Origin of the sequence: Neptunomonas marina, from assembly GCF_004005935.1 — a bacterium.
Lineage (GTDB): Bacteria > Pseudomonadota > Gammaproteobacteria > Pseudomonadales > Balneatricaceae > Neptunomonas > Neptunomonas marina.
The window spans coordinates 115,344-170,839 of record NZ_SACQ01000007.1; the positions used below are offsets into that span (position 1 = coordinate 115,344).

At 49.7% G+C, this 55,496-nt stretch carries 60 protein-coding genes, 5 tRNA genes and 1 other RNA gene (2 of these 66 cut by a window edge); 52 read left to right on the plus strand and 14 right to left on the minus strand.

Annotated features, from left to right (window positions below; translation table 11 throughout):
* The 3 genes in view from EOE65_RS14510 to hemC are tightly spaced (each overlapping or abutting the next) and all read right to left on the minus strand, a layout consistent with a single transcriptional unit that may run on beyond the window.
* Nucleotides 1–521, minus strand: partial view of a uroporphyrinogen-III C-methyltransferase gene (locus tag EOE65_RS14510; RefSeq protein WP_127695043.1) — the beginning only. 766 nt of this gene lie to the left of the window's left edge; only the first 521 of its 1,287 coding nucleotides appear in the window; it begins with the start codon at nucleotides 519–521; the stop codon falls past the left edge of the window.
* Entirely contained in the window at nucleotides 518–1,333 is an 816-nt protein-coding gene (locus tag EOE65_RS14515; protein ID WP_127695044.1) for a uroporphyrinogen-III synthase, read from the minus strand. The genes EOE65_RS14510 and EOE65_RS14515 overlap by 4 nt, the downstream gene beginning before the upstream one ends.
* Nucleotides 1,323–2,267, minus strand: coding sequence for a hydroxymethylbilane synthase (hemC, locus tag EOE65_RS14520; protein WP_127695045.1), 945 nt, complete (start codon nucleotides 2,265–2,267; stop codon nucleotides 1,323–1,325). The genes EOE65_RS14515 and hemC overlap by 11 nt, the downstream gene beginning before the upstream one ends.
* A 184-nt stretch (nucleotides 2,268–2,451) precedes the next feature.
* On the opposite strand from hemC, the gene argH reads away from it, so the two are divergent.
* Nucleotides 2,452–3,846, plus strand: coding sequence for an argininosuccinate lyase (argH, locus tag EOE65_RS14525; protein ID WP_127695046.1), 1,395 nt, complete (start codon nucleotides 2,452–2,454; stop codon nucleotides 3,844–3,846).
* A 125-nt stretch (nucleotides 3,847–3,971) separates the two neighbouring features.
* On the plus strand, nucleotides 3,972–5,015 hold the full coding sequence (locus EOE65_RS14530) for a GGDEF domain-containing protein (protein ID WP_127695047.1): 1,044 nt from the start codon (nucleotides 3,972–3,974) through the stop codon (nucleotides 5,013–5,015).
* Nucleotides 5,016–5,031: 16 nt separating this feature from the next.
* Here the strand turns inward: EOE65_RS14530 and EOE65_RS14535 are convergent, their stop codons facing one another.
* The gene (locus EOE65_RS14535) at nucleotides 5,032–5,301 is read right to left on the minus strand and encodes a GlsB/YeaQ/YmgE family stress response membrane protein (protein ID WP_127695048.1); all 270 of its coding nucleotides are present in this window, start codon (nucleotides 5,299–5,301) and stop codon (nucleotides 5,032–5,034) included.
* Between the two features lie 184 nt (nucleotides 5,302–5,485).
* Here EOE65_RS14535 and EOE65_RS14540 point away from each other — a divergent pair, with 184 nt between their 5' ends.
* The gene (locus EOE65_RS14540) at nucleotides 5,486–6,679 is read left to right on the plus strand and encodes a YbfB/YjiJ family MFS transporter (protein ID WP_127695049.1); all 1,194 of its coding nucleotides are present in this window, start codon (nucleotides 5,486–5,488) and stop codon (nucleotides 6,677–6,679) included.
* A gap of 34 nt (nucleotides 6,680–6,713) precedes the next feature.
* On the opposite strand, the gene EOE65_RS14545 is transcribed toward EOE65_RS14540, so the two are convergent.
* Nucleotides 6,714–7,229 carry a glycine cleavage system transcriptional repressor gene (locus EOE65_RS14545; protein WP_338067681.1) on the minus strand — a complete coding sequence of 172 codons (516 nt, stop codon included), beginning with the start codon at nucleotides 7,227–7,229 and terminating at the stop codon, nucleotides 6,714–6,716.
* Between the two features lie 341 nt (nucleotides 7,230–7,570).
* On the opposite strand from EOE65_RS14545, the gene EOE65_RS18370 reads away from it, so the two are divergent.
* A complete protein-coding gene (locus EOE65_RS18370; RefSeq protein ID WP_276317528.1) occupies nucleotides 7,571–7,705 on the plus strand; it encodes a hypothetical protein in 135 nt (44 codons plus the stop codon).
* A gap of 24 nt (nucleotides 7,706–7,729) precedes the next feature.
* Here EOE65_RS18370 and EOE65_RS14550 read toward each other — a convergent pair whose 3' ends face one another.
* From EOE65_RS14550 to EOE65_RS14565, 4 genes are all read right to left on the minus strand, one after another.
* Nucleotides 7,730–8,320 carry a 5-formyltetrahydrofolate cyclo-ligase gene (locus EOE65_RS14550; protein WP_127695051.1) on the minus strand — a complete coding sequence of 197 codons (591 nt, stop codon included), beginning with the start codon at nucleotides 8,318–8,320 and terminating at the stop codon, nucleotides 7,730–7,732.
* Between the two features lie 3 nt (nucleotides 8,321–8,323).
* Nucleotides 8,324–8,501: non-coding RNA, 6S RNA (gene ssrS / locus EOE65_RS14555), on the minus strand.
* Nucleotides 8,502–8,595: 94 nt separating this feature from the next.
* Entirely contained in the window at nucleotides 8,596–8,925 is a 330-nt protein-coding gene (locus EOE65_RS14560) for a cell division protein ZapA (protein ID WP_127695052.1), read from the minus strand.
* Complete coding sequence (locus EOE65_RS14565; protein WP_127695053.1) at nucleotides 8,922–9,131, minus strand: TIGR02449 family protein; 210 nt, start codon at nucleotides 9,129–9,131, stop codon at nucleotides 8,922–8,924. Before EOE65_RS14565 ends, EOE65_RS14560 begins: the two co-directional genes overlap by 4 nt.
* Nucleotides 9,132–9,280: 149 nt before the next feature.
* On the opposite strand from EOE65_RS14565, the gene EOE65_RS14570 reads away from it, so the two are divergent.
* The 9 genes from EOE65_RS14570 to EOE65_RS14610 all read left to right on the plus strand — a co-directional run bounded on the left by EOE65_RS14570 (nucleotide 9,281) and on the right by EOE65_RS14610 (nucleotide 18,324).
* Entirely contained in the window at nucleotides 9,281–9,865 is a 585-nt protein-coding gene (locus EOE65_RS14570) for a UPF0149 family protein (protein WP_127695054.1), read from the plus strand.
* Between the two features lie 26 nt (nucleotides 9,866–9,891).
* Nucleotides 9,892–11,217 (plus strand): Xaa-Pro aminopeptidase, encoded by a 1,326-nt coding sequence (gene pepP, locus EOE65_RS14575; RefSeq protein ID WP_127695055.1) that lies wholly within the window; start codon nucleotides 9,892–9,894, stop codon nucleotides 11,215–11,217.
* Nucleotides 11,218–11,222: 5 nt separating this feature from the next.
* The gene (gene ubiH, locus EOE65_RS14580) at nucleotides 11,223–12,482 is read left to right on the plus strand and encodes a 2-octaprenyl-6-methoxyphenyl hydroxylase (protein ID WP_127695056.1); all 1,260 of its coding nucleotides are present in this window, start codon (nucleotides 11,223–11,225) and stop codon (nucleotides 12,480–12,482) included.
* A gap of 11 nt (nucleotides 12,483–12,493) precedes the next feature.
* Nucleotides 12,494–13,744, plus strand: coding sequence for an FAD-dependent monooxygenase (locus tag EOE65_RS14585; protein WP_240657010.1), 1,251 nt, complete (start codon nucleotides 12,494–12,496; stop codon nucleotides 13,742–13,744).
* Nucleotides 13,745–13,879: 135 nt separating this feature from the next.
* On the plus strand, nucleotides 13,880–14,983 hold the full coding sequence (gene gcvT, locus EOE65_RS14590; RefSeq protein WP_127695057.1) for a glycine cleavage system aminomethyltransferase GcvT: 1,104 nt from the start codon (nucleotides 13,880–13,882) through the stop codon (nucleotides 14,981–14,983).
* A 23-nt stretch (nucleotides 14,984–15,006) separates the two neighbouring features.
* The gene (gene gcvH, locus EOE65_RS14595; RefSeq protein ID WP_127695058.1) at nucleotides 15,007–15,399 is read left to right on the plus strand and encodes a glycine cleavage system protein GcvH; all 393 of its coding nucleotides are present in this window, start codon (nucleotides 15,007–15,009) and stop codon (nucleotides 15,397–15,399) included.
* A gap of 94 nt (nucleotides 15,400–15,493) precedes the next feature.
* On the plus strand, nucleotides 15,494–16,690 hold the full coding sequence (locus EOE65_RS14600) for a class I SAM-dependent rRNA methyltransferase (protein WP_127695059.1): 1,197 nt from the start codon (nucleotides 15,494–15,496) through the stop codon (nucleotides 16,688–16,690).
* A gap of 66 nt (nucleotides 16,691–16,756) precedes the next feature.
* Nucleotides 16,757–17,794 carry an NADP(H)-dependent aldo-keto reductase gene (locus tag EOE65_RS14605; RefSeq protein ID WP_127695060.1) on the plus strand — a complete coding sequence of 346 codons (1,038 nt, stop codon included), beginning with the start codon at nucleotides 16,757–16,759 and terminating at the stop codon, nucleotides 17,792–17,794.
* Between the two features lie 125 nt (nucleotides 17,795–17,919).
* Nucleotides 17,920–18,324, plus strand: a complete 405-nt coding sequence (locus tag EOE65_RS14610; RefSeq protein WP_127695061.1) for a CBS domain-containing protein — start codon at nucleotides 17,920–17,922, stop codon at nucleotides 18,322–18,324.
* A gap of 23 nt (nucleotides 18,325–18,347) precedes the next feature.
* On the opposite strand, the gene EOE65_RS14615 is transcribed toward EOE65_RS14610, so the two are convergent.
* A complete protein-coding gene (locus EOE65_RS14615; protein WP_127695062.1) occupies nucleotides 18,348–19,001 on the minus strand; it encodes a histidinol-phosphatase in 654 nt (217 codons plus the stop codon).
* Nucleotides 19,002–19,148: 147 nt separating this feature from the next.
* On the opposite strand from EOE65_RS14615, the gene EOE65_RS14620 reads away from it, so the two are divergent.
* Together EOE65_RS14620 and ptsP are read left to right on the plus strand one after the other, a co-directional pair.
* Nucleotides 19,149–19,631, plus strand: a complete 483-nt coding sequence (locus tag EOE65_RS14620; protein WP_127695063.1) for an RNA pyrophosphohydrolase — start codon at nucleotides 19,149–19,151, stop codon at nucleotides 19,629–19,631.
* 48 nt (nucleotides 19,632–19,679) lie between these two features.
* Entirely contained in the window at nucleotides 19,680–21,956 is a 2,277-nt protein-coding gene (gene ptsP, locus EOE65_RS14625; protein ID WP_127695064.1) for a phosphoenolpyruvate--protein phosphotransferase, read from the plus strand.
* A 2-nt stretch (nucleotides 21,957–21,958) separates the two neighbouring features.
* Here the strand turns inward: ptsP and EOE65_RS14630 are convergent, their stop codons facing one another.
* Nucleotides 21,959–22,720 (minus strand): NRDE family protein, encoded by a 762-nt coding sequence (locus tag EOE65_RS14630; RefSeq protein WP_127695065.1) that lies wholly within the window; start codon nucleotides 22,718–22,720, stop codon nucleotides 21,959–21,961.
* Nucleotides 22,721–22,785: 65 nt separating this feature from the next.
* Between EOE65_RS14630 and EOE65_RS14635 the strand changes: the two genes are divergently transcribed.
* From EOE65_RS14635 to EOE65_RS14645, 3 genes are read left to right on the plus strand one after another with little or no spacing between them, the layout of a single operon-like run.
* Nucleotides 22,786–23,586, plus strand: coding sequence for a sulfite exporter TauE/SafE family protein (locus tag EOE65_RS14635; protein WP_127695066.1), 801 nt, complete (start codon nucleotides 22,786–22,788; stop codon nucleotides 23,584–23,586).
* 12 nt (nucleotides 23,587–23,598) lie between these two features.
* Nucleotides 23,599–24,399: a prolipoprotein diacylglyceryl transferase gene (gene lgt / locus EOE65_RS14640; RefSeq protein WP_127695067.1), complete on the plus strand. Its 801-nt coding sequence runs from the start codon at nucleotides 23,599–23,601 to the stop codon at nucleotides 24,397–24,399.
* Nucleotides 24,396–25,247 carry a thymidylate synthase gene (locus EOE65_RS14645; RefSeq protein ID WP_127695068.1) on the plus strand — a complete coding sequence of 284 codons (852 nt, stop codon included), beginning with the start codon at nucleotides 24,396–24,398 and terminating at the stop codon, nucleotides 25,245–25,247. The genes lgt and EOE65_RS14645 overlap by 4 nt, the downstream gene beginning before the upstream one ends.
* A 98-nt stretch (nucleotides 25,248–25,345) precedes the next feature.
* Here the strand turns inward: EOE65_RS14645 and EOE65_RS14650 are convergent, their stop codons facing one another.
* Genes EOE65_RS14650 through EOE65_RS14660 form a run of 3 tightly spaced genes read right to left on the minus strand, consistent with a single transcriptional unit; the run spans nucleotide 25,346 to nucleotide 28,508 of the window.
* Nucleotides 25,346–26,632: a hypothetical protein gene (locus EOE65_RS14650; protein WP_127695069.1), complete on the minus strand. Its 1,287-nt coding sequence runs from the start codon at nucleotides 26,630–26,632 to the stop codon at nucleotides 25,346–25,348.
* A 20-nt stretch (nucleotides 26,633–26,652) separates the two neighbouring features.
* Entirely contained in the window at nucleotides 26,653–27,021 is a 369-nt protein-coding gene (locus EOE65_RS18405; protein WP_127695070.1) for an EamA family transporter, read from the minus strand.
* Nucleotides 27,018–28,508 (minus strand): UbiA family prenyltransferase, encoded by a 1,491-nt coding sequence (locus EOE65_RS14660; RefSeq protein ID WP_127695071.1) that lies wholly within the window; start codon nucleotides 28,506–28,508, stop codon nucleotides 27,018–27,020. Before EOE65_RS14660 ends, EOE65_RS18405 begins: the two co-directional genes overlap by 4 nt.
* A gap of 357 nt (nucleotides 28,509–28,865) precedes the next feature.
* Between EOE65_RS14660 and EOE65_RS14665 the strand changes: the two genes are divergently transcribed.
* The 34 genes from EOE65_RS14665 to rplN all read left to right on the plus strand — a co-directional run.
* Entirely contained in the window at nucleotides 28,866–29,378 is a 513-nt protein-coding gene (locus EOE65_RS14665; protein WP_127695072.1) for a dihydrofolate reductase, read from the plus strand.
* Complete coding sequence (gene birA, locus EOE65_RS14670) at nucleotides 29,375–30,346, plus strand: bifunctional biotin--[acetyl-CoA-carboxylase] ligase/biotin operon repressor BirA (protein ID WP_127695073.1); 972 nt, start codon at nucleotides 29,375–29,377, stop codon at nucleotides 30,344–30,346. Before EOE65_RS14665 ends, birA begins: the two co-directional genes overlap by 4 nt.
* A complete protein-coding gene (locus EOE65_RS14675) occupies nucleotides 30,330–31,052 on the plus strand; it encodes a type III pantothenate kinase (protein ID WP_127695074.1) in 723 nt (240 codons plus the stop codon). The genes birA and EOE65_RS14675 overlap by 17 nt, the downstream gene beginning before the upstream one ends.
* Nucleotides 31,049–31,723 carry a hypothetical protein gene (locus EOE65_RS14680; protein ID WP_127695075.1) on the plus strand — a complete coding sequence of 225 codons (675 nt, stop codon included), beginning with the start codon at nucleotides 31,049–31,051 and terminating at the stop codon, nucleotides 31,721–31,723. Before EOE65_RS14675 ends, EOE65_RS14680 begins: the two co-directional genes overlap by 4 nt.
* Before the next feature lie 36 nt (nucleotides 31,724–31,759).
* Nucleotides 31,760–31,835 (plus strand) — tRNA-Thr (locus tag EOE65_RS14685).
* A gap of 15 nt (nucleotides 31,836–31,850) precedes the next feature.
* Nucleotides 31,851–31,934 (plus strand) — tRNA-Tyr (locus tag EOE65_RS14690).
* Nucleotides 31,935–31,948: 14 nt separating this feature from the next.
* Nucleotides 31,949–32,023 (plus strand) — tRNA-Gly (locus EOE65_RS14695).
* A 14-nt stretch (nucleotides 32,024–32,037) separates the two neighbouring features.
* A tRNA-Thr gene (locus EOE65_RS14700) sits at nucleotides 32,038–32,112 on the plus strand.
* 93 nt (nucleotides 32,113–32,205) lie between these two features.
* Nucleotides 32,206–33,429 carry an elongation factor Tu gene (gene tuf, locus EOE65_RS14705; protein WP_127695076.1) on the plus strand — a complete coding sequence of 408 codons (1,224 nt, stop codon included), beginning with the start codon at nucleotides 32,206–32,208 and terminating at the stop codon, nucleotides 33,427–33,429.
* Between the two features lie 64 nt (nucleotides 33,430–33,493).
* Nucleotides 33,494–33,569: transfer RNA gene (locus EOE65_RS14710), tRNA-Trp, on the plus strand.
* Nucleotides 33,570–33,628: 59 nt separating this feature from the next.
* Nucleotides 33,629–33,997: a preprotein translocase subunit SecE gene (secE, locus tag EOE65_RS14715; RefSeq protein WP_127695077.1), complete on the plus strand. Its 369-nt coding sequence runs from the start codon at nucleotides 33,629–33,631 to the stop codon at nucleotides 33,995–33,997.
* A gap of 11 nt (nucleotides 33,998–34,008) precedes the next feature.
* Nucleotides 34,009–34,542, plus strand: coding sequence for a transcription termination/antitermination protein NusG (gene nusG / locus EOE65_RS14720; protein ID WP_127695078.1), 534 nt, complete (start codon nucleotides 34,009–34,011; stop codon nucleotides 34,540–34,542).
* 95 nt (nucleotides 34,543–34,637) lie between these two features.
* Entirely contained in the window at nucleotides 34,638–35,072 is a 435-nt protein-coding gene (rplK, locus tag EOE65_RS14725; protein ID WP_127695079.1) for a 50S ribosomal protein L11, read from the plus strand.
* On the plus strand, nucleotides 35,072–35,767 hold the full coding sequence (rplA, locus tag EOE65_RS14730) for a 50S ribosomal protein L1 (protein WP_127695080.1): 696 nt from the start codon (nucleotides 35,072–35,074) through the stop codon (nucleotides 35,765–35,767). The genes rplK and rplA overlap by 1 nt, the downstream gene beginning before the upstream one ends.
* A 191-nt stretch (nucleotides 35,768–35,958) precedes the next feature.
* Entirely contained in the window at nucleotides 35,959–36,453 is a 495-nt protein-coding gene (rplJ, locus tag EOE65_RS14735) for a 50S ribosomal protein L10 (protein ID WP_127695081.1), read from the plus strand.
* Nucleotides 36,454–36,516: 63 nt separating this feature from the next.
* Entirely contained in the window at nucleotides 36,517–36,888 is a 372-nt protein-coding gene (gene rplL, locus EOE65_RS14740) for a 50S ribosomal protein L7/L12 (RefSeq protein ID WP_127695082.1), read from the plus strand.
* Between the two features lie 174 nt (nucleotides 36,889–37,062).
* Entirely contained in the window at nucleotides 37,063–41,163 is a 4,101-nt protein-coding gene (gene rpoB, locus EOE65_RS14745; RefSeq protein WP_127695083.1) for a DNA-directed RNA polymerase subunit beta, read from the plus strand.
* Between the two features lie 66 nt (nucleotides 41,164–41,229).
* A complete protein-coding gene (gene rpoC, locus EOE65_RS14750; RefSeq protein ID WP_127695084.1) occupies nucleotides 41,230–45,450 on the plus strand; it encodes a DNA-directed RNA polymerase subunit beta' in 4,221 nt (1,406 codons plus the stop codon).
* Nucleotides 45,451–45,570: 120 nt separating this feature from the next.
* Entirely contained in the window at nucleotides 45,571–45,945 is a 375-nt protein-coding gene (gene rpsL / locus EOE65_RS14755) for a 30S ribosomal protein S12 (protein ID WP_127695085.1), read from the plus strand.
* 153 nt (nucleotides 45,946–46,098) lie between these two features.
* On the plus strand, nucleotides 46,099–46,569 hold the full coding sequence (gene rpsG / locus EOE65_RS14760; RefSeq protein ID WP_127695086.1) for a 30S ribosomal protein S7: 471 nt from the start codon (nucleotides 46,099–46,101) through the stop codon (nucleotides 46,567–46,569).
* An 18-nt stretch (nucleotides 46,570–46,587) separates the two neighbouring features.
* Complete coding sequence (gene fusA / locus EOE65_RS14765; protein ID WP_127695087.1) at nucleotides 46,588–48,681, plus strand: elongation factor G; 2,094 nt, start codon at nucleotides 46,588–46,590, stop codon at nucleotides 48,679–48,681.
* 29 nt (nucleotides 48,682–48,710) lie between these two features.
* The gene (gene tuf / locus EOE65_RS14770; RefSeq protein WP_127695076.1) at nucleotides 48,711–49,934 is read left to right on the plus strand and encodes an elongation factor Tu; all 1,224 of its coding nucleotides are present in this window, start codon (nucleotides 48,711–48,713) and stop codon (nucleotides 49,932–49,934) included.
* Nucleotides 49,935–50,109: 175 nt separating this feature from the next.
* Nucleotides 50,110–50,421, plus strand: coding sequence for a 30S ribosomal protein S10 (gene rpsJ, locus EOE65_RS14775; RefSeq protein WP_127695088.1), 312 nt, complete (start codon nucleotides 50,110–50,112; stop codon nucleotides 50,419–50,421).
* Nucleotides 50,422–50,534: 113 nt separating this feature from the next.
* Nucleotides 50,535–51,173 (plus strand): 50S ribosomal protein L3, encoded by a 639-nt coding sequence (rplC, locus tag EOE65_RS14780; RefSeq protein WP_127695089.1) that lies wholly within the window; start codon nucleotides 50,535–50,537, stop codon nucleotides 51,171–51,173.
* Nucleotides 51,174–51,184: 11 nt separating this feature from the next.
* Nucleotides 51,185–51,790, plus strand: coding sequence for a 50S ribosomal protein L4 (rplD, locus tag EOE65_RS14785; RefSeq protein ID WP_127695090.1), 606 nt, complete (start codon nucleotides 51,185–51,187; stop codon nucleotides 51,788–51,790).
* Nucleotides 51,787–52,083, plus strand: coding sequence for a 50S ribosomal protein L23 (gene rplW, locus EOE65_RS14790; protein WP_127695091.1), 297 nt, complete (start codon nucleotides 51,787–51,789; stop codon nucleotides 52,081–52,083). Before rplD ends, rplW begins: the two co-directional genes overlap by 4 nt.
* A 14-nt stretch (nucleotides 52,084–52,097) precedes the next feature.
* Nucleotides 52,098–52,925, plus strand: a complete 828-nt coding sequence (gene rplB / locus EOE65_RS14795) for a 50S ribosomal protein L2 (protein ID WP_127695092.1) — start codon at nucleotides 52,098–52,100, stop codon at nucleotides 52,923–52,925.
* Between the two features lie 19 nt (nucleotides 52,926–52,944).
* Entirely contained in the window at nucleotides 52,945–53,223 is a 279-nt protein-coding gene (rpsS, locus tag EOE65_RS14800) for a 30S ribosomal protein S19 (protein WP_127695093.1), read from the plus strand.
* A 14-nt stretch (nucleotides 53,224–53,237) separates the two neighbouring features.
* On the plus strand, nucleotides 53,238–53,567 hold the full coding sequence (gene rplV / locus EOE65_RS14805; protein ID WP_127695095.1) for a 50S ribosomal protein L22: 330 nt from the start codon (nucleotides 53,238–53,240) through the stop codon (nucleotides 53,565–53,567).
* A gap of 24 nt (nucleotides 53,568–53,591) precedes the next feature.
* Complete coding sequence (gene rpsC, locus EOE65_RS14810; protein ID WP_127695097.1) at nucleotides 53,592–54,278, plus strand: 30S ribosomal protein S3; 687 nt, start codon at nucleotides 53,592–53,594, stop codon at nucleotides 54,276–54,278.
* 11 nt (nucleotides 54,279–54,289) lie between these two features.
* Entirely contained in the window at nucleotides 54,290–54,703 is a 414-nt protein-coding gene (gene rplP / locus EOE65_RS14815; RefSeq protein ID WP_127695099.1) for a 50S ribosomal protein L16, read from the plus strand.
* Nucleotides 54,703–54,897, plus strand: a complete 195-nt coding sequence (gene rpmC, locus EOE65_RS14820) for a 50S ribosomal protein L29 (RefSeq protein WP_127695101.1) — start codon at nucleotides 54,703–54,705, stop codon at nucleotides 54,895–54,897. Before rplP ends, rpmC begins: the two co-directional genes overlap by 1 nt.
* Nucleotides 54,894–55,157: a 30S ribosomal protein S17 gene (rpsQ, locus tag EOE65_RS14825; protein WP_127695103.1), complete on the plus strand. Its 264-nt coding sequence runs from the start codon at nucleotides 54,894–54,896 to the stop codon at nucleotides 55,155–55,157. The genes rpmC and rpsQ overlap by 4 nt, the downstream gene beginning before the upstream one ends.
* A 71-nt stretch (nucleotides 55,158–55,228) precedes the next feature.
* Nucleotides 55,229–55,496, plus strand: partial view of a 50S ribosomal protein L14 gene (rplN, locus tag EOE65_RS14830; RefSeq protein WP_127695105.1) — the 5' portion only. The gene runs 101 nt beyond the window's last position; only the first 268 of its 369 coding nucleotides appear in the window; the start codon lies at nucleotides 55,229–55,231; its stop codon lies beyond the right edge, outside the window.

Here is a 55,496-nt window from a genome sequence, read left to right on the forward strand (position 1 = left end):
ATACTAGCGGTGAGGCGCTGCTGCAGCTCTTCGATACTCTTCTGCTCTTTGGCAGACTGGTTTTGCAACATCGTCAGGTTTTGGTTAACCGAGTTAACCTGTGCATTTACAACAGACTTGGTATCGGCAATTTGAGTCTTTGCTGATTCCAGCGTGCTCTTCACATCGCTCTGTAGTGCACCAATTGCGGCTGCATCAGATTGTTGTTTCTGCATGCCTTGCCAGTACAGGTATCCGCTGCCGCCTAGTGCGATCAGGGAGATAACCAGCGCTAACTTACCCGGCCAAGTTGCACCTTGGTTTTGCGCAGCTGGGGCTGCAGCAACAGGAGCAGCTGGTTGGGGTGCAGGTGCGGATTTTTCTTCGGGCTGCTCTGTTACTTCAGGTGACGCTTTCGCAGCTTGTGATTTTTCCGATTGCTCGCCAGTAGGGGCTTTTGTTGCTTCAGTTGAGGTTTCTTTTTCAACTGAATTATCTACAACGTCTTTATTGTCTTCAGTTTTTTTCTCGGTTTTTTTCATTGGGTACAGTCCGAGTTGTTGGCTGTTTGGAGCGCGTTTACCATCGCTTGGTCGTCAGGTCCTTGCGCTACGTGGATGTTAGTAAAACCTAGCTCTCGAGCGGTTTCAGCGACACGCTCACTGGGTACCACAAGGTAGGTAGCTAGGAGTGAATTAAGGCTGAATTCGCGCTGCTGATTCTGCGCCACTTTAACAAAGTTGCTGAGTGCTTCGCCACTGGTGATCAGAATAGCGGATGGCGTAGGGTTATAAATAGTACTTTTGATATGGTCTGCATCGTAGTGTGGGCAGGTTCTATCATAGAGGTTAGCGTACTCAACTTGAGCTCCGCGTGCGGATAAGGTTTCTGCCAGTGTGGCGCGACCACCTTGGCCACGCAAGATGAGAACGCGTTTGTTTTCGAGCGATTGCAGCTCTGGAAGCACCAGCATCGCCTCAGAATCAAAGCCTTTGGCAGGCACCGCTGCGTCGATGCCACCCGTTTCTAGCACCGCTGCGGTACGTTTGCCAATAGCAAACCATTGAATACCCACCGGTAGTTGTGGCCAGTAGGTGTCGATCCAATCCAGTGTGATCGTTGCTGCATTTGGGCTCACACAGATGACTACATCGTAAAGATCCAGATTCATCATCTGCGTTTTAATATGCGGGTAGCGTGCGTCAGCTGGGGCGACCGGTGTGATCTGCAATGCAGGCAGATGCACAGGGTCTGCGCCGGCGGCTTTCAACAGCGCGATTTGATTGGCGCTTTGATGGGTGGGGCGTGTGACTAGCACACGCTGACCATCAAGCACTTGCCCATTATTTAACATCGCGGCCGTAGACTTCGCTGAGGATCTGATCAGCGCCTGCCGCGAGCAGGTTCTCGGCAACACGAATACCCATCTCTTCTGCACTATCAGGATGGCCGCGCAGTTCGTCGCGCAATACGGTCGTACCATCTGGACGACCCACTAAACCACGCAGGTAGAGCTCGTCTTGTGCGTCGTTTAGTGTGGCATGGCAGGCGATCGGTACTTGGCAGCCACCCTCTAAGCGGCGGTTCATCGCACGCTCTGCTGTAACACACCACGCGGTTGGTTGGTGGTGCAAGGGTGCGAGCAGCTCATGCAGCTCTTTGTCATCCACTCGGCACTCAATACCGACGGCGCCTTGGCCACCGGCGGGTAGGCTGATATCTACGGGTAATTCGTAACGGATACGGTCTTGTAATTCGAGGCGAATCAAGCCAGCCGTTGCGAGAATGATGGCATCATATTGACCTTCGTCGAGCTTGCTGAGGCGTGTCTGCACGTTACCGCGTAGGCTCTGAATCTCTAGGTCAGGGCGCAGCTCTTGGATCAATGATTGGCGACGCAGCGAAGAGGTACCTACAATGGCGCCCTGCGGTAGGTCTGCCAGCGAAGAAAACTTATTGGATACAAACGCATCGGTTGGTTTCTCGCGCTCGCAGATGACGGCTAGGCCCAAACCTTCGGGAAACTCCATCGGCACATCTTTCATGGAGTGCACGGCGATATCGGCTTCTTTATTTAGCATCGCGACTTCAAGCTCTTTCACAAATAGGCCTTTGCCGCCGATCTTAGCCAGTGGCGTGTCGAGTATTTTGTCGCCCTTTGTGGTGATGCCTAGTAGCTCAACCTGAATACCTGGGTGGTGCTTTTCCAGTTCTGCTTTAACAAACTCTGCTTGCCATAGCGCTAACAGGCTGCGGCGGGTAGCGATACGCACGACTCGTTTCTGCATAGAGGTTTCCTGAATCTTATTCCTTTTTGCCTTCTGGCGTGATGACGCGATTGTAACAGATTTAGGGGTGTAAGCGGCTGTGCTTTCTAGCTTGATAAGAGTGTAATGGCAGGAAAGCTGATATAATCACGCGATTGTTATGACCAAAAGGGTCATTAAAGATTCAACAGTGAGGTCCTGGATAATGAGCAATAAAACCAACCAGCAGTGGGGTGGTCGTTTTAGTGAGCCAACCGATGAATTCGTGGCGCGTTTTACCGCGTCAGTTGAGTTTGATCAACGCATGTATCGACAAGATATTCAAGGCTCGGTTGCTCACGCCAAAATGCTGACTGAAGCGGGTGTGCTAACAGAGCAAGAGCGCGATGCCATTATCCAAGGCCTGTCTGAGATTGAGCAAGAGATTGAAGCGGGTCAATTTGAGTGGTCGGTTGCGCTAGAAGATGTGCATATGAATATCGAAGCTGCGTTGACGCAGAAGATCGGTATCACGGGTAAGAAGCTGCACACAGGCCGCTCACGTAACGACCAAGTTGCAACGGATATTCGTCTTTATGTTCGTGACGAGATCGATTTTATTCTTGGCGAGCTAAGTCGTTTGCAAACGGGTTTGTTAGATCTTGCAGAGCAAGAAGCCGATACCATCATGCCAGGCTTTACCCACCTGCAAACAGCCCAACCGGTAACATTTGGTCACCACCTTTTGGCGTGGTTTGAAATGCTGAACCGCGATTACGAGCGCTTCGTTGATACGCGTAAGCGCGTCAATATTATGCCACTGGGTGCTGCAGCATTGGCGGGTACAACGTATCCGATTCAACGTCAGCTGACATGCGAACTGTTAGGTTTTGATGCGCCTGCCGAGAACTCACTAGACGCGGTGTCTGACCGTGACTTTGCCATCGAGTTTTGCTCCGCGGCAAGTCTGTTGTTGATGCACATGACGCGAATGTCTGAAGAGCTGGTGTTATGGACGTCCGCGCAGTTTAACTTTATCAACCTGCCAGACCGCTTCTGCACAGGTTCCTCTATTATGCCGCAGAAGAAGAACCCTGATGTGCCAGAGTTGGTGCGTGGTAAGTCTGGCCGTGTCTATGGCCATTTGATGAGCTTGCTTACACTGATGAAGTCTCAACCGCTGGCCTACAACAAGGACAACCAAGAGGATAAAGAGCCGCTATTTGACGCGATTGATACGGTTAAAGGTTGCCTGCGTGCGTTTGCTGATATGGTTCCGGCGTTGGAGTCACGCAAGGCTGAGATGCGCGAGGCTGCGCTGCGTGGTTTCTCCACCGCAACTGACTTAGCAGACTACCTTGTGCGTAAAGGTATGCCGTTCCGCGACGCGCATGAAGTGGTTGGTAAATCTGTGGCATATGGTATCGAGACGAGTAAAGATCTAGGTGAAATGACGCTAGCGGAGCTGCAGCAGTTTTCTGACACGATTGCTGAAGATGTCTTCGATGTCTTGACGCTGGAAGGCTCCGTTGCAGCACGTGACCATATCGGCGGTACAGCGCCTGCGCAAGTGCGAGCAGCAGTGCAGCGAGGCCGAGGCCGTTTGGCTGAGCGCAGCTAAATACAGCAGCGATACAAATGAGATCTAAAACGGGCTGCGGCCCGTTTTTTGTTTAAGTGGTAAAAGCAGGGAGCGCTGTATAAACTGTAATCGATTACGGACAAATAAACTGCGAGACGTACTGGGTGATAAAAAAAGCGCTGTCGGCTATCGGTATTGTGCCGGCTAAAAAACTAAACCCCGAACAGGAATTGTTGCTTATCCAAGCAGTTCTGGCTGTGATGGCAATTCTCCCTTTCGCTGCGTGGCGCTTTATGCAAGGGCAGTGGCTGGTCGGTATGGTCGATCTCGCTATTGTGGTGGGGATGATTCTGCTGGGCGCCTATGGATACCTTAAGGGAAGTCCGCGCTTGGTGACTATTCTACTCACGCTGATCTATACCGCGGGTATGCTGACGGTGGTTGCTATGCGCGGCAGTGAGGCGCTCTTCTGGGCTTATCCAACGGCTGTTGCCTGTTACTTTATGGTACGGACATTTGAAGCGGCGTCAGTCAGCTGCTTTGCGTTGGTGGTGGTTGCAACACTGGTGGCTGATAGTGTTTCGCCAGTTGTGCTCTCGAGCTTTATCGTTACCTATATCTTGGTGTGTTTGTTTGCTTACCTGTTCTCCACGAAAATGCGTGAAGATCGTTACCGCCTTGAACAAAAGGCCACAATCGATCCGCTAACTGGGGCGAACAATCGCCGCGCTCTGGATGATGAGATTGAGCGCATTGTTAGCTCGGTATCGCGAAACCATCACTCTGCCGCTTTACTGCTGTTTGATATTGACCACTTTAAGCAGATCAATGACCAGTTTGGTCATGCGGTGGGAGATACCTTTTTGAAGGAGTTTGTACGTTTTCTGCGCCCTACGATTCGTAAGAATGAACGTCTGTTCCGTTATGGCGGTGAAGAGTTTGTGGTTCTGGTGGAAGGTGGCTTAGAGGAGGCTGGCTATCTTGCTGAGCAGGTAAGAAGTCTGTTGGAGGATTCGCAACTGATCCCTGGTCATACTGTGACGGTATCAATTGGTGTGGCTGAGTTGGGGATGCTAGAGTCATCGCGCGAGTGGATGAAGCGTGCAGATGATGCGCTATACCGAGCGAAGCGTTCTGGACGTAACCGCGTCTGCCTTGCTGAAGCGTCGAAGTCTTGGGAAAGTCAGGTGCTGGATGCGGTTGAGTAACCAGCACCGACCGTCGTTATTCGTCTGAGCTGTCTTTCTTATCAGCAACCAAACGATAGATAACTAACAGCAGAACAGCGCCCGCTATTGCTAAACCGAAGCTGCCTAAACTGAAGCTATCCACCTTACCGAATCCGAGCTCGGCACCAACGTAACCACCCACAATACCGCCTGCGATACCGAGCAACATTGTCATAAAACAGCCACCTGGATCTTTACCTGGCATCAGCCATTTTGCGACAGCGCCTGCTAAAAGACCCATTATGATCCACGATAAAATACCCATGTTCTTTCCTCTTAAATTTGATGTCGATATGAAACATCAGAGGGGCTGAATATCGAATTAAGCGGCGCCCCCTCGTCACCTTTATTCCTTTTTTGAGAAATCTTTGTTCCAAATTATCTATTTGTTGTTGGGGTTTCCACCTAATAGTCTTAAAGGCCTAATAACGATAAAGATGGTGGGAGCGATGCCAACAACCTATGAGCGTATGAAAGTGTTACTGGCGGGGATCTTCTCGATGCTCGTTACGATTGGTGTGGCGCGCTTTGCTTACACGCCGTTGCTGCCCATTATGCAGGAGGCAACTTGGCTCAACGATCAGGTTGGTGGGTGGCTCGCTGCCGGTAACTATCTTGGCTATATGGTGGGTGCAATTATTGCGGCATCTGTCAGCAGCCTGACTTTGAAAGATCGTCTATATCGTATCTATTTGATTTTGGCCGTTGTCACGACGGCCTTGATGTCTTTTACCGAGAATGTCTGGCTTTGGTTAGTCCTTCGGTTTGTCTCTGGGATGACGAGCTCTGGTGGTATGTTGTTAGCCTCTGGCTTGATTTTGAACTGGTTGCTGCGCCACCATCAGCGCGCGGAGCTCGGTATCCACTTTGCTGGCGCTGGCTTGGGTATCGTGCTGGTCTCTGTTGTCATCGAGGTGATGGTCAATGTAGCAATAAGTTGGGATCTACAGTGGTTCTATCTTGGCGGCTTAGCACTGCTGCTGGCAGTTCCGGCTTGGCGTTGGATGCCCACACCTGACACGCGCCCTATGACCATTTCAGGCGAGGCGCTTGTCGATGCACCGCCCAGCCGTTTGTTTATGACGCTCCTGTTGGTCGCCTATTTCTGTGCTGGATATGGTTATGTGATCAGTGCGACTTTCATCGTTGATATCGTCGAGAGTCAGCCAACGCTGACTGGGATGGGGCAGTATGTCTTTTTGCTCGTAGGTCTAGCGGCGATTCCAGCAGCGATCGTATGGGATCATATCGCCCGTGCTATTGGCTACTTGCGCGCATTAGCTTTGGCTTATGGTGTGCAAGTCATCGGTATCGTTTTGCCTGCGCTAACCGATAGCCTTGCAGGTGTGTTTCTTAGTGCCGTTCTATACGGCGGCACGTTTATCGGCTGCGTTAGCCTAGTTTTAACAATGGCAGGGCGGTTCTTCCCAACCAAACCAGCTAAGTTGATGGGGAAAATGACGCTCTCTTATGGCGTTGCACAAATTGTGGCGCCAGCGCTCACCGGTGCGCTCGCCCAGCAGGCGGGCAACTACAACCTAGGGCTCTATTTGGCCGGTGGTTTTGTGACGTTTGGTACCGGGGTGATTGTGTTGCTGATTATGCTTGAAAAGCGGGAAGCACGTGTTCAAGCGGTTGCCTGACTCTAACCACTGAGTGGCTAGAGTCGGCGAGGGTTTATTTGTTAAGGCTGATATCAACCATCAAGTCGCTCGCGATGTTTTCAAGATCTGCTTGAAGGTCATCTAGGTCGAGTGTTTCGGGTGCTAATAGCTGCGCTTCGGCCTTGAACAACAGCTCGGCAGACATAGACCCTGACACGAGGGCTGTGGTGAGCTGTTCCACATTCACATGGCGCTTCGCCAATGCTTGGGATATCTCGCGCACAATACCCGGCTTGTCGTGGCCGATCAGTTCGATGGTAAGGGGCTGTGTGGGTGGCACATTATCAGCTTGCGTGATCACTTCGCTCGTTACGATTAAACCATCACTCGCCAAGTTGTTAAGTGCTTGCTGCAGCTGTGCTGATGCCGCTTCGTCAATGTCGACGATGACGATACCCGCAAATTTACCTCCCAAGTGAGATAACCCCGACTCCAACCAATTGCCACCATGACTTGCTACCGTTTGGGCAAGGCTCTCTACTAATCCGGGCTTATCGGGCCCGATAACGGATAATACTAGTGACGTCATAATATAGGTTCCTAACTCAGTTTACGGCTAAGCTTATAAAGCTAGCTGCGTGATTCTTCAGTTCCGTTTTAGCAAGAATGGCGTTAAATGTCATACTTTGCTGATTGAAAAAGTCACTTCGCTGGCTAGGTGGATCAGTAAAAGTTCTGTTTTTTTCGCTAGTTATGAAACATTTGTTTTATAAAATCTGAACTTTTAACCATAATTATCCGTCATACATAGAGTATTCAGGTTGTGATCTGCAGCAAACAATACGTTGATCGCTATTTAAGTTATTAATTAGCTGTGGAAAACTGCCGATATAGTGTATCGACTTTTGGTGTATGGGATTTTTAGGTGTTATGAAGAAAGGACCTGACTTAGTAACAGTGGTGGTTATGGCGTTTATTGTTGGTACATTAGCCACAGGGATTTTTTCCCAAACCGACTTTCAATTCTACAATATCGTAGCGCAAGTATTTGATAGAGCAGGCTAGCGATTAGAGAGTTAGTTTGACGTATTAATTTAGATAGATTGCCTCGTCGGTTGCGACACCGACGACAGGCACATCCCAAGCGGCAATAGGCAGGGTGTCTACCCGCTGCAACTCATGCGCTAAGCCGATGAGCTTAGGGCGATTCACATTATGCTGCTTGATAAAAGCGAAGGTGCGATCATAGTACCCGCCGCCCATGCCTAAGCGGCCGCCATCAGCATCAAACCCCACCAGCGGCATCAATACCAGATCGAGTCTGCGCGCATCGCGGATGAAACGAAATGGCATCTTCGGCTCCAAAATACCGTATTTATTTTTGGTCATCGCTGTGCGAGGGCGGTAGCGCACAAACCATAGCCGGTTATGGGCTAGAGGGTGCAAGACGGGAAGATAAACCTGTTTATTGTGCTGCCAGCACCACTGAATAATCGGGTTGGTTTCGATCTCGCCGTCATTTGGGAGATAAATGGCGATATGTTTAGCGGTACGAAAAAAAGCCTGAGTTTTTAAGCGCTTTAGGAGCTGCACGGCAGCACGCTGATGTTGCTTGGCAGATAGTGAGCGGCGCCGATGGCGTAACGTCTGACGTAATTGCTTACGTTCTTCAAGTTGCATGAAGGACTCCCCAAGGCGCCGTTACTTATCGTGGCCCTGAACCCGAAGGTTCAAGGAGGAGATCTCCGAGATATATTAGGCTTTCCGAGAACGGACCTGCACACAATATCCACTGAAGAAATCCATACTGTTAATTATCGGCTCGAGGGACGTGACAAGATATCGAACACCCCAGGAAGCAACTCAATTATACCGCGCTTGCGACTAAAGTCAGCTCTTGTAATTTTTTATTTTGATGCTATGAAAACCGAAATAGCTGTATAAAAAACAAGCGCTTAACTTGAAGATGAAAGATCTTCAGGTTGCGTTTTAGCCAGCTTCTCGAGTGAGGAGTCAATTTTTGCGCCCAGTCGCTGGATGCGTGTTTCGATGTGCTCGCGCTGCTCCTCTTTGCTTTTTAACAACTCATGGGAGAGGTTCAAAGCAGCCATAACCGCAACGCGTTCTAAGCCGAGCACCTTGCCGCTATCGCGTATTTCGCGCATCTTTTTATCGAGCAGATCAGCAGAGGCGAATAGCTCGGCTTCTGCGCCATCGGGGCACCCGACCACATACTCTTTGTCCATCAGTTTGATGGCGACCTTGTGCCCACTTTCGTTACTCATGAATTTTGCTCCAGTGTTTTCAGGCGCTGAATCATCTTCTCGACCTGTGCCCGCGTTTGGTCATTTGCTTGCAGAAGGCGCGCACGCTCCTGTCGGTTTTGCTGCTCAGATGCGAGCAAGCGCTGATTTTCGCGCTCCAACTGTTCACATCTGGCCAATAGCTGATCGATCTTCTGCTCAAGGGCAATAAAGTAGTGGTCTGTCATTCCCGCATCCAAATAAAACGCCAAAAAGAACTATAAACACGCGTCCTCAGCCGGTCAAACGCGTCCACATAGCTCTGTATAGGGTAGAATGCTAGGATTATCAACAATAAGCCGCAAGGCAGCACAGCAAACAACCTCGAGAGATATTCATGACGCCCGAGATAAACCCCGAAGCGATCAATTTTGAGATGGTGGCCAATCTGTTGGTCAGCGAAAACGTACAAGTCGTATCACCCGCTGAATTACATGGTTTACTGGTTGGGCAGTTAGCGTCTGGGGCGCGTTTACAAGCGGATATTTGGTTACGCACGGCCTGCGAGCTGATGGAGTTGGCGCAACTAGAGCATGAAACCAGCAAAATTGGCCTATTAGGGCTTTATCAGCAAACACTGGGTCAGCTGGAAGGTGCCGATTTAGACCTCTCGCTGCTGCTACCTGATGATGACTACGGCTTGAGTCAGCGCGTTGAAGCGCTGGGCCGCTGGTGCCAAGGTTTTATGACGGGCTTTGGCTATCAGGGTAAACAGACTGACGCCTCGCTGTCAGCTGAGTCACAAGAAGCGCTGCAAGATCTATCGCAGATCGCTCAGGTCGCCTCTGAGGTGGAAGAGGATGAAGAGAGCGAAGCCGACTTTGCGCAGCTTGAGGAGTATGTCCGCATGGCAGCCTTGATGCTGTTTTCTGAGTGCAATACGCCTGATGAGAAAGCGCCTCCAGCGCCTCAGTTGCACTGATTAATCGTACATAAAAGGAGAGAAAGATGGCGCTGCCGCAGATTAGCTTTGATGAGTTTGTAAGCCGCCGGGCTCGGCTAGCAGAGCAACTGGACGATAACTCAGCGGTTATCGTACCCGCTGCGCGCCTAACAACGCGTAACAGTGATGTAGAGCATCCGTTTCGCCAAGATAGCCACTTTTTCTACTTAACCGGGTTTGATGAGCCGGATGCGTTGCTATTGCTCTTAAAACAACATGGCAGTGTACGTTACATTTTATTTTGTCAGCCTCGCGACCCACTAATGGAGATCTGGCACGGTTATCGTCAGGGCCCGCATGGTGCGAAAGCCAACTTTGGTGCTGATGCGGCGTACTCCATCGAAGACCTTGAAACACGGCTTGGTGAATACCTAAACGGTGTTGAATCGCTCTATTTTTGCATGGGAGCGCACCACCATACTGAAAAGCTGGTGGAACGTGTGCTGCAAACCATGCGCGGTAAGCGGCGCCAAGGCGTTATCGCACCAGAGCGTTTGATCGATCTATCACATCTTTTAAATGAGATGCGCTTGGTGAAGTCCGAGGCGGAAATTGAGATGATGCGGGCGGCAGGGGAGATCTCGGCGGCAGCCCATGTTCGGGCGATGCAAGCGTGTAAGCCCGGCATGATGGAGTATCAGCTCGAAGCGGAAATCATGCACCATTTTGCAATGCATGGCTGCCGATTACCCGCGTATTCCAGCATTGTGGGTGGCGGAAAGAATGGCTGCGTGCTGCATTACGTTGAGAACTCGGCTCCGTTAAACGACGGTGATCTGGTGCTGATTGATGCCGGTTGTGAAGTGGGTTATTACGCCGGTGATATCACGCGCACGTTTCCGGTGAACGGCCGCTTTAGTGAGGCGCAGCGGCAGATCTACGATATTGTCTTAGCTGCACAACGCGCTTGTATTGAAGAGATCAAACCTGGGGTGCCGTGGGAGCAGATGCAGGAAACATCGGTACGCATTATTACTCAAGGGTTGCTGGAACTAGGTATTTTGCAAGGAGCGCTGGATGAGCTGATAGCTCAAGAAGCGTATAAACCTTTTTATATGCACCGCTTGGGACACTGGCTGGGTATGGATGTTCACGATGTGGGTGACTATCGCGTCCATGGCGAGTGGCGTGAACTGGTGCCGGGTATGGTTATGACCGTTGAGCCGGGCATCTATATCAGCCCTGATAACGAAGCGGTTGATCCAAAATGGCGTGGTATCGGTATCCGTATAGAAGACGACGTGGTCGTGACTAAGACAGGCTGCGACGTATTAACCCACGCTGTACCTAAAGAGATTGATGAGATCGAAGCCTTGATGGCGCAGGCCTAAACAACATGCAGAACCAGCAAACCGATTATGATCTGATTATTGTGGGCGGCGGCATGGTGGGCGCAAGCCTCGCCGCTGCTTTACTGCCACAAGCGAAGGCGTTGGATCTCTCCATTGCCATCATCGAAGCCGTACCGCTACCTAGCATGGCGGCTGCGGAATTCCAGCCAAGTTATGATGCGCGAGCCACGGCGTTGGCCTATGGTTCGCGGCTGATCTATGAGCAGATGGGTGTCTGGGATGCGCTCGCCAAAGGCGTAGCACCTATCGAGCAGATCCATGTGTCAGATAAAGGGCATTTTGGCGCGACGCGTTTAAATGCAAGCGAAGAGCGCGTTCCAGCGCTTGGGTATGTGATCGAGAACCATTGGCTCGGTCAGGTTTTACTGCGCCACATACAGACTCACGAGGCTGCCGATCATGTTGAGTTTCTATGCCCCGCGACGGTGGAGAAGATCACACCAAATGCGCAGCAGATGTCGTTAACTCTGAAGCATGAAAGCGGCGAGCAGCAGCTCAGTGCGCAGCTCGTCGTCTTGGCGGATGGCGGCCGCTCCACATTACGGGAGCAGTTAGGCATTGCTTACCAAGAAACAGCGTATGGCCAGCATGCTATTGTGGCTAACATCAGCCCTGATCGTGACCACCAAGGTGTGGCTTATGAGCGTTTTACCGATACCGGCCCAATGGCGCTATTGCCGTTGCAGCCGCAGGCAGGCATCGCGCGCTGTGGTCTGGTATGGACGGTATCTGATGCGCAGTTAGACGATATTCTGGCACTCGATGATGATGCATTCATGGCTGCCGTGCAGGAGCGCTTTGGCTATCGGGCAGGGCGTTTCATCAAGGTGGGAGAGCGTGCCAGCTACCCGCTGAAGCTGACACTAGCAGACGAGCAGGTTCGCCAAGGGTTAGTGGTATTGGGGAACGCGGCTCATGCGCTGCATCCTATTGCAGGGCAAGGCTACAACTTGGCGCTGCGTGGCGTGGTCGATTTAGCCGATCACGTGATCGCAACCCGCAAGGCGCAGCAGCCGCTTGGCGGCTTAAGCAGCTTACAGCAGTTCCATACGGCTCGCATGGCTGATCAGCAGCGCACCATCGGCTTGAGTGATAAAACGATGAAGCTGTTCTCGACGGCCAATCCCGCGTTAGCGCTCGGTCGAGATATGGGGTTACAGCTTTTGGATATATGCAGGCCGGCCAAAACGCTATTTGCACGCGGTGCGATGGGGTTGGATATTAAAGCGCCAAAGTTGAAGTAGGAGAGTTCGTTGTGAAGCATACAGACGTGGTGATTGTAGGTGGTGGCATGGTCGGCTTAGCCGCCGCGCTAGCGCTGGCGGAAGCTGGTATCACCAGTGTAGTCTTAGAGCATGGCAGTGCGCCGCTACCAAACCCGTGTGAAGCTGCAATGCAGCAAAATGAGCACGGTTATGATGCACGCGTCAGCGCGCTCACATGTGCTTCGCAAACCTTGTTAGAGGCTTTGGGTGTTTGGGATATCATGGCGAGCCTGCGTATCAGTCCGTATACCGAAATGGCGGTATGGGATGGCGTAGGTAGCGGTAATATTCACTTCTCTAGCCAAGATCTGCATGAAGCGGCATTGGGCCATATTGTTGAAAACCGGGTGACGGTGGCGGCACTGTTGACACGGGCGGCGCAGAGTGAACAGGTTGAACTCATCCACGAAGCATCCGTTGCAGGGATGAGCGAGCCAGACGAGAACGGCTTACGCGTTGTGAGTTGTACAGACGGTGGAACCTTTGCTGCCCCGTTAGTGATCGCTGCGGATGGGGCAAACTCCAATATCCGCCGCTTAGCCTCGATTCCTATGTGGGAGTGGGATTATGGACACCACGCGATTGTGACTACGGTCACCACTGAACAGCCCCACCAAAAGACCGCATGGCAGCGTTTTACTGAAACGGGCCCACTGGCTTTTTTACCTCTCGATGACCCACATCACTGCTCAATCGTTTGGTCCACCACTCCCGATCACGCACGTGAGTTATCCGAGCTAGACGATGATACATTCTGCCAGCATTTAACACGTGCGTTTGAAGGCCGCTTAGGGCGAGTGATCGCCACTGATGCGCGTGGTAGCTTCCCATTGCGCCAGCGTCACGCGAAGTACTACGTTAAACCGGGGCTCGCGGTGATCGGCGATGCAGCCCATACTATCCATCCCTTAGCGGGGCAGGGTGTAAACTTGGGTTTGATGGATGCAGCAGCCTTGGCTGAGCAAGTGAGCTTGGCTAAGCAACGTGGTGAAAACTACGCCAGCGAGCAGGTCCTGAAGCGCTTCCAGCGCCAGCGTCAGTGCGCCAACTTACAGATGGCTGCCAGCATGGAAGGCTTTAAGCGTTTATTTGACAGCGAAATGCCGGCGGTAAAGCTGTTACGCAGCAGTGGAATGAACCTCCTTAACCGTTTAGGGCCGGTTAAACAGCACATCATGTATCAAGCGATGGGGCTGGGGGATGATCTACCTGTGATCGCACGCCGCCCTGTTCGTCACTAATATTCGACCAAGTGTGAAGCCCAATCGGCTGACCAGCGATTGATCTGGCTAGGGAATCTCGATAAATTGTTTGGCCCTTTTTTGCGGGGCCATCACTCCGCACGGTGATCGTAACAACAATAAGAGTCTCCCAGCATGGCGATAAAAACCGCGTTATTTGAACAGCACCTCTCTGCAGGTGGCAAAATGGTCGACTTCAGTGGTTGGCAAATGCCACTGAGTTACGGATCTCAAATCGAAGAGCATCACGCTGTACGCCAGTCAGCTGGCATGTTCGATGTATCCCATATGACGATTGTCGATGTCACAGGTGCCGATGCCAAAGAGTACCTGCAGCATCTGTTAGCCAACGATGTGGCAAAGCTCAGCCAAAAAGGTAAGGCGCTTTACTCTGCCATGCTGAACGAGAGCGGCGGTGTTATAGACGATCTAATTGTCTATCTGATGACCGAACCAAATGTCACCGGTGCTTGGTACCGTGTTGTGGTGAACTGTGCAACGCGAGCAAACGACCTGCGTTGGATGGCGGAGCGGGCAGCTAAGTTTGATGTGGCGTTAACAGAGCGCCCTGAGTTAGCGATGGTTGCTATACAGGGGCCTGACGCGCTTGAGAAAGTTAAGCAGGCGGTTAGCGAAACACGGCAAAAGCTGATTGAGCAACTGAGTCTTTTCCAAGGGGTTGAGTCGGAGGGGTGGTTTATTGCCCGGACTGGCTATACCGGTGAAGATGGTCTAGAAATTATGATACCAGAGGATGAAGTATCATCATTCTGGAGTGCGCTTTTGGCGGCGGGTGTTGTGCCTTGCGGGTTAGGTGCGCGCGATACGCTGCGCCTTGAAGCAGGTATGAATCTATACGGTGCAGATATGGATGAATCGATTAGTCCACTATCTGCGGGCATGGCTTGGACCATCGCATGGGAACCTGAAACGAGAGCCTTCTGTGGCCGTGATGCACTGGCCGCACAGCGCTTGGCTGGGGTTGGCGATAAGCTGGTGGGGCTGGTCATGGAGCAGCGCGGAGTGTTACGTGCAGGTCAGCGCGTGCTAGTTGACGGTGCCGGTGAAGGTGTCATCACTAGCGGCACGTTTTCGCCCACGTTAGGCAAATCGATCGCCATGGCGCGTGTGCCATCCGCAACATCAGAGAAGGCACAGGTCGAGCTACGTGGTAAACTGGTTGATGTGGCAGTTGTTCGGCCGCCCTTCGTGCGCAACGGTGCGCAGGTTTATTCTTAACTCAACTGACAGGAATCGTAGAAATGAGCGAGATTCGTAGCGAACTAAAGTATGTGGCGAGTCATGAATGGGTCCGCGATGAGGGCGATGGTACGGTAACCATCGGTATTACCGATCATGCGCAAGAGCTGCTGGGCGATGTGGTCTTCGTTGAGCTGCCTGACGTCGGTGCAGAGTTCGCTGCCGGTGAAGACGCAGGCGTGGTCGAGTCGGTGAAAGCGGCATCTGACCTTTATGCTCCGGTTTCTGGCGAGGTGGTTGCGATCAACGATCAGCTTGAAGACTCTCCAGAACTTGCCAATTCTGATCCATACGGTGAGGGATGGTTCTTCCGTGTTAAACTATCCGATCAAGCCGAGATGGACGAGCTGCTCAGCGCTGATGCATACAGCGATGTGTGCGACGATGAGTCGTAATTAACGTGGCTAAACCCGCGCGAAGTGGGTAGATCTAGCGCTTTTTCTGTCCCGGCTTGTGCCGGGACTTCTATTTATACCGACAGAGAGAATCATGTCATTGAAAACCTTGCTGCTTAATCAGGGCGCTGAGCGCCGTTTACGCGCTGGCCATATCTGGATCTACAGTAATGAAGTAGACAACAAACGCTCGCCTCTAAAACAGTTTGAGCCGGGCGAGCAAGTGCTGGTGGAGGCGAGCAATGGTAAGTCGCTAGGTGTTGCCTATGTGAACCCCAATACGCTGATCTGTGGCCGTATAATTAGCCGCTCGACAAAGTACCGTTTAGATCGTTCTTTGCTGGTGCACCGTCTGAATATTGCGCTATCGCTGCGAGAAGCGTGTTTCGATAAACCATGCTATCGATTGGTGTACGGTGACAGCGATGGTTTGCCGGGATTAGTAATTGACCGTTTCTATGATGTTTTCGTGGTACAGATCTCTACTGCGGGTATGGAAACGGTGGTTGAGGATATCGTCTCGGCTCTGAATAAGGTGTTCATGCCCGAAGCTATCGTGCTGCGCTGCGATGGCAAGATGCGAGCAACTGAAGGCATGGAAAGCTATATCGAGGTTGTGCAAGGCTCGGTGGACGAACTGTGCCCGCTGGAGGAAAACGGCGTGTCTCTATTGGCACCTGTACTGACGGGTCAAAAGACGGGCTGGTTCTACGATCACCGTAATAATCGCGCAGCGATGCAGCGCCACTGTGATGGTAAGCGAGTGCTTGATTTGTTTAGTTATGTCGGTGGTTGGGGCGTACAAGCGCTCGCGGCAGGTGCCTCTGAGGTGACCTGTGTGGATGCATCTGAAACGGCGCTCGAAGTTGCCTTAGAAAACGCACGCATTAACGCCGCTGAAGATCGCTTTATTGGCTTGCAAGGTGATGCGTTCGATACCTGCAAAGCGTTGATTCAAGAGAAAGAGAAATTTGATGTCGTGGTGGTTGATCCACCTGCGTTTATTCAGCGCCGTAAAGATATTAAAAATGGTGAGCGTGCCTATGCGCGTATCAATAATCTAGCGATGCGTCTTCTAGATAAGGGCGGTATCTTGGTCAGCGCCTCTTGCTCTATGCATCTGCAGCGCGAGCGGCTTGTGGATATTATCCGCTCTAATGCACGCGAGCTTGATCGCAGCGCACAGATCTTTGATCAAGGCCATCAAGGTGCGGATCATCCCGTTCACCCAGCCATTCCAGAAACGGATTACTTAAAATCCTTCTGTGTTCGCGTGTTGCCGAACAACTAGATCACCGTTAGCTTACATACAACGCTCCGTTTTCGGAGCGTTTTTTTAGCACAAAAGGGAGCCTATATGCATTATCAGACGTTAGGCCACAGCGGTCTCCTTGTTAGTCGGACTTGTCTCGGTACGATGACCTTTGGTAGCCAGAATACTGAGCAGGAGGCACACGAACAGCTTGACTACGCCGTTGAGCACGGCGTGAATTTTATAGATGCTGCGGAGATGTACCCGGTACCGACTGACGCCAAATGGCAGGGGCGTACAGAAATTTTCATTGGCAACTGGATGAGGGAACGCAATAATCGTGCAGAGATAATTGTGGCGACCAAGGCGGCAGGGCCTGCCGATATGGTGAGCTATTTACGGCCCGATATAGGTTTTGATCGTGAAAATCTACGTACGGCCGTTGAGGGTAGTTTGCAGCGTTTGCAGACGGATTATATCGACCTATACCAGTTGCACTGGCCTGACCGTAGCTGTAACTACTTTGGGCAGTTGGGTTATCGGCACAATCCAAGCCAACCGGGTACGCCGATTATAGATACCCTATATGCCTTGAAGGAGCTGGTGGATGAGGGAAAAATTCGCTACATCGGCTTATCAAACGAGACGCCATGGGGAGTGATGAAGTTTCTTCAAGTGGCTGCGGCCCATGGGTTGCCTCGCGTTGTATCAGTACAAAACCCCTACAATTTGCTTAATCGCAAAGATGAAGTGGGCTTGGCAGAGGTGCTGCACCGTGAAAATGTAGGTTTGCTCGCATACTCGCCACTAGGCTTTGGTGTGCTATCCGGCAAATACCTCAATGGGCAGCGCCCAGCCGGTTCTCGTTTGGCGCTTTACCCCCATTACGAGCGCTACGTGAAGCCTCGCGGTGTTGCGGCGACAGAAGCTTATGTTGCGCTTGCGCGGGAGCATGGGTTGAGTCCTGCGCAGATGGCGTTGGCATTTGTAAATAGCCAGCCTTTCTTGGGTGCCAATATTATCGGTGCCACCACACGGGCACAGTTAGAGGAAAACATCGCAGCGGATGCACTGGAGCTGACGCCTGAGTTGATGAATGCCATCGAGGCGATTCATGAGCAGCAACCTAACCCCGCGCCCTAGTCGCAGTCTCCTCGATAAGGCTCTGCTATAGCCTAGATAGCCAGAAGTGATTAGCGCTGCGGCACTTTAGCAACGATACTAAAACCTGAGGTTCACGATACATGGATCAGCACAGGAGAGATTCGATGTTAAAAGTCAAAGAGCTTATGGATTCACAGGTAGCCCGTTTGCCAGCGAATGCACCGCTGACCACGGCGGTCGATACGATTCTCGATAGTGGCTATTTAGGCTTGCCGGTCATTGATGAGGCGCAGCAACTGGTTGGCTTCTTATCGGAGCAGGACTGTTTGCGGGCGCTTGTGTCCGATAGCTATCACTGTGATTCGCACTTAACGGTGCGCGATATTATGCGCGATAGCCCGCTGTTTGTGTCTCCCGAACTGTCTGTTTTGGAGTTGGCGCAGATGCTTGGCAAAGATCGTCCGAAGTTGTTTCCCGTCGTTGAAGAGGAACGCTTGCTGGGGATGATTAGCCGCACTCAGGTGATGCGTGCACTGAATGATCAGCTAAAAAGCTGCGGCGCCGTTTAAGTGCCGCAGCGTACTTTCTGTACTTAGCGCAGAGAGATGTGCGGCCAGCCGTGTTCAGCGGCTGTGGCTGCGAGTGTTGGATCTGCATCGACCGCTACAGGGTTGTTGACCAGCTCTAGTAGCGGTAGGTCGTTGCGTGAGTCGCTGTAAAAGTAGCTGCCCTCAAGGGAGTGATCATTGCTTGCAAGCCAGCTGTGTAGGCGAGTCACTTTGCCCTCTTGGAAGCAGGGCGTACCAGACACGTTGCCGGTATATCGGCCATCGACCATTTCAGGGTCGGTAGCGAGAATTTCGTCGACGCCCAGCAGGTTTGCGATCGGTTCGGTGACAAAGCGGTTGGTGGCCGTGATGATCAGTAGGTAGTCGCCTTGCTCGCGGTGTTTTTGTAACAACGCGCGTGCTTTATCGGTGATCATTGGAGTCACTTTTTGCTCGAGAAACTGTTCGCGCAGCGCGAATAGTCGGTCTGGTTCGATCTCTTTAAGCGGCTTGAGTGCGAACGCGAGAAATTCGCCAATATCTAATGAGCCCGCTTGGTAGCGCTCATAAAAGTAATCGTTGGCCTGACGATAGGCGTCGGTATCAACAATGTTCTGCTCACACAGGAACTCCCCCCACGCGTGGTCACTATCACCGTTCAACAAAGTGTTGTCTAAATCAAAAATCGCCAAGCTCACGTTTTACTCTCCATTTTGCTTCGTTGGCTAGCATAGAGGGATGTGCTGAGCCTTTCAATTTTTGAGAAAAAATAACAAGTTGGCAGGCTATTTGCGGATGACGTGAAGTGTGGAACAATAGGATGAAATAGTTTTAGGGTTTTTATTGTGATTGATTCAGACGGGTTTAGACCGAATGTCGGTATCATTCTGGCAAACTCGATGGGTCAAGTGCTTTGGGCAAGAAGAATCGGGCAGAACGCTTGGCAGTTTCCGCAAGGGGGGATCAACCCCGATGAGACACCAGAACAGGCGATGTACCGAGAGCTTAAAGAGGAGATTGGCCTAACCGCCAACGATGTCGAAGTTGTTGCTGTAACACGAGGCTGGCTCCGTTATCGCTTGCCTAAACGCATGATCCGCAAGCATTCGCACCCGGTATGTATCGGGCAAAAGCAGAAATGGTATCTGTTGCGTATGTTGAGCCAAGATGATGCTGTTTCAATAGATCAGACAGATTCGCCCGAGTTCGATGGCTGGCGCTGGGTTAGTTACTGGTACCCGTTAGGTCAGGTCGTATCGTTCAAGCGCGAGGTGTACCGCAAGGCGATGAAGGAGTTATCGCCCAAGTTATCCAGAGTGGTGACATAGCGCGTAGTAAGGTGACTTGCTACTAACAATAATAAAAGGGCTGAGTCGATGCTGGAGTTGCTAAGGAAAATTGTTCAAGAAGTTAGCGCAGCATCTAATGTAGAAGCTGCGCTAAAGCTTATCGTGCGCCGCATTCAGCGCGGCATGAACACCGAAGTGTGTTCGATCTTTCTGCTCGATGAAAGCACCGAGCGCTTTGTGTTGCGCGCCACTCAAGGGCTTAATCGTAAAGCGGTGGGGCGGGCGTCGCTTGCAACCTCTGAGGGCATTGTTGGCTTGGTGGCGAAAAGAGCTGAGCCAATTAACCTCGAGGATGCTGAATCCCATCCCGCATTCTGTTATCTCAAGGACTCTGGCGAAGAGCGTTTCCACTCGTTTCTGGGTGTGCCGATTATCCATCATCGTGAGGTGTTGGGCGTGCTGGTGGTGCAGCAACAGGAGTGCCGGCGCTTCGATGAGAGTGAAGAGGCCTTTCTGGTTACCATCTCGGCGCAATTGGCCGCGGTGATCGTACATGCTGAAGCGTCGGGTGCGATGGTCGAATCACCTGAATCTGGCCACAAAGCGATCGACCGCCGCTTCGAAGGCGTGCCCGGTGCGCCCGGCGTTGCGATTGGCCAAGTGGTGGTGGTTTCGCCGCAGGCGAACTTAGACGCAGTGCCCAATAAGCGGATCACTGATGTTGATACTGAGGTGGCCTTTTTCGAGAACGCCTTAGAGCGGGTACGTAGTGATATTCGTCGCGTTAGCGCCAAGTTATCGCGGCGTTTGCGTCATGATGAGCAAGCGCTCTTCGATGTCTATCTCAAGATGCTAGAAGATAACGCACTGGCGGGTGAAGTGGTTGGACGCATTCGTGATGGGAACTGGGCGCAAGGTGCGCTGAGTAGCGTGATCAGCGAGAATGCGCAGCAATTTGCCATGATGGAAGATCCCTATTTGCGTGAGCGTGCATCGGATGTACGTGACCTTGGCCGCCGAGTCTTAGCTTATCTCCAAGAGGGTGATGGCCCGCGCACTATTGAGCTGCCTGATAACGCTATTTTGGTTGCCGATGAGTTGTCGCCAGCGATTTTAGGCGAAGTGCCTCAGGATAAACTTGCCGGGTTGATCTCGGTGAAAGGGTCTGGCAATAGTCATGCTGCCATCTTGGCGCGTTCTATGGGCATCCCAACAATTATGGGAATTGTGGATCTGCCGTACCGACACCTTCATGAGCGGCAAGTGATCCTTGATGGCTTTGCTGGCCGCTTGTATGTAGACCCATCGGAAGAGCTTGTAAGCGCCTATCAAGATATCGTTAAAGAGCAGCAAGAGGTTGCAGCAGGGCTGGCTCAGTTGAAAGAGCTTCCCGCAGTGACCACTGATGGTGAGCGGGTGCCCTTGTGGGTGAACACGGGTTTATTGGCTGATGTTGAGCGCTCGCTGGAGCGCGGCGCTGAGGGGATTGGGCTGTATCGCACTGAGATACCGTTTATGGTGCGTGACTTCTTTCCCAGTGAGCAAGAGCAGCTAGAGATCTACCGCCGCCAACTAGAGGCATTTGCGCCACGTCCAGTTACCATGCGTACCTTGGATATTGGGGGGGATAAGGCACTCCCTTACTTCCCGATCGAAGAGGAGAATCCATTTCTCGGATGGCGTGGGATTCGTGTCACGCTAGACCACCCCGAAATCTTTCTAGTTCAGATTCGTGCCATGCTGCGAGCCAACGAAGGCCTGGGGAATTTGCGCATTATGCTGCCGATGGTCTCCAGCGTACAGGAGGTGGACGAGGCGAAGCGGATGCTCGAACGTGCAATTACCGAGCTACGCGAGGAGGGCCACCAGATTGATCCACCTGAAGTGGGTGTGATGATTGAGGTGCCAGCAGCGGTGTATCAGGTGAAGCGGTTTGCTAAGCGGGTCGATTTTATCTCGGTGGGCTCAAACGATTTGGCCCAGTACATTTTAGCCGTTGATCGCAACAATCCTCGTGTTGCCAATCTCTACATGGCCTATCATCCGGCCGTGTTGCGGGCACTTGAACACATTGCACGTGAGGCGCAGCAGGAAAGCGTTCAGCTATCGATTTGTGGCGAAATGGCTGCTGATCCGGGCGGCGCCATGCTGTTGATGGCGATGGGTTACGATGTGCTCTCGATGAATGCCACCAACTTACCGCGTGTTAAATCGATTATTCGCTCCATCTCTATGCAGCAAGCGCGCGAGTTACTCGAAACCGTCTTGCAGATGGACGATGCTGAAAAAATTCAGCAATTGATCTCACAAACATTAAAACAGCTGGGTTTGAGCCGTTTATCGCAACCCCAATTACCCGACTGACGTTACCCTAGAGGTGGTAATGCCAAGTTAAAGTGTTGTGTTTGCAGTAACCCCTCCGGACCGAAGCTGCGCTCTTCTATCTCCGTGTGGCCGCTCGCTGCTTGCTTGATAAGTGTCATCGCGCGGGTGCCGTAGGTGGGCAGCTGTATAAAGCAGGACGAGAGTTGGCGCTCCCACGTTTGACTGATGCCGGTATTGGGTAGCTCTTCATCGGCTGCTTGTTGAGTGCTACTTAAAACCTGCTGTAGCGCTGCGTGCGTGTTGGTTGCGAGTGCTGCTGCGAGTTTTTGCTTGGCTAGCGTGAGCTTTGGCCACGGCGTGTCTAGCGCGGCATTACTCAAACCGTATAAACCGGGCGTGAGGCGTTTTGAAATACTGTCTTGATTTGACAGGTAGTAAAGTCCGCTATGATCACCAACAAGCAAATTAAAGCCGCCGTATTGATGCGCTTCGTGCTCAAGGCGTTTGATATAGCTAGCTGCATCTTGTGCTCCGAGCAGAAAGTCGCGAGTTAGATGGCCTCGCGAGCGCAAGTTAGGTGCGGGCTTTTTGCCATCGCGAAAGTTTGTCACCGCTGTAAACTTGCCGTTTCGGCTCAGGCCGAGCCATGTCCCGCCTTGCTCTAGATCTTTTCCGGCGATGATGCCAGTGGCAGGCCACTCGTGCATCGCTTGGGTTGGTCTGGCGTAGAACTCATCGCGATTGGCTGCCAAGACGAAGGGCAGTGGTTGGGTTGGCTGATATGCCAGCACGATTAAGCACATAGAGCGGCTCTTCTGGTAAGATTGCGGGCCAATTACTTTATCATTTCAGCTTGGGAAAGAAACGGATGCTACTCACCTTAGCGTTGTATTTATTGCTGGGCGCCGCTGCGGGTGTCGTGGCGGGCTTGTTTGGTATTGGCGGTGGCTTGCTGATTGTGCCGGTATTGGTCTTCAGTTTTGGGCTGCAGGGTATGTCCCCTGAGGTGTTAACACACGCGGCGGTCGCAACCTCTTTGGCTACCATTGTAGTGACCTCCATTAGCTCTGTGAAAGCTCACCATGCCCGAGGTGCAGTGCGTTGGGATATGTTTAAACCCGTTGCACTTGGTATCTTAGTTGGCGCGTTTCTTGGCGTTAATACGGCGGATAAGCTGCAAGGTGAGCACCTGCAAATAGCGATTGGTATCTTTGCTTTCTTGGTGGCGATACAGATGGCATTTGGTTTGAAGCCCAAAGCCGGTAGTGAAGAGCCACAGCGAAAAGAGCTCGGCATCGCAGGCAGTGTCATCGGGTATGCATCCGCTATTTTTGGTATCGGTGGCGGTACGTTGTCTGTGCCGTATCTCACTTGGCGTCGCGTGGAGATGCAAAAGGCGGTAGCAACGTCTGCGGCTTGTGGCTTACCTATCGCCTTAATGGGAGCCCTTACCAATATCTATGTCGGTTGGGATGAACCTTTACTGGCACCGTGGAGTCTGGGCTATATCTATCTGCCAGCGTTTGTCGGCATCATTATTACTAGCTCGTTTTGCGCAAAAATTGGCGCTAAGTGGGCGCATAGTTTACCGGCAGACCTCTTGAAGAAAATCTTTGCAGTGTTTCTATTGTTGGTTTCACTGCGTTTCTTACTAGCCAATTTACTGTGAGGCAACAGCACAATGTGGGTGCATGATATTGATCCCATCGCTTTGGATTTAGGCTTCCTGCAAGTCCATTGGTACGGCGTAATGTACCTCGTTGCTTTTTTAGCAGCCTTTCTGCTGGGTAGCCATCGTGCCAAACGCACACCTGGCTGGGATACCGAGCAGGTTTCAGATCTGATTTTCTGGGGGGCTGCGGGGGTGATCCTTGGTGGCCGCTTCGGCTATGTCTTGTTCTATAACTTTGACCAGTTTTTGCAGGACCCGTTATGGTTGTTTGCAGTCTGGGAGGGCGGTATGTCTTTCCATGGTGGACTGCTAGGGGTGATCGTGGCGATCACGCTGTTTGGGCGCAAGCATGGCCGCGGTTTATTTGAGATGGGCGATTTTGTAGCGCCTCTTGTGCCGATTGGGTTAGGTGTTGGACGTTTAGGTAATTTTATCGGCGGTGAACTGTGGGGTAGGACCACGGATGTATCTTGGGCTGTTGTGTTCCCGCGTGCTGCCGATGGTATGGGGCGTCATCCATCTCAGCTTTACGAAGCGGTGCTCGAGGGGTTGGTGATGTTTCTGATCCTATGGTGGTACTCGAGTACGCCCAAGCCGCGAATGGCTGTTTCAGGGCTGTTTTTGATGCTGTACGGTGTTTTTCGCTCGTTCGTTGAGCTGTATCGGGAGCCGGATAGCCACATTGGGTTTATTGCGTTTGGTTGGTTAACAAAAGGGCAGATGCTGTCGCTGCCTATGATCGCTATTGGTGCGGCGCTTATGCTGTGGGCATATACGCGTCAGGCACGATTAGGTGAAGGTGTAAGATGAAACAATACTTAGCGCTTTGTCAGCGTATTATCGATTCGGGTGAGTGGGTCGAAAACAAACGTACCGGAAAGCGTTGCCTTACGGTTATTAATGCAGATCTTACTTACGATGTAGGTGCCAATGCATTTCCGCTCATCACAACCCGTAAGAGCTACTGGAAAGCTGCAATCGCTGAGTTGCTAGGGTATTTGCGCGGCTATGATAGTGCCGCACAGTTTCGTGCTATCGGCTGTAATACATGGAACGCGAATGCCAACGAAAACGAAGCATGGTTAAGCAACCCGCACCGTCAGGGTGAAGATGATATGGGGCGTGTTTATGGTGTGCAGGGCCGCCGTTGGCAGCGGCCTGACGGCAGTACGCTAGATCAGCTGCGTAAAATTGTGGACGATCTATCTAAAGGCGTTGATGACCGTGGTGAGATTCTCACTTTTTATAATCCGGGTGAGTTTGACATGGGCTGCTTGCGGCCTTGTATGCATACGCACACCTTTTCGCTACTCGGCGATACGTTGTATCTAACCTCTTCACAGCGCTCCTGTGATGTGCCATTAGGGCTGAACTTTAATCAAATACAGGTCTTTACGCTGTTAGCGTTGATCGCGCAAATCACCGGTCACAAAGCAGGGCAGGCGTACCATAAAATTGTTAATGCACACATCTATGAAGATCAGCTCGAGCTGATGCGGGATGTGCAGTTAAAGCGTGAACCGTTTGAACTACCTAGGCTTACGATTAATCCGGATATCAAAACGCTGGAAGATATCGAAACGTGGGTGACACTAGATGACTTTGAGGTTGAAGGTTATCAGTACCACGATCCAATCCAATATCCATTCTCTGTCTAGTGATAAGCAGGCACCCAGAGTCACATAGCTTGCACTGTATGTGACTCTGGATGTTATAAGTGAGTAAGTGTTACTTCTACCAAGCTGTATATTTAAACCTAGGTTAACATTCCGGTTATATGCTCGATGACATATATATTTCCAGCTAGCATGAGTATTAAAACTGATGTGGCGATAAAATACCCTGTATAGCTTCTTATTTGGCTAGCTAACGCTCCAATTATCAATATGCAAGGCACGCTCCAAACTTGAGAATATAAGTACGTATTTAGTCCAAACAGTGAGTAAAGAACGCCGAAGGTCATAATAGAAGCCAGCGAAGAAAGCAAAAGATTGCTCCATGGTTTCGTATTCCAAGTTACCGAAAATCCCCCAATAATGACGCCGATGGATATCAATGATAGAACTATTGAAATAGCCTCTGTGGGCTTTGTCAAATAGGCTAGCTCTACCTTAATAGGGTCGTCATTTTGTATCGCTAGCATGTTTTTCTTTGTATCAGGAATAGATGGGATAAAGGTTCTTGTAACGATTTCGGGAAACCTAATAATATTGTTAATTTGGTTGTCGAAAGAAGGTGTGTACTTTTGAATAAAGGAAGTTGATGGCGAAGCAGTAGTGATTTTTTGGCTTGCGTCGCTGTTGACATTTTTTAGCGTTGAAAATAATGACGAAAGCAATAATGTAGTGGTTAGGATAATCGAGCTCCATTTAACTGCTTTCATTAAACTAAACCAGAATGGTCGCCCCTCTTTCTCACGGTATAGAAACCAAATCAACCAGCCTATATAAATAATATTTGATGACGTTACACCAACTACAAAAATAGCAGAGCTTATGAACGATAAATAGGATGCTTTTGAAGGTTTATATTTGACTAGTAAGGCTGTGAATAGCGAGAGCGCTAAGCCAAAACTACTTATTCCATAGGTGCTAGGAGTTGAACCAAAGACAATAGAGCTAAATCCTAAAGCACTAATACTCGCAACAATCAGGGCAGCTGCTGGCTTTAGCTTTAATAAACGAAATGAGAAGTATATTAGAGCGGCTTTCATCGCTGTAAAGAGCGGAAGCAGAAAGAGAGTTAGTGTGCTTCGGAGTTTTTCTGGGTTTTCTATTAATCCAGTAAGATCCAAGAGATAAGAAAGAGCATGTAAAGGTATAGAAAAATAGTACCCTAGTAATGGGTGGTTAAAGCCACCAGAGTTCCAGCCATGAGCTATAATCGCACTCGTTTGGTTTGGGTCACTATCAAATATAATATTATATTGAGAGAATATACCTAAGCTAGACCATTTTAAAGCAATTAGGTATTGTGCTAAAAATATAATTATAAATAGAGGTGCTACTATTAGCGCATCTCTGTTTTTTATGCTGGGTGTCATAATAATACCTTGAGCATTTTCTACCTTGAAATAAGTAGAACACCGAAGACAATTAAAATGGTTCCAGCGATCTTGCTTAGAGTTAGAGGCTCATTCAAAAACCAGTATGCGAAGAGCATTGTGCCTATAAAGCCAAGGCCTACAAACGGGTACGCCTTGCTCACGTCCACCTTAGCTAGCACGCCAAGCCAAACGGCCGCGCTTGATACATAAGCGAAAAGTCCGCCCAATACGAAAAAGTTGGTCATTATGGAGATAACGCCAGCTGTTAAACTGCTGCTAAAAGACTGCTGGATTTCGGGGTTTGACATCCCATTCTTTAATAAAATCTGTGCGATTACTGATAGTGAAACACTAACGAGTATCAGGGTGATGGATAGTATGTTCATAGTATTTGAGCCGTAATTGCAATTAGACAGCAAAACCCTATTGTAATCAGGCTTCCTTTATCTTTGAGTGAGAAAACGATTGGGTCATCATGCATCTCTCCTCGATGAGTTTTTATCCACATCCGCATAAGCCAATAACAAAGTGCTGGAACTATCAACCAGAGAATATCGGGCTGTTGGTATTGGTTAGTTAGGACGTTATTATTTATATAGAAGCAAAACATTAGCAACGCTAGCATTGCTGATGATGTGCCAAAGCTTTTTAAAACCGCATAGTCTTCAATATTGTAGTCCCGGCCTTTAGCGAGCTGTTTGCCTTCTGCTTCCATAGATTTTATTTCTGAGCAGCGTTTTACCAGTGCTAGGCTTAAAAAAATGAAAATAGAAAAAGCTAACAACCAGAATGAAGTTGCTACATTTATGGCGGCTGCGCCTGCAAGAATCCTTATGGTGTATAGTAAAGCAAGAGTAACAACATCCATTCCTATATATTGCTTCACTTTAAAGGAGTAGAAGAGCGTCAGCGAAAGATAAGCGAAAAGTATTAAAGAGAACGCATAGCTGAGCGAAAGGGCAACGAGTATAGATGTTGCAAATAGGCTGGCTGCAACTAAGGCAGCGCTTTTGATGCTGATAAGGCCAGCTGCTAAAGGTCTATACTTCTTTCGCGCGTGGGATCTATCAGACTCTAAGTCGACAAGGTCATTTAGGATGTATGTGGATGATGCGAGTAAGCTAAACGAGAAAAAAGCCGCAATTATGGTAAAGATGCTGTCTATTTCCGTGAAGCTTCCAGATACCAGCAATGGTACAAGAATAAGCAAGTTCTTTAGCCACTGATGTAGCCTAAGCTGCCTTGCCCATGTCTTTCCACTCACTGTGCTGATGTCAAATGTTTGGTCTACGGGGGTGATTTTTGATTGCTTTATTGCAACAGCGGATGGATTAACAAGTATGCTTTCATGAGCCTCCTTGAAAATCTCAAAATCTATAAGGTCATTTCCTGCATAGGAAAAAACTTCGGATATTTCCTTTATCTTTTTTAGTTTCTCTTTTCCTTTTAGGTTTGTTTTTTTATCACTGCTAATATAGTCATGAAAAATATCGGTATTATCTACAATGCTTTTTGCGTAAATTTCATTTGATGCAGTTGCTAGGTATATTTTCCTACCCTTCTTTTTTTCTTGCTTTAAAAAAGAAAAGAATTCTTGGTTTAATGGTAGGTTTTTAGTATCTACTTTTGAGATTTTGGATAATTGATTTTTAAGGTTAGCTATTCCTTGAGTTAGCCAAAGAAAGCAGTTTAATATAATGAAAGGATTCTTCTTGAAAGCCAATATAAAACTTTCAAAGAGTAAATCGGTCTTTGTATAGGTTCCGTCCAGATCAACAAAAAGAGGAACATCATTAACTTTATTGTCTTCCATAACTACCAATTGGTTGTTAGCATTGTGTGCGCGTAAAATACCATATAAAAGTAATAACAAAAAAGCTTTATCACCTTAAGGGTTACGCTGTGCTTGCTGCGTATAAATAGAGAAGCTTCTAGCGCGGTAAGTGGCTTTAATTTGGTACAGGTTTTTCGCCAGTTATCGCTGATTACTTAGTTCTCTTACCCCTTAATGAGGGTGCCCATCGTAAAGCGCTAAATTTAACTGCTCAGGTGGGTATCTTTTCATGATTCGCAACTAAGGTTCGCTCTTTCCTGCTGAACAAGCCTTGAATTAGGGTGTCAACGCGCCTGAAGATGTTAATATTCAGAACAAATAAGGGCGCTCCGGCAGCTTGCTAGCCCTAAGCGCTCCTTTGCTCCCTTTTTTTGCAGAATATAGATGGACGACACCATGAAACTTTCGATGATCGTAGCTCAAGCTCAAAACCGTGTTATTGGGCGTAACAACAAGTTGCCTTGGTATCTGCCAGGTGATTTGAAGTACTTCAAACAGGTAACGATGGGTAAGCCGGTCATCATGGGGCGTAAAACGTTTGAATCTATTGGTAAGCCGTTACCTGGGCGCTTAAACATCATCATCACCCGCAATGCTGAGTATCAGCAGGAGGGCTGTCAGATAGTGCAGAGCTTGGAGGCGGCGATAGAGCTAGCGGAAAGTCAGGCCCAAATTGATGGTACTGCAGAGGCGATGGTGATTGGAGGGGAAGAGATTTATCGTTTGGCGCTACCTGCGGCCGAGCGGCTCTATATTACGCAGGTTCATGCCGAAGTTGAGGGCGATGCACTTTTCCCAGCACTTGACATTGAGCAGTGGGAGGAGTTGGGTCGAGAGGATTTTTCAGCGGAGGGGCCTAACCCTTACGACTACAGCTTCGTGGTGTACGAGCGCAAGGCGAAGCTATGATTGATGCGGCACTCCTAAATTGCTTGGCAGATGGCCAGTTTCATTCCGGTCAGGAGATTGGTAAGTCTCTTGGTATCAGCCGCAGTGCGGTATGGAAGCAAGTGAAGTACCTAGAAACACTAGGTGTGGAAGTCTACTCTGTTCGAGGGCGTGGCTATCGCATCCCCGGTGGTTTGGAGTTGCTCAATGAAACTGCTGTGCAAGAGCGCTTTTCGGGGCGGCTGTCGCAAGTGGTGTCCAAGCAGGTGATAGACTCCACCAATTTGATGGCATTGCGTGAGCTCAATCAGCCAGATGCACATCGCTCTCTCTATTTGGCTGAGTATCAAGAGTCAGGAAAAGGTCGTCGAGGACGTCGTTGGGTAAGCCCTTTTGCGAGTAATCTCTATATGTCTCTGGTGTGGCGTTTTCAGCAAGGCGTGGCGGCACTCGAGGGATTGAGCTTGGTGGTCGGGGTGGCGGTCGCAGAAGCATTGCAGGCGTATGGTTTAAGTGATGTGAAACTGAAGTGGCCCAACGACCTGCTGGTTGGTCAGTCAAAGCTGGGTGGTATCCTGTTGGAGATGCAAGGGGACGCATCAGGCGAGTGCCATGTTGTTATTGGTATTGGCTTAAATGTGGCGATGCATGAAAGCGCGGCTACAGGAGTTGATCAACCATGGACGAGTGTGGCTGGAGCGTTAAAGCGCCCGGTCTCGAGAAATGAGCTGCTTATGGCGATACTTGAGCGCTTAATTGGTCGCCTAGAGGTCTTTTCTCAGCAAGGCTTTAGTGCGTTCAAGTCTCAGTGGGAGGCGTTGCACGCTTATCAGAATGATGACATTACTTTGCACTTAGGCAGTAAGCAGATATCCGGACGATGCGTAGGTGTCGATGAGCATGGTGCGTTGCTTGTTGATCAGGGTGGAGAGGTTAAAACATACCACGCAGGTGAAGTGAGCGTTAGGTTGCATGGAACTGGACATTGATATCGGCAATAGTTTTCTGAAGTGGCGCTGCCGTGATGGTGCTGATTTAGTGGCGCGTGGGCAAGTGGCAACGCAAAGTCTTGCGGGGTCGCTATTCTCGGAGCTATCGGGTTTTGCTTTAAACAAGGTGCGAATCGGTTCGGTTGCTAGCGCGGATGTTGATACGGAAGTGGCGCGCCAGTTAAAGGACGGCTTTGCTATAGAACCTGTTTTCGCGCGAACTCAGGCGCATGGTGCGGGTGTCGTGAATAGCTATGCTGAGCCTGAGCGCATGGGAGTGGATCGTTGGTTGGCCATGGTTGCTGCATACCAAGTTTCTGGTGGTGCGTGTTGTGTTGTTGATTGTGGTAGTGCCATTACGGTTGATTGGGTATCTGCTCAAGGGGTGCACCAGGGGGGTTATATTATTCCAGGGCTTAATTTAATGCAGGATGCACTTTTCAATCGTACCGCTAAGGTAAAGCGTCGCGATGCAGTTGTAACCGCTATCGAGCCTGGCATAAACACCGAGAGCGCAGTTCAAAATGGCGCTGCATATGTTCTGGCTGCTTTGGGTGAGCGTGTTGCGCGTGAGTGTGAAGTAAATGGGGCGCGCCTTTTTATATGCGGTGGTGATGGTGCGCTCTTCGCCGAGCTTATTGAGCATGTGGAATGCTTGCAGCCAGACCTCGTGTTGGATGGGTTGCAGTGGGTGTGTGAGGGATGAGGAAGTGGCTCGTCGCGTTTTTGCTGCTGAGTAATGCGTTGCTCTTTTTTGGGTTTGTCATGATCCAAGGTAGCTTTAAAGAGGATGGTGTTGAGGAAACCCTGCAAGGCGTCCCTTTGGTATTTGTTAAGGATGCGCAGGTGCAGTTGGTTCCTCGCGTGGATGTGGCCGATAGCCGCCAACAGGATGTTGAACGTGAAGTGGTGCGCAGTTGTTATATTTTGTCTGGCATTGCTAGTAAGCGTTCCGCAGATGAGGTGTCGGACTTTCTTATTGAGCAGCGTTATCAGCCCCTGGTGACTACAGTGACTCGAGAAGGCTTAATGTACGATGTTGTCGTGAATAAGGGCTGGCAAGATCGCTTAGAGGAGGTGGCGGGTAGACTGCTGCAAAATGATATTCGGTTACGGTCGGTTGCACGCGATGGCGAACCTATCCTACTGGCGGGTGAGTTTGATGACTTGCGCGACGCAGAGGCTTTGTTAGCGAAAGTAGGAGCACAAAAAAAGCATCTGGTCATTCAGCAAAGAAAGACGGATAAAGCCTTTTATAATGTGCGCTATGGTTTTGATGTTGGTGATAAATTAGTCAATAAAATCAATGCAGTGTTGCGGGATAGCTATAAAAACCTAAAAATTGAAAAAAAGTTATGCAAAGGGGTTGCAGGCTAAAAAAATATCAGTAACATATGCGCCACTTCGTTAGACGCCGGCATAGCTCAGTTGGTAGAGCAACTGACTTGTAATCAGTAGGTCCCGAGTTCGACTCTTGGTGCCGGCACCACGAAGTATCATTGTTGGTGGGGTTCCCGAGTGGCCAAAGGGATCAGACTGTAAATCTGACGCGAAAGCTTCGGTGGTTCGAATCCACCCCCCACCACCATGACGCTGGGTTCGGCGGGTATGGTATAGTGGCTATTACCTCAGCCTTCCAAGCTGAAGAGGCGGGTTCGATTCCCGCTACCCGCTCCAGAGTTACACATCAAGCTCAAGTAGCTCAGGGGTAGAGCACACCCTTGGTAAGGGTGAGGTCGGCGGTTCAATTCCGCTCTTGAGCTCCAGATTTTCTTAAGGGTAGATATATTATTATGTCTGCCCTTTGTTGTATTTGTGGTTTAGTGATTCATTAAGCGACCAGTTTAGGAATAGCAGCGATGGCAAAAGCATCATTTGAACGTAATCTGCCGCACGTTAACGTAGGTACAATCGGCCACGTTGACCACGGCAAAACAACTTTGACAGCAGCTCTGACACGTGTATGTGCAGAAGTATTCGGTGGTGAAGCGGTAGCATTCGATGGTATCGACAACGCACCAGAAGAGCGTGAGCGTGGTATCACAATCTCTACATCACACGTAGAGTACGAATCAAACACACGTCACTACGCGCACGTAGACTGCCCAGGACACGCTGACTACGTTAAGAACATGATCACCGGTGCTGCTCAGATGGACGGCGCGATCCTAGTATGTGGCGCAACTGACGGCCCAATGCCTCAGACGCGTGAGCACATCCTACTATCTCGTCAGGTAGGTGTACCTTACATCGTAGTATTCCTAAACAAAGCTGACCTGCTAGCAGAAGACTGTGGCGGCGTTGACTCTGAAGAATACGAAGAGATGAAAGAGCTGGTTGAAATGGAGATCCGTGAGCTGCTAGACACTTACGAATTCCCAGGCGACGACACGCCAATCATCTGCGGCTCTGCACTGATGGCACTGAACGGCGAAGACGACAACGAGCTGGGTACAACAGCGGTTAAGCAGCTGGTTGAAGCACTAGACAGCTACATCCCAGAGCCAGAGCGTGCAATCGACGGTGCATTCATCATGCCAATCGAGGACGTATTCTCAATCTCTGGTCGTGGTACGGTAGTAACAGGTCGTGTAGAGCGCGGTATCATCAAAGTTGGTGAAGAGATCGAGATCGTCGGTATCCGTGAAACTCAGACGACAACATGTACAGGTGTAGAGATGTTCCGTAAGCTGCTTGACGAAGGTCGTGCAGGTGAGAACGTTGGTGCACTGTTGCGTGGTACTAAGCGTGACGAAGTAGAGCGTGGTCAAGTATTGGCTAAGCCTGGTTCAATCCAGCCGCACACAAACTTCGAATGTGAAGTATACGTACTGTCTAAAGATGAAGGTGGTCGTCACACGCCATTCTTCAAAGGCTACCGTCCACAGTTCTACTTCCGTACAACGGACGTAACAGGTTCTTGTGAACTGCCAGAAGGCGTGGAAATGGTTATGCCAGGCGACAACGTTCAAATGAACGTAACACTGATCGCGCCAATCGCAATGGACGAAGGTCTGCGTTTTGCGATTCGTGAAGGTGGTCGTACAGTAGGTGCAGGTGTTGTATCTAAAGTAATTGCGTAATATCTGAAAAAAGGTATTGCCAATCAACAGGGTGGCGACTATAATGTGCCTCCCTGTTTTAAATAGGCCAGTGGCTCAATTGGCAGAGCAGCGGTCTCCAAAACCGCAGGTTGGGGGTTCGAGTCCCTCCTGGCCTGCCACTTACAGTCGTGAGTGGCGTCATTAAAAACGCAAGCTTTTCAAGCAGAGGCGATTAAGCGTGAATTCAAAAGTAGCATCTGAAGGGTCTAAGTTCGATATCGTTAAGTGGCTGGTTGTTGTGCTGCTTATTGCGGTTGGAGTGGTTGGTAACTCGCTGTATTCCGATCAGTCGCTGCTGTATCGTGTTATTGCTTTGCTTGTGCTGGCTGGTGTTGCCGGCTTTGTTGCGTTTCAGACAGAAAAGGGTCGCGCGTTTTTCACGCTTTTTAAAGAAGCGAAGAATGAAATTCGTAAGGTTGTATGGCCAACACGTCAGGAGACGTTGCAGACAACGGCGATGGTTGTCGTGGTTGTGTTGCTGATTGGTTTGTTTTTGTGGGGGCTGGACTCGCTATTGGCGTGGATGGTTTCTAGTGCGATTGGTTAGAGGGTAGGGTAATGGCTAAGCTTTGGTACATCGTTCATGCTCACTCTAACTACGAGAAGCGTGTTAAAACTCTTTTAGAAGAAGATATTAATCTAAAAGGGTTGCAGGATTTATTTGGTCGCGTGTTGGTTCCAACCGAAGAGGTTGTTGAGATTCGTGACGGTAAAAAGCGCAAGTCTGAGCGTAAGTTGTATCCAGGATATGTGTTTGTTGAGATGGATATGACAGATGAGGCTTGGCATTTAGTTAAGCACACTAACTATGTATTAGGTTTTGTTGGTGGTACGGCTGAAAAGCCGGCGCCTATGACTCCACGTGAAGCTGAAGATGTGTTGGCGCGTGTTGAGAGTAGTGTTGATAAGCCGAAGCCTAAGACAGTATTTGAGCCAGGTGAAATGGTTCGTGTTGCAGATGGTCCTTTTGCTGATTTTAACGGTGTTGTTGAAGAAGTTGACTATGAAAAGAATCGCTTGAAAGTTGCGGTGCTTATTTTTGGTCGATCTACGCCTGTTGAGCTTGAGTTTGGTCAGGTAGAAAAGGTCTAAGTTAATAGTTGATATAAAGCCCTGTCTCTTTAGGCAGGGTTTTCTGTTGTGAAAGGGGAGCCGAAAGGCGATTAACCCAATCAGGAGAGTCTAAAATGGCTAAGAAAATTGAAGCTTACATTAAGCTGCAAGTAAAAGCGGGTCAAGCGAACCCAAGTCCACCAGTTGGTCCAGCACTGGGTCAGCATGGTGTTAATATCATGGAATTCTGTAAAGCGTTTAACGCTGAGACTCAGAGCCTTGAATCTGGTCTGCCAATTCCAGTTGTTATCACAGTTTACAGTGATCGTAGCTTTACATTCATCACGAAAACTCCACCAGCATCTATCTTGTTGAAGAAGGCTGCAGGCATTAAGAGTGGTTCTGGCCGCCCTAATACTGAAAAAGTGGGTACAGTAACACGTGCTCAGCTTGAAGAGATCGCTACTACTAAAGCGGCTGATTTGACGGCTGCTGATATGGATGCTGCTGTTCGCACAATCGCGGGTAGTGCACGTAGCATGGGTCTGAATGTAGAGGGTGTTGAGTAATGGCTAAGCTAACTAAGCGCCAAAAGGCGATCAACGAAGTTGTTGAAGCGGGTAAGGCATACTCTATCCAAGAAGCAGTAGAAGTACTTGCTAAAGTATCTACAGTTGGCTTTAAAGAGTCTGTTGATGTTTCCGTAAATCTGGGCGTTGATCCGCGTAAATCTGATCAGGTTGTTCGTGGTTCTACTGTTCTGCCAAACGGCACAGGTAAAGATGTTCGCGTCGCTGTTTTCGCACAAGGTGAAAACGCTGAGAAAGCGAAAGAAGCGGGTGCTGATGTTGTAGGTTTCGAAGATCTTGCTGAAGCTATGAAAGGCGGGGATCTGAACTTTGGTGTTGTTATTGCGACTCCTGACGCTATGCGCGTTGTTGGTCAGCTAGGTCAAGTGCTAGGTCCTCGTGGCCTGATGCCTAACCCGAAAGTTGGCACAGTAACACCAGACGTTGCGACAGCAGTTAAAAACGCTAAAGCGGGTCAAGCACGTTTCCGTACAGACAAAAACGGCATCATCCACGCAGGCGTGGGTAAAGTTGATTTTGACGCGGCTGCTATCAAAGGCAACGTAGAAGCGTTGTTGGCTGACCTGAAGAAGCTGAAGCCAGCTTCTGCTAAAGGCGTTTACATCAAGAAAGTTACACTGTCCTCTACTATGGGGCCAGGCCTAGTTATCGATCAGTCTTCACTAGAAGCATAATCGTAATTAGTTAAGGTTTTTTGAGGGTCTTCGTGACCTGTTAGACAGAGACGAAGGCCGTCAAAGACCGCAGGTGATGCGGTTGCGCATCTTAATGGTTTCCAGCCTGCGCAGACGGTGAATACCACCGTACTCGAAACTCTATTTAGGTAGAGGGTAAACAGTCGAAAGACTATATCCAGGAGTAAATTGTGGCATTAGGACTAGAAGACAAAAAAGCGATCGTTGCTGAAGTCCAAGAAGCTGCTCAAGGCGCGCTATCTGCTGTTGTTGCAGACTCACGTGGTGTAACCGTGGGTGATATGACTGCACTTCGTAAAGAAGCTCGCGAAAATGGCGTTTGGTTGCGTGTAGTGCGTAACACACTGGCACGCCGAGCAGTGGTTGGTACTGAATACGAGTGCTTGTCTGATTCTTTCGTAGGCCCAACAATTATCGCGTTCTCTAACGAACACCCAGGTGCGGGCGCCCGTATCTTGCGTGACTTCGCGAAAGACAACGATAAGTTGGAGCTTAAATCAGCAGCTTTCGAAGGTGAAGTAGTTGACGTTGCGATGCTGGCAAGCTTGCCAACATACGACGAAGCTATTGCGAAGCTGATGAGCTGCATGAAAGAAGCAGCAGCAGGCAAGTTGGTACGTACACTGGCAGCTGTTCGCGATCAGAAAGAGGAAGCTGCAGCTTAATTTTGCTGTGCTTCATAAAAGATTTAATGAGCTTAGGCTCCACTAATTTTGTAGGAATAAGTCATGTCTCTGACTAAAGAAGATATCATCAACGCTATCGCTGAAATGTCTGTTAAGGACGTTGTTGAGCTAGTTGAAGCAATGGAAGAAAAATTCGGTGTTACAGCTGCAGCTGCAGTTGTTGCTGGTCCTGCTGCTGAAGGCGGCGCTGCAGGTGGCGAGCAAACTGAATTCGACGTTGTTCTAACAGCAGCAGGCGATAAGAAAGTTAACGTAATCAAAGCAGTACGTGGCGCAACTGGCCTTGGCTTGAAAGAAGCTAAAGCAATGGTTGACGGCGCACCTGCAACTGTTAAAGAAGGCGTTAGCAAAGAAGAAGCTGAAGAGCTTAAAGCTGCGTTGGAAGAAGCTGGCGCTTCTGTTGAGCTTAAGTAATCGCGCTTATGCTCTACAAGCAGCATAGTACTGCTTGATATACCTATGGCTGGTGGCATTTTGCTACCGGCCTTTTTCCGTTATTTATAGACGACAAATAAATAGCGGCAGCACAGACTGGAAGCTCCCTTCCTGGACTGCTTCTCAACTTGGTGCACATGCTGGGGAACACTGATGGCTTATTCGTATACTGAAAAGAAACGCATCCGAAAAGACTTTAGCAAATTAGCGCAAGTCATGGATGTCCCTTACTTGCTGGCGATCCAGCTCGACTCCTACCGTAGATTCCTGCAAGAGGGTGGGGATTCTGGAGATCGTAAAGAAGAAGGTTTGCACGCAGCATTCAAATCTGTTTTTCCAATTGTCTCATATTCTGGCAATGCTGCGTTGGAATACGTTGGCTATCGCTTAGGTGAGCCTGTCTTTGATGTTAAAGAGTGTCAGCTACGTGGTGTCACGTATGCGGCGCCTTTGCGCGTAAAAGTGCGTCTTGTTATCTATGATCGCGAATCATCTAATAAAGCGATTAAAGACATCAAGGAACAAGAAGTTTATATGGGCGAAATGCCCCTAATGACGGACAACGGTACGTTCGTCGTTAACGGTACTGAGCGTGTTATCGTTTCTCAGTTGCACCGTTCGCCTGGTGTGTTCTTTGACCATGACAAAGGTAAAACACACTCTTCTGGTAAGTTGCTCTACTCAGCACGCATTATTCCTTACCGTGGTTCTTGGCTGGATTTCGAGTTTGATCCAAAAGATAATCTGTTTGTCCGTATTGACCGTCGTCGTAAGCTGCCAGCGACTATTTTGTTGCGAGCGCTCGGTTATGAAGCAGGTGAGATCCTCGAAACATTCTTTGAGAATACGTCGTGGTCGTTGGCCGCTGACGGTATCCGCATGGAGCTTGTACCAGAGCGTCTGCGCGGTGAAACGATGTCTTTCGAGATCAAGAACCCAGACGGTGACGTGATTGTAGAAGCGGGTCGTCGTATTACGCCGCGCCACATTCGCTCAATGGCTAAGGCTGACATGACTCAGCTAGATGTGCCTGTTGAGTACTTGGTGGGCAAAGCGATTGCTAAAGACCTAGTTGATCCAGCTACCGGTGAGCTGATCTGTGCCTGTAACAGCGAAGTGACAGAAGAACTGATTGCTAAACTGGTTGCAGCCAACGTAACTGAGATCGAAACGCTTTACACGAACGATCTTGACTGTGGTTCGTTCATCTCCGAAACACTGCGTATCGACCCAACGCGCAGCCAGCTGGAAGCATTGGTAGAGATCTACCGTATGATGCGCCCGGGTGAGCCGCCAACAAAAGAATCTGCGGAAGCACTGTTTGAAAACCTGTTCTTCTCTGAAGAGCGTTATGACATGTCTGCGGTCGGTCGAATGAAGTTCAACCGTCGCTTGGGTCGTGAGCAAGAGACAGGATCTGGCGTTCTCGACAAAGACGATATCCTAGACGTGATGAAAACGTTGATCGATATCCGTAACGGTAAAGGCATTGTCGACGATATCGACCACTTGGGTAACCGTCGTATCCGTTCGGTTGGTGAGATGGCCGAGAACCAGTTCCGTGTTGGTCTCGTTCGTGTTGAGCGTGCTGTTCGTGAACGTCTGAGCATGGCTGAGTCAGATAATCTGATGCCTCAGGATTTGATTAACGCGAAGCCTGTCGCTGCCGCGGTGAAAGAGTTCTTTGGTTCATCTCAGCTGTCTCAGTTCATGGACCAAAACAACCCGCTGTCGGAAGTTACCCACAAGCGTCGTGTTTCTGCATTGGGCCCTGGTGGTTTGACGCGTGAGCGCGCAGGCTTTGAGGTACGAGATGTACACCCAACTCACTATGGTCGTGTATGTCCAATCGAGACGCCGGAAGGTCCAAACATCGGTTTGATCAACTCATTGGCAACGTTCGCGCGTACCAATGACTTTGGTTTCTTGGAAACGCCTTATCGTAAAGTTGTTGATTGTGTTGTTACTGATGAGATCGAGTATCTCTCCGCAATCGAAGAGAACAACTATGTTATCGCACAGGCATCTGCGCCAGTTGATCAGGACAATCGCCTTACAAGTGACATGGTAACGGTTCGTCACCTGAACGAAACAACAGTAATGGCGCCTGAGAAAGTCGACTACATGGACGTGTCTCCACGTCAGGTAGTATCGATTGCCGCCTCTTTGATTCCATTCCTTGAGCACGATGATGCGAACCGTGCCTTGATGGGATCGAACATGCAACGTCAAGCGGTACCAACGCTGCGTGCTGACAAGCCGCTCGTGGGAACCGGCATGGAGCGTTACGTAGCGCGTGACTCGGGTGTGTGTATTACCGCCAAGCGTGGTGGTGTTGTTGAGTCTGTGGATGCGGCACGTATCGTGGTACGTGTACGCGATGAAGAAGTGACTGCAGGCGATGCAGGTGTAGATATCTATAACCTGACGAAATACACGCGTTCGAACCAGAATACATGTATCAACCAGCGCTCTATCGTGCGCCCTGGTGAGACGGTTAACCGTGGCGACATCATGGCAGATGGTCCATCTGTAGATATGGGTGAGCTGGCACTCGGTCAGAACATGCGTATCGCCTTCATGCCTTGGAACGGTTACAACTTCGAGGACTCGATCCTAATCTCTGAGCGTGTTGTTCAGGAAGATCGTTTTACGACGATTCATATCCAAGAACTAACGTGCGTAGCGCGTGACACTAAGCTGGGCTCTGAAGAGATCACTTCGGATATTCCAAACGTCGGTGAATCTGCACTGGCTAAGCTAGACGAAGCCGGTATTGTGCACATCGGTGCTGAAGTCGGCCCTGGCGATATTCTGGTTGGTAAAGTAACACCAAAAGGTGAAACTCAGCTGACTCCAGAAGAGAAGCTACTGCGTGCTATCTTTGGTGAAAAAGCATCGGACGTAAAAGATACCTCTTTGCGTGTGAAGGGCGGTACTACCGGTAAGGTTATCGATGTACAGGTATTCACGCGTGATGGTGTGCCGAAGGATACTCGCGCGCTTTCTATCGAGAAAGACGAGCTTGATGCGATCCGTAAGGATCTGAACGAAGAGTTCCGTATCGTTGAGCAAGCAACATTTGAACGTCTGTCTCGCGTATTGGTCGGTCAGGTTGCTGATGGCGGTGCTGGTCTTGGTAAAGGCGATACGATCAGCGAAGACTTCTTGGCAGATCTGAAGCATGAAGATTGGTTCAAGATTCGTGTCGCTGATGATGCAGTGGCAGAACAACTTGAGCAAGCGAAAACTCAGCTTGAAGAGCGCCGCGAAGAGCTGGATAAGAAGTTCGAAGATAAGAAGCGTAAGCTGCAAACAGGCGATGATTTAGCACCAGGCGTGTTGAAGATCGTGAAGGTGTATGTAGCAACAAAGCGTCGCGTTCAGCCAGGTGATAAGATGGCCGGCCGTCACGGTAACAAGGGTGTTATCTCCGTTATCATGCCGGTTGAAGATATGCCTTATGACGAGCATGGCGAGCCGGTTGATATCGTGCTTAACCCGCTGGGTGTACCATCGCGTATGAACGTAGGTCAGATCCTTGAGACACACATGGGTATGGCTGCTAAAGGCTTGGGTCGTCGGATCAATGCGATGGTTGAGCAAGAGCGTGAGCGCGCAGAAACGGTTGCTGAAGTACGTGGCTTCTTGCATCAGATCTACAACACAGACTTGGGTGCGGGCATGAACAGCCGTACTGAAGATCTGGATAGCTTCTCTGATGACGAGATCATGGAGCTTGCGAAGAACCTGTGTGGTGGTGTGCCATTGGCGACACCGGCATTCGACGGTGCGAAAGAAGTAGAAATCAAAGAGTTGCTACGTTTGGCTAACTTGAATGATTCTGGTCAGTGCACATTGTTTGATGGCCGTACGGGCGAGCAGTTTAACCGTCAAGTAACTGTTGGTTACATGTACATGCTGAAGCTTAACCACTTGGTTGATGACAAGATGCACGCTCGTTCTACGGGTTCTTACAGCCTTGTTACGCAGCAGCCATTGGGCGGTAAAGCTCAGTTTGGTGGTCAGCGCTTTGGTGAGATGGAGGTGTGGGCACTCGAGGCGTACGGCGCAGCTTACACGCTTCAGGAAATGCTCACAGTGAAGTCGGATGACGTCAATGGACGTACGAAGATGTACAAAAACATCGTTGATGGCGATCACAGAATGGAGCCGGGAATGCCGGAGTCATTCAACGTATTGATCAAGGAGATCCGTTCTCTGGGTATCGATATCGAGCTCGAAAACGAATAAGCATTCCCGAATCACCAGAATGGAGGCGAGGCCTCCATTCGATAACTCCGTGAGGAGCTGTAGATAATGAAAGATCTGTTAAATCTGCTCAAATCACAAAGCCAGTCCGACGAGTTCGACTCGATCAAAATCACGCTGGCATCACCAGAGATGATCCGTTCCTGGTCCTATGGTGAAGTGAAGAAGCCTGAGACTATTAACTACCGTACGTTCAAGCCTGAGCGTGACGGTCTGTTCTGTGCGAAAATTTTCGGCCCAGTCAAAGACTACGAATGCTTGTGTGGTAAATACAAGCGTATGAAGCACCGTGGTGTCATTTGTGAGAAGTGTGGCGTTGAAGTGACGCTGACAAAAGTACGTCGTGACCGTATGGGTCATATCGAGCTTGCTTCTCCGGTTGCGCATATTTGGTTCTTGAAATCACTACCATCCCGTATCGGCTTGATGCTGGATATGACACTACGTGACATTGAGCGCGTACTGTACTTTGAATCATTTGTTGTGATCGAGCCGGGCATGACTACGCTAGAGCGTGGTCAGTTGCTGAATGACGAACAGTACTTCGAAGCACTTGAAGAATTTGGCGATGAGTTCGATGCGCGCATGGGTGCTGAAGCAGTACAGATGCTGATGGCGTCGATCGATCTTGAAGAAGAGATTCAAATGCTGCGTGAAGAAATTCCGCAAACGAACTCTGAAACGAAGATCAAAAAGCTATCTAAGCGCCTTAAGCTGTGCGAATCATTCTACAAATCGGGCAACAAGCCTGAGTGGATGGTAATGAATGTGCTGCCAGTACTGCCACCAGATCTGCGCCCGCTAGTACCGCTAGATGGTGGTCGTTTTGCTACATCTGATCTGAACGATCTGTACCGTCGCGTTATCAACCGTAACAACCGTCTGAAGCGTCTGCTTGACCTGAACGCACCTGACATCATCGTACGTAACGAAAAACGTATGTTGCAGGAATCTGTTGATGCGTTGCTGGATAACGGCCGTCGTGGTCGTGCGATCACCGGTTCTAACAAGCGTCCTCTGAAATCTTTGGCTGATATGATCAAAGGTAAACAGGGTCGTTTCCGTCAGAACCTATTGGGTAAACGTGTAGATTACTCTGGCCGTTCGGTAATCGTGGTAGGTCCTTACCTGCGTCTGCACCAGTGTGGTCTGCCTAAGAAGATGGCGCTTGAGCTATTTAAGCCATTTATCTTCTCCAAGCTTGAGTTGCGTGGCTACGCGACAACTATCAAAGCCGCTAAGAAGATGGTTGAGCGCGAAGAGCCGTTGGTATGGGATATCCTGGATGAAGTTATCCGTGAACACCCTGTGCTACTGAACCGTGCACCAACGCTTCACCGTTTGGGTATTCAGGCGTTCGAGCCGGTACTAATTGAAGGTAAAGCGATTCAGCTTCACCCGCTTGTCTGTGCGGCGTATAACGCTGACTTCGATGGCGACCAAATGGCGGTTCACGTACCTCTGACCATCGAAGCACAGCTTGAAGCACGTGCATTGATGATGTCTACGAACAACATTTTGTCACCTGCTAACGGCGAGCCGATCATCGTGCCTTCTCAGGACGTGGTATTGGGGCTGTACTTCATGACGCGTGAGCGCATCAATGCTAAGGGTGAAGGTATGTCCTTCTCCGATATTGATGAAGTTGAACGCGCTTACGGTGCGAAGCAGGTTGACCTTCAAGCGCGCGTTAAGGTGCGTATTGAAGAGACTGTTTGCGATATCGAAGGTAACGTGACTGAATCTATCAGCATCAAAGAGACGACGGTCGGTCGTGCCATGCTGTTTGCGATCGTGCCGAAAGGCCTGCCTTTTGAGCTCGTGAACCAGTCTATGAAGAAGAAAGCGATCTCGCGTCTTCTGAACGAAGCGTATCGTCGCTGTGGTCTGAAGGATACCGTTATCTTTGCAGACCAATTGATGTACACCGGCTTCCGTCAAGCGACAGCTTCTGGTGCGTCTATCGGTGTAAACGACTTCGTTATCCCAGATGAAAAAGCGACTATCGTTGGTGAAGCTGACGTAGAAGTGAAGGATATCGAGCGTCAGTTCGCTGATGGTTTGGTAACGCAAGGCGAGAAGTACAACAAGGTTATCGACATCTGGTCGCGTGCTAACGAATTGTTGGCTAAGCGCATGATGGAAAACTTGAAAACAGAGCGTGTTATCGATCGTGAAGGTAATGAAGTTGATCAGGAGTCCTTCAACTCTGTTTACATGATGGCCGACTCCGGTGCCCGTGGTAGTGCTGCACAGATTCGTCAGCTGGCGGGTATGCGTGGTCTGATGGCTAAGCCGGACGGCTCTATCATCGAAACACCGATCACGGCGAACTTCCGTGAAGGTCTGAACGTACTTCAGTACTTCATCTCGACGCACGGTGCGCGTAAAGGTTTGGCCGATACAGCACTGAAAACAGCGAACTCTGGTTACCTAACGCGTCGTTTGGTTGACGTTGCGCAGGACTTGGTGATCACTGAACACGACTGTGGTACAGAGCACGGTCTGGTTATGCAGCCAATGATCGAAGGCGGCGACGTTGTTGTTGCTCTAGGTGATCGAGTGCTGGGTCGTGTGGTTGCGAAGGATGTGTTGGATCCAAGTGACGCAGACGTGTTGATCCCAGCCGGTACGCTTATCGATGAAGCATGGGTACACCGTCTAGAGAGTGATGATCGTTTCTCCTCTATTGATGAGATTGTGGTTCGCTCTGCAATCACATGTGACACGCGTTTCGGTATCTGTGCGAAGTGTTACGGACGTGATCTGGGTCGTGGTCATCAGGTTAACCCTGGCGAAGCAGTGGGTGTTATCGCTGCTCAGTCGATCGGTGAGCCGGGTACACAGCTGACCATGCGTACGTTCCACATCGGTGGTGCGGCATCGCGAGCAGCTGCGGTAGATAGCGTTCAAGTTAAGAACGGCGGCGAGATTCGTCTGCACAACTTGAAGTATGTAGAAACACCAGAAGGTAACTTGGTTGCGACATCTCGTTCCGGCGAGTTGGGTGTAACTGATGAGCACGGTCGTGAGCGTGAGCGTTACAAAGTGCCTTATGGTTCTGTTATCAAGGTTCGTGATGGTAGCTCGGTTAATGCGGGCGATATCGTAGCGAACTGGGATCCGCACACGCACCCAATCATTACTGAGGTTGCTGGTAAGGTCGTCTTCGTTGGTATGGAAGATGGCATCACCGTGAAGCAAACAATCGATGAGCTAACAGGCTTGGCTCGTACGGAAGTGCTTGACGTTAAAGATCGCCCAGCAGCGGGTAAAGATATCCGTCCAATGATCAAGCTGGTCGATGAGAACGGCGTTGATATTTGTCACCCAGGTACAGATGCGCCTGCGCAGTACTTGCTGCCAGCGAAAGCGTTGCTGAACATGGCAGATGGGGCATCGGTAGCGGTGGGTGACGCGTTAGCGCGTATTCCACAAGAAGGCTCGGTCAACAAAGATATCACCGGTGGTCTGCCGCGTGTTGCTGACTTGTTTGAAGCACGTAAGCCAAAAGAGTCTTCGATTCTGGCGGAAGTATCAGGTGCGATCTCGTTCGGTAAAGAGACAAAAGGTAAGAAGCGCCTGGTCATCTCGCCGAATGACGCTGAGCCAATCGAAATTATGATTCAGAAGTGGCGTAACCTGAACGTGTTTGAAGGTGAATACGTTGAGAAGGGTGAGGTTATCTCCGATGGCCCATCCAACCCACATGACATTCTGCGCATTTTGGGTGTAGAACGCTTGGCTGAGTATATCGTTAACGAGATCCAAGACGTTTACCGTCTGCAGGGTGTAGGTATTAACGATAAGCACATCGAAGTTATTGTGCGTCAGATGCTGCGTAAAGTTGAGATCATCAGTTCGGGTGATTCGACTTTCATCCCGGGTGAGCAAGTCGAGTACGCTGCGGTTGTGGCTGAAAACGCCGAGCTTGAAGAAGCAGGTAAGATCCCTGCGAAATTTGAGCGCGTGTTGTTGGGTATCACGAAAGCATCGTTGGCGACTGAGTCGTTCATCTCGGCAGCATCCTTCCAAGAGACAACACGTGTCTTGACTGAAGGCGCAGTCACCGGCAAGCAAGACTTCTTGCGTGGCTTGAAAGAGAACGTTGTGGTAGGTCGTCTGATTCCGGCAGGTACGGGTCTGGCTTATCACTCTGAGCGTAAGCGTAAGCGTGCGCTGGCTCAAGGTACGGAAACTGTTAGCGCAGAAGAAGTACAAGAAGCATTAACGGCTGCACTGAGTGCATCCTTGTCTGATCCTGATTAATATTTAGTCAGTGATTGACGAAACGGGCTGAAATTGATTAAAATTTCGGCCCCTTAGTGACCGGGTTAAATTAACCCGGTTTTTTGGTATATCTAAACGTGAAAACGTGGAGTTTGCTTAATGGCAACAATTAACCAATTGGTTCGTAAGCCACGTAAGCGCAAAGTACAGAAAAGTGACGTTCCGGCACTTGAGGCTTGCCCTCAGCGTCGTGGCGTATGTACTCGTGTTTACACTACTACGCCGAAGAAGCCTAACTCGGCTCTTCGTAAAGTATGCCGTGTTCGTTTGACGAACGGCTTTGAAGTGACATCTTACATCGGTGGTGAAGGTCACAACCTGCAAGAGCACAGTGTTGTTCTTATCCGTGGCGGTCGTGTAAAGGACTTGCCTGGTGTGCGTTACCACACAGTACGTGGTGCACTAGACTGCTCTGGTGTTAACGATCGTAAGCAAGGTCGTTCCAAGTACGGTACTAAACGTCCTAAGTCTTAATCGCCGTCCGACGGTGAGGGCAAAAGTAGTCATCAATCTGGTAACAGAACGAAGTACTAAATTTGGCTAGGCCGGACACGGTAAGAGTAAGGTCAGGAAGTCGAGTTTCTTCCTGAATTTCCTGAAGACCTTTTTTAATTATGAGGGCTTATCATGCCTAGAAGACGCGTCGCTGCGAAGCGCGAAATTCTACCGGATCCAAAATTCGGTAACATTACACTGGCAAAATTCATCAACCACGTTATGGTTAGCGGCAAAAAATCTGTTGCTGAGCGTATCGTGTACGGTGCACTGGACAAGATCCAAGAGCGCACTAACAACGATCCTCTGGAAATGTTCGACAAAGCTCTGGAAGCTATCCAGCCAGCAGTTGAAGTTAAGTCCCGCCGTGTAGGTGGTGCGACTTATCAGGTTCCTTGTGAAGTTCGTCCATCTCGTCGTATGGCCTTGGCTATGCGTTGGTTGGTAGACGCATCTCGTAACCGTGGCGAAAAGTCTATGGCTTTGCGTTTGGCTGGAGAGATGTTGGACGCTGCTGAAGGTCGTGGTGCTGCTGTTAAGAAACGTGAAGACGTGCACCGTATGGCAGAAGCTAACAAAGCTTTCGCTCACTATCGCTTCTAAATACCAGAGGATTGAGTCGTGGCTCGCAAAACTCCTATTGCCCGTTACCGTAACATCGGTATCTGTGCGCACGTAGACGCCGGGAAAACCACTACTACAGAACGTGTTCTTTTCTACACAGGTCTATCCCACAAGATCGGTGAGGTACATGATGGTGCCGCAACGATGGACTGGATGGAGCAGGAACAAGAGCGTGGTATCACAATCACGTCTGCTGCTACTACCTGTTTCTGGAAAGGCATGAACCAGCAATTTGACGACCACCGTGTAAATATCATCGATACTCCGGGGCACGTTGACTTCACAATCGAAGTAGAACGTTCTTTGCGTGTATTGGATGGTGCGGTTGTTGTTCTGTGTGCCTCTTCAGGTGTACAGCCACAAACTGAAACAGTTTGGCGTCAGGCGAACAAATACGAAGTACCTCGCATGGTATTCGTAAACAAAATGGACCGTGCTGGTGCTGACTTCTTTATGGTTGTTGATCAACTTAAAGACCGTCTGGGTGCTAACGCTGTACCAGTTAACTTCCCGATCGGCGCTGAAGATGAGTTCAAAGGCGTTGTAGATTTGATCCGCATGAAGGCGATCATGTGGAACGAAGCTGACCAAGGTATGACGTACGAGCTGGAAGATATCCCAGCTGACCTGCAAGATAAAGCTGACGAACTGCGTGAGCAGATGATCGAAGCTGCAGCCGAAGCGTCTGAAGAGTTGATGGAAAAATACCTTGAAGAAGGTGAGTTGACTGAAGACGAAATCAAAGCAGGTCTGCGTGCTCGTACGCTAGATAACGACATCGTTCTGATGTTGGCTGGTTCTGCGTTTAAGAACAAAGGTGTTCAAGCAGTACTAGACGCAGTTATCGAGTACATGCCTTCTCCAGAAGAAGTTAAGGCGATCGAAGGTACGCTGGACGACGCTGACGAGACTGTTGCTACGCGTGAAGCGAAAGACGACGCACCATTCGCTGCGTTGGCTTTCAAAATCGCAACAGACCCATTCGTTGGTACGTTGACATTCGTACGTGTTTACTCGGGTGTATTGAACTCTGGCGACAGCGTTTACAACTCAGTGAAGCACAAAAAAGAGCGTATCGGCCGTATGGTACAGATGCACTCGAACAGCCGTGAAGAGATCAAAGAAGTACGCGCTGGTGACATCGCTGCGATGATCGGTCTTAAAGATGTAACGACTGGTGATACGCTGTGCTCTATCGACGAGAAGATCGTTCTGGAGCGTATGGAGTTCCCAGAGCCGGTAATCTCTGTTGCTGTTGAGCCAAAATCTAAAGCGGACCAAGAAAAAATGGGTATCGCTCTAGGTAAGTTGGCACAAGAAGACCCATCTTTCCGCGTTGAAACAGACGAAGAATCAGGTCAAACGATCATCTCCGGTATGGGTGAGCTTCACCTTGATATCATCGTTGACCGTATGAAGCGTGAGTTCAGCGTTGAAGCAAACATTGGTAAGCCACAAGTGGCATACCGTGAGAAGATCCGTCAGTCTGTTGAAGCTAACCACAAGTTCGCGCGTCAGTCTGGTGGTCGTGGTCAGTACGGTCACGTTGTTGTTGAGTTCAGCCCGTCTGAAGACGAAGGCCTAGAGTTCATCAACGAAATCGTAGGTGGTGCTATTCCGAAGGAATACATCCCAGCGGTTCAAAAAGGTATCGAAGAGCAGATGAAGAACGGTGTTATCGCCGGCTATCCTCTGATCGGTTTGAAAGCGCGTCTATATGACGGTTCATTCCACGACGTTGACTCTAACGAGATGGCGTTTAAGATCGCAGCTTCTCAAGCGCTTAAGAAGTACGCAATGGAAGCAAATCCATGTCTGCTTGAGCCGATGATGAAAGTTGAGGTTGTTACACCTGAAGACTACATGGGTGACGTGATGGGTGACCTGAACCGTCGTCGTGGTCTGGTTCAGGGTATGGAAGACTCCTCATCAGGTAAAGTCATCCGTGCGCAGGTACCACTTGGTGAAATGTTCGGTTACGCAACTGATTTGCGCTCCGCAACACAAGGTCGTGCGACCTACTCGATGGAGTTTGAAGGCTATGCCGAAGCTCCAAATAATATCGCCGAAGCGGTGATGAAAGATAACTAATCTTAGCCTGACTATAGAGGTAAATTCTCGTGGCAAAAGCATCATTTGAACGTAATCTGCCGCACGTTAACGTAGGTACAATCGGCCACGTTGACCACGGCAAAACAACTTTGACAGCAGCTCTGACACGTGTATGTGCAGAAGTATTCGGTGGTGAAGCGGTAGCATTCGATGGTATCGATAACGCACCAGAAGAGCGTGAGCGTGGTATCACAATCTCTACATCACACGTAGAGTACGAATCAAACACACGTCACTACGCGCACGTAGACTGCCCAGGACACGCTGACTACGTTAAGAACATGATCACCGGTGCTGCTCAGATGGACGGCGCGATCCTAGTATGTGGCGCAACTGACGGCCCAATGCCTCAGACGCGTGAGCACATCCTACTATCTCGTCAGGTAGGTGTACCTTACATCGTAGTATTCCTAAACAAAGCTGACCTGCTAGCAGAAGACTGTGGCGGCGTTGACTCTGAAGAATATGAAGAGATGAAAGAGCTGGTTGAAATGGAGATCCGTGAGCTGCTAGACACTTACGAATTCCCAGGCGACGACACGCCAATCATCTGCGGTTCTGCATTGATGGCACTGAACGGTGAAGACGACAACGAGCTGGGTACAACAGCAGTTAAGCAGCTAGTTGAAGCACTAGACAGCTACATCCCAGAGCCAGAGCGTGCAATCGACGGTGCCTTCATCATGCCAATCGAGGACGTATTCTCAATCTCTGGTCGTGGTACAGTAGTAACAGGTCGTGTAGAGCGCGGTATCATCAAAGTTGGTGAAGAGATCGAGATCGTTGGTATCCGTGAAACTCAGACGACAACATGTACGGGTGTAGAGATGTTCCGTAAGCTGCTTGACGAAGGTCGTGCAGGTGAGAACGTTGGTGCACTGTTGCGTGGTACTAAGCGTGACGAAGTAGAGCGTGGTCAAGTATTGGCTAAGCCTGGTTCAATCCAGCCGCACACAAACTTCGAATGTGAAGTATACGTACTGTCTAAAGATGAAGGTGGTCGTCACACGCCATTCTTCAAAGGCTACCGTCCACAGTTCTACTTCCGTACAACGGACGTAACAGGTTCTTGTGAACTGCCAGAAGGCGTGGAAATGGTTATGCCAGGCGACAACGTTCAAATGAACGTAACACTGATCGCGCCAATCGCAATGGACGAAGGTCTGCGTTTTGCGATTCGTGAAGGTGGCCGTACAGTAGGTGCCGGTGTTGTATCTAAAGTAATCGCATAATATTTTATTGTGTGTAAAAAGCCTCCCTTTTTAGGGGGGCTTTTTTGTTTTGGTTAAAAAGTGTTCGAATGGGCTTGACCTAAATGGTCGTGCTGAGTAGAATTTGCGTCCCCTTCATTCGAGGGGAGGCCATTTTTCGGTCTTTAATAAATTTTGAATAAGTGTGTGATCAAAAATGCAAAACCAGAAAATCAGAATTCGTCTGAAAGCGTTTGATCATCGCCTGATCGACTCTTCTACGCAAGAAATCGTTGATACAGCGAAGCGTACGGGTGCTCAGGTGCGTGGTCCGATCCCGCTTCCAACTCGCAAAGAGCGTTACACAGTATTGATCTCTCCGCACGTTAACAAAGACGCGCGTGATCAATATGAAATTCGTACGCACAAGCGTGTTCTGGATATCGTGGAGCCTACAGAAAAAACTGTTGATGCTCTTATGAAGCTGGATCTCGCTGCGGGTGTAGAAGTGCAGATCAGTCTAGGCTAATCAAGCACTGCGCAGAATTATTTGTTTAATGAAGCGCTGTTTGTGGAATGCGCCTGAAATGGGCAGCCGTAGTGGGTAACAGCCCCGTACACAACTGGCAAGAGGTAAATATAATGTCTGTAGGTTTAATCGGACGCAAAGCGGGTATGACTCGCATCTTCACTGAAGATGGCGTATCCGTGCCAGTCACGGTCATCGAGGTGGATCCGAATCGCGTGACTCAGGTTAAAACTGTAGAAGCTGACGGCTATCAAGCTGTTCAGGTTACTACGGGTTCTGTGAAGGCTAACCGCCTAAGCAAGCCTGAAGCTGGTCATTTTGCGAAAGCAAATACTGAGGCCGGTCGCGGTTTATGGGAGTTCCGTCTGTCAGGTGATGAAGAAATCAATGTTGGTGATGCACTAACAGTTGAGCGCTTCGAAGCAGGTCAGAAAGTAGATGTTACTGGTCAATCAAAAGGTAAGGGTTTCCAAGGCGGCGTTAAGCGCTGGAATTTCCGTACTCAAGATGCGACTCACGGTAACTCGCTATCTCACCGTGCTCCGGGTTCCATTGGTCAGTGTCAAACTCCTGGTCGTGTTTGGAAAGGCAAGAAAATGGCAGGTCACATGGGTGCTGAACGTTGTACTGTTCAGACACTTGAGATTGTGCGTGTAGACGCAGAACGCAACCTGTTGTTGATTAAAGGTGCTGTTCCAGGCGCAACTGGCGGTGACGTAATCGTTAAACCAGCTGTTAAAGCTGGCGCCTAAAGGGGGTTGTGATGAATTTGAATCTGGCTGGAGCCAATGGATCGGTCGAAGTATCCGATCTGGCATTTGGTAAAGAATTCAACGAAGCGCTGGTACACCAAGTAGTTACTGCTTACTTGGCTGGTGCTCGTCAGGGTACAAAAGCACAGAAGACACGTTCCGAAGTTGCTGGCGGTGGCGCTAAGCCATTCCGTCAAAAAGGTACGGGTCGTGCACGTGCAGGTACAATCAGTTCTCCTATCTGGCGTTCAGGTGGTGTTACATTCGCTGCTAAACCACGTGAGCACGCTCAGAAGGTAAACAAAAAGATGTATCGCGCAGCTATGCGTTGCATCTTCTCCGAACTAGTTCGTCAAGAGCGTCTAGTTGTTGTAGAACAGCTATCTTTGGAAGCTCCAAAGACTAAGCAGTTCGTGGCGAAGATGAAAGAGCTAGAGCTGGCAAACGCGCTAATCGTGACAGAAGATCTAGAAGCTAACCTATACTTGGCGGCTCGTAACGTACCGCACGTTGATGTGCGTGATGTTGCAGGTATCGATCCAGTAAGCTTGGTTGGTTTTGACAAGGTATGTGTCACTGTGGCTGCTCTGAAGAAAATTGAGGAGGCGCTGGCATGAACCAGGAACGTCTGTACAAAGTACTGTTAGGTCCTCATATCTCTGAGAAAGCAACTATCGTCGCTGATAACTCTCAGCAGGTAGTTTTTCGTGTGGCAAAAGATGCTACCAAACCTGAAATCAAAGAAGCGGTAGAACAGCTGTTCAACGTTAAAGTTGCTGGCGTAAACGTTCTAAACGCAAAGGGTAAGACCAAGCGTACTGCGCGCGGCTTCGGCAAGCGTAGTGACGTTCGTAAGGCGTATGTATGTCTTGCAGAAGGCTCTGAGATTGATTTCCTTGGTGGCGAATAAGAAGGGGTTAAATCATGGCAGTTACTAAGACAAAGCCAACCTCTGCTGGACGTCGTCACGTAGTTAAGGTTGTTGGTGCGGAGCTCCATAAAGGTAAGCCTTTAGCTGCGCTGCTTGAGAAAAAGAGCAAGTCCGGTGGACGTAACAATAATGGCCGTATCACTACGCGCCACATCGGGGGTGGTCATAAGCATCACTACCGTGTTGTTGACTTCCGTCGCAATAAGGATGGTATCCCAGCGACTGTTGAGCGTTTGGAATACGATCCAAACCGTTCAGCGCACATTGCGTTGCTGAAATATGCTGATGGTGAGCGTCGTTACATTATCGCTCCTAAAGGTGTTTCTGCAGGCGATAAGCTGGTTTCTGGTGCGGATGCGGATATCAAAGCAGGTAACACACTGCCTTTGCGCAACATCCCACTAGGTAGCGTGATTCACTGTATCGAGTTGAAGCCTGGTAAAGGCGCTCAGCTTGCACGCTCAGCGGGTACTTCTGCGCAGTTAGTAGCGCGTGAAGGTGCATACGCTACATTGCGTTTGCGTTCCGGTGAGATGCGCAAAGTGTTGGCAGAATGTCGCGCGACATTGGGTGAAGTTAGCAATAGCGAACACAGCTTGCGTCAGCTAGGTAAAGCTGGTGCGAAGCGTTGGAGAGGTGTACGTCCAACGGTTCGTGGTGTTGCAATGAACCCAGTTGATCACCCACATGGTGGTGGTGAAGGCCGTACTTCTGGTGGTCGTCACCCAGTATCTCCTTGGGGTGTGCCAACTAAAGGTCATAAGACTCGTAAGAACAAGCGCACGAACAAGCTAATCGTTCGTCGTCGTTCTGCTAAGTAACTAATTTGAGGATACAGCTGTGCCACGTTCACTGAAGAAAGGTCCATTTATCGACCTTCACCTGTTGAAGAAGGTAGAAGCTGCGATTGAAAACAACGACCGCAAACCAATTAAAACTTGGTCTCGTCGTTCAACGATCTTTCCACACTTTGTAGGAATGACGATCGCAGTTCACAACGGCCGCCAGCACGTTCCAGTTTTCATTTCTGAAGACATGGTTGGCCACAAACTAGGCGAGTTTGCTGTAACGCGCACGTATCGCGGTCATGCGGCAGACAAAAAGGCCAAGAAGCGTTAATAAGGGGATAGAAGATGGAAGTCGCTGCTAAATTGAAAGGCGCTCGCATTTCTGCCCAGAAAGCGCGCTTGGTTGCCGATCAGATTCGCGGTAAAGCCGTGGGTGAAGCCTTGAATATCTTGGCTTTCAGCCCGAAAAAAGGGGCAGCTATCGTTAAGAAAGTGCTTGAGTCTGCAATTGCAAACGCAGAGCACAACAACGGAGCTGATATTGATGAGCTGCGTGTCTCTGCGATCTTCGTAGATGAAGGCATGACAATGAAGCGCATCAAGCCGCGTGCAAAGGGTCGCGCTGACCGCATCCTGAAGCGCAACTCCCATATCACCGTTAAGGTGTCTGACTAAGGCTGAGTGCTAGGAGAGTTCGTTATGGGTCAGAAAATACATCCGACCGGTATCCGACTTGGTATCGTTAAAGATCACACATCTGTGTGGTATGCGGACAAGTCTGAATACGCAAGCAAATTGCTAAACGATCTTGAGGTACGTGAGTACCTAGAAGGTCAACTGAAAAACGCATCTGTAAGTCGCATCGAGATCGAGCGTCCTGCACAGAATGCAAAAATCACCATTTTTACTGCACGTCCAGGTATCGTGATCGGTAAGAAGGGTGAAGATGTTGAGAAGCTGCGCAACAAAGTTTCCGACATGATGGGTGTGCCTGTTCACATCAATATCGAAGAAGTTCGTAAGCCTGAACTTGATGCTCAACTAGTAGCGCAAAGCGTTGCTGGTCAGCTAGAGCGCCGTGTTATGTTCCGTCGTGCTATGAAGCGCGCGGTGCAGAATGCAATGCGTCTAGGCGCAAAAGGCATCAAGATTCAAGTAAGTGGTCGTCTTGGTGGTGCTGAAATCGCGCGTGCTGAATGGTACCGCGAAGGTCGTGTACCTTTGCACACTCTGCGTGCAGATATCGACTACGCAACTTACGAAGCACACACTACGTACGGTGTGATTGGCGTTAAAGTCTGGATCTTCAAAGGTGAAGTTCTTGGTGGTATCGAGCAGGTGCGCGCTGAGAAGAAAAATCCACCTAAGAAGAAAGGTTCTAAGTGAGGTAAACGTCAATGCTACAACCTAAACGACTGAAATTCCGTAAAGTGCAAAAAGGCCGCAACCGTGGTCTTGCACAGCGCGGCAGTAAAGTTAGCTTTGGCGAATACGGCCTAAAAGCAACTGGACGTGGCCGTATTACAGCACGTCAAATTGAAGCAGCACGTCGTACCATGACTCGTCACGTTAAGCGTGGTGGTAAGATCTGGATTCGTATTTTCCCAGACAAGCCTATCACTACTAAACCGCTTGAAGTGCGTATGGGTAAAGGTAAAGGTAACGTAGAATACTGGGTTGCTCAAATTCAACCTGGTCGCGTACTGTTCGAAATGAGCGGTGTGCCAGAGGATCTTGCAACAGAAGCATTCAACCTTGCTGCTGCTAAGCTTCCTGTATCTACAACCATTGTCAAACGGACGGTGATGTGATGAAAGCTAATGAACTGCGTGAAAAGTCAGCTGAAGAGCTTCAGCAGCAGCTGCTAGATCTTTTGAAAGATCAGTTTAACCTGCGCATGCAGAAGTCCACTGGTCAGTTGGCGCAGACTCACCTCCTGGGTCAGGTTCGTCGCGATATCGCTCGCGTTAAGACACTACTGAATGAAAAGGCAGGTGAAAAATGAGCGCTGAAAAACGTACTCGTACTGTGACTGGTCGTGTTGTCAGTGACAAGATGGATAAAACCATTACGGTCCTGGTAGAGCGCAAAGAGAAGCACCCTATTTACGGTAAATTCGTAAAGCGCTCCTCCAAGCTACACGCTCATGATGAGAAGAACGAATGTCAAATGGGTGATCTAGTAACGGTACAAGAGACTCGTCCTTACTCTAAGAGTAAGACTTGGGCACTTGTACGTGTTGAAGAGCGCGCTGCGAAGGTGTAATATATGCGCCTTCGCTCCATTTGATTAGGAATTTGCTACGTTGCAAATTTCAAAAAGTTTTGGAGTAGACCATGATTCAGACTGAAACTATGCTTGACGTCGCTGATAACAGCGGTGCTAAGCGTGTACAGTGTATTAAGGTCCTGGGCGGTTCTCACCGTCGTTACGCTGGTGTGGGTGATATCATCAAGGTGACTGTTAAAGAAGCCATCCCACGTGGTCGCGTAAAGAAAGGTCAGGTTCTTAATGCAGTAGTAGTACGTACCCGTAAAGGTGTACGTCGCCCGGACGGATCAGTAATCCGCTTTGATACCAACTCAGCGGTTCTATTGAACGCCA

Coding starts and splice junctions, on each gene's coding strand:
- EOE65_RS14515 (WP_127695044.1), bottom strand. CDS start 1,333: ATGTTAAATAATGGGCAAGTGCTTGATGGTCAGCGTGTGCTAGTCACA.
- hemC (WP_127695045.1), bottom strand. CDS start 2,267: ATGCAGAAACGAGTCGTGCGTATCGCTACCCGCCGCAGCCTGTTAGCG.
- argH (WP_127695046.1), top strand. CDS start 2,452: ATGAGCAATAAAACCAACCAGCAGTGGGGTGGTCGTTTTAGTGAGCCA.
- EOE65_RS14535 (WP_127695048.1), bottom strand. CDS start 5,301: ATGGGTATTTTATCGTGGATCATAATGGGTCTTTTAGCAGGCGCTGTC.
- EOE65_RS14540 (WP_127695049.1), top strand. CDS start 5,486: ATGCCAACAACCTATGAGCGTATGAAAGTGTTACTGGCGGGGATCTTC.
- EOE65_RS14545 (WP_338067681.1), bottom strand. CDS start 7,229: ATGACGTCACTAGTATTATCCGTTATCGGGCCCGATAAGCCCGGATTA.
- EOE65_RS18370 (WP_276317528.1), top strand. CDS start 7,571: ATGAAGAAAGGACCTGACTTAGTAACAGTGGTGGTTATGGCGTTTATT.
- EOE65_RS14550 (WP_127695051.1), bottom strand. CDS start 8,320: ATGCAACTTGAAGAACGTAAGCAATTACGTCAGACGTTACGCCATCGG.
- EOE65_RS14560 (WP_127695052.1), bottom strand. CDS start 8,925: ATGAGTAACGAAAGTGGGCACAAGGTCGCCATCAAACTGATGGACAAA.
- EOE65_RS14565 (WP_127695053.1), bottom strand. CDS start 9,131: ATGACAGACCACTACTTTATTGCCCTTGAGCAGAAGATCGATCAGCTA.
- EOE65_RS14570 (WP_127695054.1), top strand. CDS start 9,281: ATGACGCCCGAGATAAACCCCGAAGCGATCAATTTTGAGATGGTGGCC.
- pepP (WP_127695055.1), top strand. CDS start 9,892: ATGGCGCTGCCGCAGATTAGCTTTGATGAGTTTGTAAGCCGCCGGGCT.
- ubiH (WP_127695056.1), top strand. CDS start 11,223: ATGCAGAACCAGCAAACCGATTATGATCTGATTATTGTGGGCGGCGGC.
- gcvT (WP_127695057.1), top strand. CDS start 13,880: ATGGCGATAAAAACCGCGTTATTTGAACAGCACCTCTCTGCAGGTGGC.
- gcvH (WP_127695058.1), top strand. CDS start 15,007: ATGAGCGAGATTCGTAGCGAACTAAAGTATGTGGCGAGTCATGAATGG.
- EOE65_RS14600 (WP_127695059.1), top strand. CDS start 15,494: ATGTCATTGAAAACCTTGCTGCTTAATCAGGGCGCTGAGCGCCGTTTA.
- EOE65_RS14605 (WP_127695060.1), top strand. CDS start 16,757: ATGCATTATCAGACGTTAGGCCACAGCGGTCTCCTTGTTAGTCGGACT.
- EOE65_RS14610 (WP_127695061.1), top strand. CDS start 17,920: ATGTTAAAAGTCAAAGAGCTTATGGATTCACAGGTAGCCCGTTTGCCA.
- ptsP (WP_127695064.1), top strand. CDS start 19,680: ATGCTGGAGTTGCTAAGGAAAATTGTTCAAGAAGTTAGCGCAGCATCT.
- EOE65_RS14630 (WP_127695065.1), bottom strand. CDS start 22,720: ATGTGCTTAATCGTGCTGGCATATCAGCCAACCCAACCACTGCCCTTC.
- EOE65_RS14635 (WP_127695066.1), top strand. CDS start 22,786: ATGCTACTCACCTTAGCGTTGTATTTATTGCTGGGCGCCGCTGCGGGT.
- lgt (WP_127695067.1), top strand. CDS start 23,599: ATGTGGGTGCATGATATTGATCCCATCGCTTTGGATTTAGGCTTCCTG.
- EOE65_RS14645 (WP_127695068.1), top strand. CDS start 24,396: ATGAAACAATACTTAGCGCTTTGTCAGCGTATTATCGATTCGGGTGAG.
- EOE65_RS14650 (WP_127695069.1), bottom strand. CDS start 26,632: ATGACACCCAGCATAAAAAACAGAGATGCGCTAATAGTAGCACCTCTA.
- EOE65_RS18405 (WP_127695070.1), bottom strand. CDS start 27,021: ATGAACATACTATCCATCACCCTGATACTCGTTAGTGTTTCACTATCA.
- EOE65_RS14665 (WP_127695072.1), top strand. CDS start 28,866: ATGAAACTTTCGATGATCGTAGCTCAAGCTCAAAACCGTGTTATTGGG.
- birA (WP_127695073.1), top strand. CDS start 29,375: ATGATTGATGCGGCACTCCTAAATTGCTTGGCAGATGGCCAGTTTCAT.
- EOE65_RS14675 (WP_127695074.1), top strand. CDS start 30,330: ATGGAACTGGACATTGATATCGGCAATAGTTTTCTGAAGTGGCGCTGC.
- EOE65_RS14680 (WP_127695075.1), top strand. CDS start 31,049: ATGAGGAAGTGGCTCGTCGCGTTTTTGCTGCTGAGTAATGCGTTGCTC.
- tuf (WP_127695076.1), top strand. CDS start 32,206: ATGGCAAAAGCATCATTTGAACGTAATCTGCCGCACGTTAACGTAGGT.
- nusG (WP_127695078.1), top strand. CDS start 34,009: ATGGCTAAGCTTTGGTACATCGTTCATGCTCACTCTAACTACGAGAAG.
- rplK (WP_127695079.1), top strand. CDS start 34,638: ATGGCTAAGAAAATTGAAGCTTACATTAAGCTGCAAGTAAAAGCGGGT.
- rplA (WP_127695080.1), top strand. CDS start 35,072: ATGGCTAAGCTAACTAAGCGCCAAAAGGCGATCAACGAAGTTGTTGAA.
- rplL (WP_127695082.1), top strand. CDS start 36,517: ATGTCTCTGACTAAAGAAGATATCATCAACGCTATCGCTGAAATGTCT.
- rpoB (WP_127695083.1), top strand. CDS start 37,063: ATGGCTTATTCGTATACTGAAAAGAAACGCATCCGAAAAGACTTTAGC.
- rpoC (WP_127695084.1), top strand. CDS start 41,230: ATGAAAGATCTGTTAAATCTGCTCAAATCACAAAGCCAGTCCGACGAG.
- rpsL (WP_127695085.1), top strand. CDS start 45,571: ATGGCAACAATTAACCAATTGGTTCGTAAGCCACGTAAGCGCAAAGTA.
- rpsG (WP_127695086.1), top strand. CDS start 46,099: ATGCCTAGAAGACGCGTCGCTGCGAAGCGCGAAATTCTACCGGATCCA.
- rpsJ (WP_127695088.1), top strand. CDS start 50,110: ATGCAAAACCAGAAAATCAGAATTCGTCTGAAAGCGTTTGATCATCGC.
- rplC (WP_127695089.1), top strand. CDS start 50,535: ATGTCTGTAGGTTTAATCGGACGCAAAGCGGGTATGACTCGCATCTTC.
- rplD (WP_127695090.1), top strand. CDS start 51,185: ATGAATTTGAATCTGGCTGGAGCCAATGGATCGGTCGAAGTATCCGAT.
- rplW (WP_127695091.1), top strand. CDS start 51,787: ATGAACCAGGAACGTCTGTACAAAGTACTGTTAGGTCCTCATATCTCT.
- rplB (WP_127695092.1), top strand. CDS start 52,098: ATGGCAGTTACTAAGACAAAGCCAACCTCTGCTGGACGTCGTCACGTA.
- rplV (WP_127695095.1), top strand. CDS start 53,238: ATGGAAGTCGCTGCTAAATTGAAAGGCGCTCGCATTTCTGCCCAGAAA.
- rpsC (WP_127695097.1), top strand. CDS start 53,592: ATGGGTCAGAAAATACATCCGACCGGTATCCGACTTGGTATCGTTAAA.
- rplP (WP_127695099.1), top strand. CDS start 54,290: ATGCTACAACCTAAACGACTGAAATTCCGTAAAGTGCAAAAAGGCCGC.
- rpmC (WP_127695101.1), top strand. CDS start 54,703: ATGAAAGCTAATGAACTGCGTGAAAAGTCAGCTGAAGAGCTTCAGCAG.
- rpsQ (WP_127695103.1), top strand. CDS start 54,894: ATGAGCGCTGAAAAACGTACTCGTACTGTGACTGGTCGTGTTGTCAGT.